This window comes from Hyphomicrobium sp. D-2 (assembly GCF_029872155.1).
Classification (GTDB): Bacteria; Pseudomonadota; Alphaproteobacteria; order Rhizobiales; family Hyphomicrobiaceae; genus Hyphomicrobium_A.
In genome coordinates this window covers 403700-461370 of the sequence record NZ_JARXLA010000003.1, presented here as the reverse complement: position 1 = coordinate 461370, position 57671 = coordinate 403700, and the positions used below count along the sequence as shown (strand labels likewise).

46 protein-coding genes, 1 tRNA gene and 3 pseudogenes (1 of these 50 cut by a window edge) are annotated in these 57671 nt (G+C 58.7%); 16 read left to right on the top strand and 34 right to left on the bottom strand.

Features of this window, described 5'->3' with window-relative positions; genetic code table 11:
- Positions 1-16 precede the first annotated feature (16 nt).
- Positions 17-1519, bottom strand: coding sequence for an IMP dehydrogenase (guaB, locus tag QEZ49_RS07985; RefSeq protein ID WP_280385794.1), 1503 nt, complete (start codon positions 1517-1519; stop codon positions 17-19).
- 478 nt (positions 1520-1997) lie between these two features.
- Here guaB and QEZ49_RS07980 point away from each other — a divergent pair, with 478 nt between their 5' ends.
- The gene (locus QEZ49_RS07980) at positions 1998-2963 is read left to right on the top strand and encodes a DUF808 domain-containing protein (protein ID WP_280385791.1); all 966 of its coding nucleotides are present in this window, start codon (positions 1998-2000) and stop codon (positions 2961-2963) included.
- Between the two features lie 116 nt (positions 2964-3079).
- Here the strand turns inward: QEZ49_RS07980 and QEZ49_RS07975 are convergent, their stop codons facing one another.
- Positions 3080-3502, bottom strand: coding sequence for a hypothetical protein (locus QEZ49_RS07975; RefSeq protein WP_280385789.1), 423 nt, complete (start codon positions 3500-3502; stop codon positions 3080-3082).
- Positions 3503-3823: 321 nt separating this feature from the next.
- On the opposite strand from QEZ49_RS07975, the gene QEZ49_RS07970 reads away from it, so the two are divergent.
- A complete protein-coding gene (locus QEZ49_RS07970; RefSeq protein ID WP_280385787.1) occupies positions 3824-4924 on the top strand; it encodes an alpha/beta hydrolase in 1101 nt (366 codons plus the stop codon).
- Between the two features lie 28 nt (positions 4925-4952).
- Here the strand turns inward: QEZ49_RS07970 and QEZ49_RS07965 are convergent, their stop codons facing one another.
- Together QEZ49_RS07965 and QEZ49_RS07960 are read right to left on the bottom strand one after the other, a co-directional pair.
- Positions 4953-5699: an RlmE family RNA methyltransferase gene (locus QEZ49_RS07965; protein WP_280385785.1), complete on the bottom strand. Its 747-nt coding sequence runs from the start codon at positions 5697-5699 to the stop codon at positions 4953-4955.
- Between the two features lie 30 nt (positions 5700-5729).
- Complete coding sequence (locus QEZ49_RS07960; protein ID WP_280385784.1) at positions 5730-7103, bottom strand: Ppx/GppA phosphatase family protein; 1374 nt, start codon at positions 7101-7103, stop codon at positions 5730-5732.
- Between the two features lie 594 nt (positions 7104-7697).
- Here QEZ49_RS07960 and QEZ49_RS07955 point away from each other — a divergent pair.
- Positions 7698-7771 (top strand) — tRNA-Gln (locus QEZ49_RS07955).
- 152 nt (positions 7772-7923) lie between these two features.
- Here the strand turns inward: QEZ49_RS07955 and QEZ49_RS07950 are convergent.
- A complete protein-coding gene (locus QEZ49_RS07950) occupies positions 7924-8922 on the bottom strand; it encodes a hypothetical protein (RefSeq protein ID WP_280385782.1) in 999 nt (332 codons plus the stop codon).
- 301 nt (positions 8923-9223) lie between these two features.
- Here QEZ49_RS07950 and QEZ49_RS07945 point away from each other — a divergent pair, with 301 nt between their 5' ends.
- The 4 genes from QEZ49_RS07945 to QEZ49_RS07930 all read left to right on the top strand — a co-directional run bounded on the left by QEZ49_RS07945 (position 9224) and on the right by QEZ49_RS07930 (position 14649).
- Positions 9224-9655 carry a recombinase family protein gene (locus QEZ49_RS07945; protein ID WP_280385780.1) on the top strand — a complete coding sequence of 144 codons (432 nt, stop codon included), beginning with the start codon at positions 9224-9226 and terminating at the stop codon, positions 9653-9655.
- A 703-nt stretch (positions 9656-10358) separates the two neighbouring features.
- Complete coding sequence (locus QEZ49_RS07940) at positions 10359-12329, top strand: ATP-binding protein (RefSeq protein WP_280385778.1); 1971 nt, start codon at positions 10359-10361, stop codon at positions 12327-12329.
- Between the two features lie 311 nt (positions 12330-12640).
- Positions 12641-13432, top strand: a complete 792-nt coding sequence (locus QEZ49_RS07935) for a DUF4145 domain-containing protein (RefSeq protein WP_280385776.1) — start codon at positions 12641-12643, stop codon at positions 13430-13432.
- A gap of 965 nt (positions 13433-14397) precedes the next feature.
- Entirely contained in the window at positions 14398-14649 is a 252-nt protein-coding gene (locus tag QEZ49_RS07930; protein ID WP_280385774.1) for a hypothetical protein, read from the top strand.
- A 39-nt stretch (positions 14650-14688) separates the two neighbouring features.
- Here the strand turns inward: QEZ49_RS07930 and QEZ49_RS07925 are convergent, their stop codons facing one another.
- The 5 genes from QEZ49_RS07925 to coxB all read right to left on the bottom strand — a co-directional run bounded on the left by QEZ49_RS07925 (position 14689) and on the right by coxB (position 20055).
- On the bottom strand, positions 14689-14871 hold the full coding sequence (locus tag QEZ49_RS07925; RefSeq protein ID WP_280385772.1) for a hypothetical protein: 183 nt from the start codon (positions 14869-14871) through the stop codon (positions 14689-14691).
- A 104-nt stretch (positions 14872-14975) separates the two neighbouring features.
- Positions 14976-16148, bottom strand: a complete 1173-nt coding sequence (locus QEZ49_RS07920; RefSeq protein ID WP_280385770.1) for a sorbosone dehydrogenase family protein — start codon at positions 16146-16148, stop codon at positions 14976-14978.
- A 351-nt stretch (positions 16149-16499) separates the two neighbouring features.
- Entirely contained in the window at positions 16500-16847 is a 348-nt protein-coding gene (locus QEZ49_RS07915) for a hypothetical protein (RefSeq protein ID WP_280385768.1), read from the bottom strand.
- The gene (gene ctaD / locus QEZ49_RS07910) at positions 16844-19345 is read right to left on the bottom strand and encodes a cytochrome c oxidase subunit I (RefSeq protein WP_280385765.1); all 2502 of its coding nucleotides are present in this window, start codon (positions 19343-19345) and stop codon (positions 16844-16846) included. Before ctaD ends, QEZ49_RS07915 begins: the two co-directional genes overlap by 4 nt.
- Positions 19346-19359: 14 nt before the next feature.
- Complete coding sequence (coxB, locus tag QEZ49_RS07905; protein ID WP_280385763.1) at positions 19360-20055, bottom strand: cytochrome c oxidase subunit II; 696 nt, start codon at positions 20053-20055, stop codon at positions 19360-19362.
- 48 nt (positions 20056-20103) lie between these two features.
- Here coxB and QEZ49_RS07900 point away from each other — a divergent pair, with 48 nt between their 5' ends.
- Positions 20104-20631, top strand: a complete 528-nt coding sequence (locus tag QEZ49_RS07900) for a DUF2231 domain-containing protein (protein ID WP_280385762.1) — start codon at positions 20104-20106, stop codon at positions 20629-20631.
- On the opposite strand, the gene QEZ49_RS07895 is transcribed toward QEZ49_RS07900, so the two are convergent.
- The 3 genes from QEZ49_RS07895 to QEZ49_RS07885 form a co-directional block, all read right to left on the bottom strand.
- Entirely contained in the window at positions 20609-21124 is a 516-nt protein-coding gene (locus QEZ49_RS07895; RefSeq protein WP_280385760.1) for a CopD family protein, read from the bottom strand. The genes QEZ49_RS07900 and QEZ49_RS07895 overlap by 23 nt on opposite strands.
- 89 nt (positions 21125-21213) lie before the next feature.
- On the bottom strand, positions 21214-21972 hold the full coding sequence (locus QEZ49_RS07890) for a cytochrome c oxidase assembly protein (protein WP_280385758.1): 759 nt from the start codon (positions 21970-21972) through the stop codon (positions 21214-21216).
- A 109-nt stretch (positions 21973-22081) separates the two neighbouring features.
- A complete protein-coding gene (locus tag QEZ49_RS07885) occupies positions 22082-22375 on the bottom strand; it encodes a hypothetical protein (protein WP_280385756.1) in 294 nt (97 codons plus the stop codon).
- A gap of 104 nt (positions 22376-22479) precedes the next feature.
- Between QEZ49_RS07885 and QEZ49_RS07880 the strand changes: the two genes are divergently transcribed.
- Positions 22480-22989, top strand: coding sequence for a transposase (locus tag QEZ49_RS07880; protein WP_280385754.1), 510 nt, complete (start codon positions 22480-22482; stop codon positions 22987-22989).
- A gap of 321 nt (positions 22990-23310) precedes the next feature.
- Here the strand turns inward: QEZ49_RS07880 and QEZ49_RS07875 are convergent, their stop codons facing one another.
- The 3 genes from QEZ49_RS07875 to napG all read right to left on the bottom strand — a co-directional run bounded on the left by QEZ49_RS07875 (position 23311) and on the right by napG (position 25626).
- The gene (locus tag QEZ49_RS07875; protein ID WP_280385752.1) at positions 23311-23718 is read right to left on the bottom strand and encodes a recombinase family protein; all 408 of its coding nucleotides are present in this window, start codon (positions 23716-23718) and stop codon (positions 23311-23313) included.
- Positions 23719-23869: 151 nt separating this feature from the next.
- Positions 23870-24835 carry a quinol dehydrogenase ferredoxin subunit NapH gene (gene napH / locus QEZ49_RS07870; RefSeq protein ID WP_280385750.1) on the bottom strand — a complete coding sequence of 322 codons (966 nt, stop codon included), beginning with the start codon at positions 24833-24835 and terminating at the stop codon, positions 23870-23872.
- On the bottom strand, positions 24835-25626 hold the full coding sequence (napG, locus tag QEZ49_RS07865) for a ferredoxin-type protein NapG (RefSeq protein WP_280385748.1): 792 nt from the start codon (positions 25624-25626) through the stop codon (positions 24835-24837). The genes napH and napG overlap by 1 nt, the downstream gene beginning before the upstream one ends.
- 611 nt (positions 25627-26237) lie before the next feature.
- On the opposite strand from napG, the gene QEZ49_RS07860 reads away from it, so the two are divergent.
- Complete coding sequence (locus QEZ49_RS07860) at positions 26238-27743, top strand: PLP-dependent aminotransferase family protein (RefSeq protein WP_280385746.1); 1506 nt, start codon at positions 26238-26240, stop codon at positions 27741-27743.
- A 49-nt stretch (positions 27744-27792) separates the two neighbouring features.
- Here QEZ49_RS07860 and QEZ49_RS07855 read toward each other — a convergent pair whose 3' ends face one another.
- Positions 27793-28395, bottom strand: a complete 603-nt coding sequence (locus tag QEZ49_RS07855) for an antibiotic biosynthesis monooxygenase (RefSeq protein ID WP_280385744.1) — start codon at positions 28393-28395, stop codon at positions 27793-27795.
- A gap of 1495 nt (positions 28396-29890) precedes the next feature.
- On the opposite strand from QEZ49_RS07855, the gene QEZ49_RS07850 reads away from it, so the two are divergent.
- A complete protein-coding gene (locus QEZ49_RS07850; RefSeq protein WP_280385742.1) occupies positions 29891-32311 on the top strand; it encodes a UvrD-helicase domain-containing protein in 2421 nt (806 codons plus the stop codon).
- 409 nt (positions 32312-32720) lie between these two features.
- Here the strand turns inward: QEZ49_RS07850 and QEZ49_RS07845 are convergent, their stop codons facing one another.
- The 7 genes from QEZ49_RS07845 to QEZ49_RS07815 all read right to left on the bottom strand — a co-directional run bounded on the left by QEZ49_RS07845 (position 32721) and on the right by QEZ49_RS07815 (position 42208).
- Entirely contained in the window at positions 32721-33512 is a 792-nt protein-coding gene (locus QEZ49_RS07845; RefSeq protein ID WP_280385740.1) for a hypothetical protein, read from the bottom strand.
- Between the two features lie 620 nt (positions 33513-34132).
- Positions 34133-34981, bottom strand: coding sequence for a hypothetical protein (locus QEZ49_RS07840; RefSeq protein WP_280385738.1), 849 nt, complete (start codon positions 34979-34981; stop codon positions 34133-34135).
- 83 nt (positions 34982-35064) lie between these two features.
- On the bottom strand, positions 35065-36528 hold the full coding sequence (locus tag QEZ49_RS07835; protein ID WP_280385736.1) for a hypothetical protein: 1464 nt from the start codon (positions 36526-36528) through the stop codon (positions 35065-35067).
- A complete protein-coding gene (locus QEZ49_RS07830; protein WP_280385734.1) occupies positions 36516-39593 on the bottom strand; it encodes a hypothetical protein in 3078 nt (1025 codons plus the stop codon). The genes QEZ49_RS07835 and QEZ49_RS07830 overlap by 13 nt, the downstream gene beginning before the upstream one ends.
- 219 nt (positions 39594-39812) lie before the next feature.
- Positions 39813-40904 (bottom strand): hypothetical protein, encoded by a 1092-nt coding sequence (locus QEZ49_RS07825; protein WP_280385733.1) that lies wholly within the window; start codon positions 40902-40904, stop codon positions 39813-39815.
- 152 nt (positions 40905-41056) lie between these two features.
- Positions 41057-41644: a HEPN domain-containing protein gene (locus QEZ49_RS07820; RefSeq protein ID WP_280385731.1), complete on the bottom strand. Its 588-nt coding sequence runs from the start codon at positions 41642-41644 to the stop codon at positions 41057-41059.
- A 15-nt stretch (positions 41645-41659) separates the two neighbouring features.
- Entirely contained in the window at positions 41660-42208 is a 549-nt protein-coding gene (locus QEZ49_RS07815) for a hypothetical protein (protein WP_280385730.1), read from the bottom strand.
- A 775-nt stretch (positions 42209-42983) separates the two neighbouring features.
- On the opposite strand from QEZ49_RS07815, the gene QEZ49_RS07810 reads away from it, so the two are divergent.
- Complete coding sequence (locus tag QEZ49_RS07810; protein ID WP_280385727.1) at positions 42984-43490, top strand: hypothetical protein; 507 nt, start codon at positions 42984-42986, stop codon at positions 43488-43490.
- Here the strand turns inward: QEZ49_RS07810 and QEZ49_RS07805 are convergent, their stop codons facing one another.
- Positions 43491-43736 (bottom strand): hypothetical protein, encoded by a 246-nt coding sequence (locus tag QEZ49_RS07805; protein WP_280385725.1) that lies wholly within the window; start codon positions 43734-43736, stop codon positions 43491-43493.
- A 268-nt stretch (positions 43737-44004) separates the two neighbouring features.
- Here QEZ49_RS07805 and QEZ49_RS07800 point away from each other — a divergent pair, with 268 nt between their 5' ends.
- Together QEZ49_RS07800 and QEZ49_RS07795 are read left to right on the top strand one after the other, a co-directional pair.
- Positions 44005-44499, top strand: coding sequence for a hypothetical protein (locus QEZ49_RS07800; RefSeq protein ID WP_280385723.1), 495 nt, complete (start codon positions 44005-44007; stop codon positions 44497-44499).
- A 24-nt stretch (positions 44500-44523) separates the two neighbouring features.
- Entirely contained in the window at positions 44524-44763 is a 240-nt protein-coding gene (locus tag QEZ49_RS07795; RefSeq protein WP_280385721.1) for a hypothetical protein, read from the top strand.
- Positions 44764-45335: 572 nt separating this feature from the next.
- Here the strand turns inward: QEZ49_RS07795 and QEZ49_RS07790 are convergent.
- Positions 45336-46513 (bottom strand): annotated as a pseudogene (locus QEZ49_RS07790) (IS91 family transposase).
- A gap of 12 nt (positions 46514-46525) precedes the next feature.
- Positions 46526-47424 (bottom strand): annotated as a pseudogene (locus QEZ49_RS07785) (site-specific integrase).
- Between the two features lie 474 nt (positions 47425-47898).
- On the opposite strand from QEZ49_RS07785, the gene QEZ49_RS07780 reads away from it, so the two are divergent.
- Complete coding sequence (locus tag QEZ49_RS07780) at positions 47899-48684, top strand: hypothetical protein (RefSeq protein WP_280385719.1); 786 nt, start codon at positions 47899-47901, stop codon at positions 48682-48684.
- A gap of 324 nt (positions 48685-49008) precedes the next feature.
- On the opposite strand, the gene QEZ49_RS07775 is transcribed toward QEZ49_RS07780, so the two are convergent.
- The 3 genes and pseudogenes from QEZ49_RS07775 to QEZ49_RS07765 form a co-directional block, all read right to left on the bottom strand.
- Complete coding sequence (locus QEZ49_RS07775; protein WP_280385717.1) at positions 49009-51546, bottom strand: EAL domain-containing protein; 2538 nt, start codon at positions 51544-51546, stop codon at positions 49009-49011.
- A 222-nt stretch (positions 51547-51768) separates the two neighbouring features.
- Positions 51769-52131: pseudogene (locus QEZ49_RS07770) on the bottom strand (DDE-type integrase/transposase/recombinase); the annotation flags it as partial.
- 273 nt (positions 52132-52404) lie between these two features.
- On the bottom strand, positions 52405-53931 hold the full coding sequence (locus tag QEZ49_RS07765) for an autotransporter outer membrane beta-barrel domain-containing protein (protein WP_280385715.1): 1527 nt from the start codon (positions 53929-53931) through the stop codon (positions 52405-52407).
- Positions 53932-54174: 243 nt separating this feature from the next.
- On the opposite strand from QEZ49_RS07765, the gene QEZ49_RS07760 reads away from it, so the two are divergent.
- A complete protein-coding gene (locus tag QEZ49_RS07760; protein ID WP_280385713.1) occupies positions 54175-54444 on the top strand; it encodes a hypothetical protein in 270 nt (89 codons plus the stop codon).
- Positions 54445-54632: 188 nt separating this feature from the next.
- Here the strand turns inward: QEZ49_RS07760 and QEZ49_RS07755 are convergent, their stop codons facing one another.
- The 4 genes from QEZ49_RS07755 to QEZ49_RS07740 form a co-directional block, all read right to left on the bottom strand.
- The gene (locus QEZ49_RS07755; protein ID WP_280385710.1) at positions 54633-55541 is read right to left on the bottom strand and encodes an autotransporter outer membrane beta-barrel domain-containing protein; all 909 of its coding nucleotides are present in this window, start codon (positions 55539-55541) and stop codon (positions 54633-54635) included.
- Positions 55469-55963 carry an autotransporter outer membrane beta-barrel domain-containing protein gene (locus tag QEZ49_RS07750; RefSeq protein WP_280386008.1) on the bottom strand — a complete coding sequence of 165 codons (495 nt, stop codon included), beginning with the start codon at positions 55961-55963 and terminating at the stop codon, positions 55469-55471. Before QEZ49_RS07750 ends, QEZ49_RS07755 begins: the two co-directional genes overlap by 73 nt.
- A gap of 870 nt (positions 55964-56833) precedes the next feature.
- Positions 56834-57244: a hypothetical protein gene (locus QEZ49_RS07745; RefSeq protein WP_280385708.1), complete on the bottom strand. Its 411-nt coding sequence runs from the start codon at positions 57242-57244 to the stop codon at positions 56834-56836.
- On the bottom strand, positions 57199-57671 hold the end of the coding sequence (locus QEZ49_RS07740; RefSeq protein WP_280385706.1) for an autotransporter outer membrane beta-barrel domain-containing protein. It continues 913 nt past the right edge of the window; the window shows 473 of its 1386 coding nt (coding positions 914-1386); its start codon lies beyond the right edge, outside the window; its stop codon occupies positions 57199-57201. Before QEZ49_RS07740 ends, QEZ49_RS07745 begins: the two co-directional genes overlap by 46 nt.

Genomic DNA, 57671 nt, shown 5'->3' with positions numbered 1-57671 from the left:
CCGCCGGTGCATACTGCTAGACCGAACCTGGATAGTTCGGGCTCTCGCGCGTGATGCGCACACCGTGGGCGTGACTCTCGCTCATCGAGGCAGGCGAAATGCGGATGAACTGCGCCTTGGCGCGGAGCTCCTCGAGCGTACGCGCACCGACATAGCCCATACCGGCGCGCAGACCGCCGACAAGCTGGTGCAGAACGCTGTCGACCGGGCCCTTGTAGGGCACCTGCCCCTCGATGCCTTCCGGCACCAGCTTCAGCGTATCGGTCACTTCCTGCTGGAAGTAGCGGTCCGCCGAGCCGCGCGCCATGGCGCCGATGGAGCCCATGCCGCGATAAGCCTTGTAGGTACGGCCCTGATAGAAATAGGTCTCACCTGGCGACTCGTCCGTACCCGCCAGCATCGAACCGATCATCACGCAGGATGCACCGGCAGCGAGCGCCTTCACGGCGTCGCCCGAGAACTTGATGCCACCGTCAGCAATGATCGGAACGCCGTGCTTGCTGGCTTCATTGGCGCAGTTCATCACCGCGGTAAGCTGCGGCACGCCAACACCGGCAACGATGCGGGTGGTGCAGATCGAGCCCGGACCGATGCCGACCTTGACGGCGTCGGCGCCGCAATCGATCAGCGCCTTGGTAGCTTCCGCAGTGGCGACGTTGCCTGCCACCACCTGCACCGAGTTGGACAGCTTCTTGATGCGCTCGACGGCGGCCAGCACGCGGCTGGAATGGCCATGCGCGGTATCGACGACGATGAGGTCGCAACCGGCATCCATCAGCCGTTCGGTGCGTTCAAAACCGTCAGCGCCCACCGTGGTTGCAGCGGCGACGCGCAGACGGCCCTCGGCGTCCTTGGCCGAGTGCGGATGCTTGGCCGCCTTCTCGATGTCCTTGACGGTGATGAGGCCGATGCAGCGGTCCTGATCGTCGACAACGATCAGCTTCTCGATGCGGTTCTCGTGCAGCAGGCGCTTGGCGTCTTCCTGCGAAACCGAGCGGCGCACCGTAACCAGGCGTTCCTTCGTCATCAGTTCCGAGACCGGCTGGTCCAGATTGGTGGCGAAGCGCACGTCGCGGTTGGTGAGGATGCCGACCAGACGGCCCTTGCTGCCGTCGCTGGCCTGCTCGACCACCGGCACGCCGGAAATGGCGTTATCCGCCATGATCGCCAGCGCCGAGCGCAGCGTGGCGCCCGGATGGATCGTGATCGGATTAAGGACGATGCCGGATTCATACTTCTTAACCAGCGCGACCTGCCGGGCCTGTTCTTCCGGCGTCAGGTTGCGATGGATGACACCTATGCCGCCTTCCTGCGCCATCGCGATGGCAAGGCGGGCCTCAGTGACCGTATCCATGGCTGAGGACACGACCGGAATATTGAGGCGAATGTCTTTGGTTATCTGGGTGCCGATATCCGCCTGACTGGGCATGATCTCAGAGGCGGCTGGCACAAGAAGGACATCGTCGAACGTGAGAGCGACGGCGGAATCAATGATGAGCGGGCCATTCCGAGCGGCCATCGGCGACTATCTCCTGTGGGCTGGGGGGACACGGGTTCCGGCCCAGCGGAAGCGATGTCGGCAGGGCTATAGCACCGGAGTCGTGGTTATGGAAGCAAGGCCCGGCGCGGCAGACTAGCGCCAGCGCTTTCCAGGCTTCGGGGCGGCCTGCCACAGGCGCATAAGTGTCGGGGCACGATGGGGCTTCCCTGAAATGCGGGGCTTTCGGCGCAAGCCTATCGACCTGAGGAAAAGTCCGCGGCCGCACCAAGCCCACCCAGCCGAGCCGAGCATTGGGCTGAGATACCGGCGTCGCATTTACCGCCGCGAGCGCTGCCCACCACCATCACCAGCCCGTTGTGATGCGCCGGCAAGCTTTTCTTGCCATGGGCCAGGGCGCCGTTTTAGCTGACGGATATCAGGCGTTGGCGGGCCGGCAATTGCTGCCGACCAGCGCCGAAGGGATACGGGGTCAGGTTTTACAGGTGGGTGCTTCAGCATGAGCGGCGGTCTTCTCGCGTTACTCGACGATGTCGTGGCGCTGACCAAGGTCGCGGCCGTAACGCTGGATGATGCGGCGGGACAGGCGGCGAAGGTCAGCGCCAAGGCTGCCGGTGTCGTCATCGACGATGCCGCCGTTACACCGCGCTACGTTACCGGATTATCAGCCGAGCGCGAGCTGCCGATCGTCTGGCGCATCGCCAAGGGCTCCATCACCAACAAGCTGCTGTTCCTGCTGCCGGCGGCGCTGCTGCTCAGCTATTTTCTGCCGCAGGCGATCACGCCGATCCTGATGCTCGGCGGCATCTATCTGGCCTTCGAGGGCTTCGAGAAGGTGCACCACATGCTGACCGGCCCGCCCAAGGCGGTGCAGGGCCTCAAGCTGGTGGCCAATCTGCAAAAGGGACAGGCCGCGCTTGAGGAAGAGCGCGTGCGTGGCGCCATCCGCACCGACTTCATCCTCTCGGCCGAGATCATGGCCATCGCGCTAGCAGCGATTACCGCGCCGGATCTGTTCACCAAGGCGCTGGTGCTGGCCACTGTCGCCATTCTGATTACCGTCGGCGTCTATGGCGTCGTCGCCGTGATCGTGAAGGCTGACGACATCGGCGCACGGCTGGTTGAGCGCAACGGCGCCATCTCGGGGCCGATCGGGCGGGCGCTGGTGCGCGGCATGCCACCGTTCCTGGAGTTGCTGAGCATCATCGGCATGCTGGCCATGCTGTGGGTCGGCGGCGGCATCATCGTGCATGGGCTGGCCGAATTCGGCTACCCGCAGGTCGAGCACTTTATTCATCACGCAGCCGATGCGGTGAGCGCCGCACTGGCATTTGGCAATGGCGTCATTCACTGGCTGGTGACGGCGATTGGATCTGGAATTGTCGGTCTGGCGGTGGGCGGCGTCATGATGCTGCTTGTCGGTCTCGGACGGGCTGTGACCGGCAAGGGTGCGCCCGCCCACTGAGACGGCGGCAAATTGGCGGAGAGAGCCACCGCCCAGCGCTGAGCCTTCAGGAGTGGCGCTGCGCAAACAGAGACGCCCCTTCACCAGCCTCTCGGCGAATGGGGCGGCCCCTGTCGTCAGCGCTGCGGATAGTCGACCGACGCGGTGTCATCCCCCGCCGGACATTTGCGATCGTGGGAAACCTTGGCTTCGCTACATTCGGCGCCGAATTCCGCAGCACCATCCGTCTTGATCGGATGCAGCGTTGCCTTGCACATCATCGACTGGCCAGATGGCGCGCCGGAGCGCAGCTGCACCGCACGCCCGACGCCGATCTGGAAACGGAACACGCATTCCTCACCCATCGGGCGCAACAGTACGGTGATGACGTTATCGTCCGGCGAAATGCTTTCGATGGCAAAGCTGTCGCCTTCTCCGTCGCCGAACGAAACTGCCTGCTGCGGCCCGACAGCGAAGGTGTCGCCTTGGTCGGTTTCGGATGCGGCGTCGCCTTCCGCAATGAAGGCATGGATAGCTTCATCGGCTGGCGAAGCTGACACCGTGCCAAAATCTGCAATGGGCGAATACGCTATACATAAAGGTGCGATGGCGAACGCGATCGCAGCCAAACCGAACCGAACGAGACACGGATGATGCATACCGTGGACCTCAATATGAGCGCATGGAGCACTCTATCCGATTGCTGCGGACCTGTCCTGAGCCACACATCGGAAACACAAAAGAATTCTGAGTGCAGCTCTAACCTCGCGCGCGCAGCTTGCGTGGAGGTTAAGAAATTGGGCTGAACTTTCCTTGCCCTGAACTATTTTCAAGGGCCAAGGCGCCGTCACCTACACGCACGCTAGCAAAGGAAATTTCTGTTGGAAAAGCCCGCTACCAAGCTGTTCGCCCCTCACCCTGCCGCGTGTCTGGCCACGTTCGCGCATACGCGGCCATGGCACAGTGCGGTTTGCACATGGCTGATGTTTGGGTTGGGCATCCTTTGTGGAGCGTTCCTGATCGCGCAGCCGCTGCGCGCCGATCCGTATCTTGCCGATTTCGAATACCTCTATCCCGTCGCGCGTTTTGAACTGCATTCGCAGCAGCAGGATCTGTGGATGTCGTACATGGACGTCGCACCATCCGGGCAAGCCAATGGCAAAACGGCCGTTCTGCTGCATGGCAAGAACTTCTGCGGCGCGACGTGGGAAACAACCATTCAGGCGCTGAGTACGGCGGGCTATCGCGTCATCGTCCCCGATCAGGTCGGTTTCTGCCGCTCGGCCAAGCCGCGCGCCTATCAATTCAGCCTGCACCAGCTTGCAGCCAATACCCATGCGCTGCTGCAAGCGCTACATATCGAGCGCCCCATTGTCATAGGCCATTCCATGGGCGGCATGCTGGCGATGCGTTATGCGCTGATGTATCCGCAGCAGACCGGCGCGCTGGTGCTGGTCAACCCGATCGGACTGGAGGACTGGAAGGCCAAGGGTGTGCCCCTGTCGACGGTTGACGAGCTATATGCGGGCGAACTCAAAACCACGCGCGAAAGCATCAAGGCTTACCAGCAGAAGGTCTACTACGACGGCCACTGGAAGCCGGACTATGACCGCTGGGTCGACATGCTGGCTTCGATGTACGCAGGCAAGGATGGCGACCTCGTCGCCTGGAATCAGGCGCTGGCATCGAACATGATTCTCAGCCAGCCGGTAATCCATGAGATTGATCGCATCGCGGTGCCGACGCTGCTGTTGATCGGCCTGAAGGACACAACCGCCATCGGCCGCAATCGCGCGTCGCCGGAAGATGCAAAGGCGCTTGGCAATTATACCGCACTGGCCCCCGCCGCCGCAGAGCGCATTCAAGGTGCACGGCTGATCCCGTTTCCGGACCTCGGCCATTCGCCCCATGTCGAAGCGCCGGAGCAGTTTCACGGCGTGATGCTTGAAGCGCTGTCGGCGTTGCCTGCGCACGCACGCTGAGCCGCAACGCAGTTGCGGGCACCAGATATCAATCGTCGGCCGCGTCATTCTCCGGACGGAAGCCTGTGGCCAGCACGTACAGCTCAGCTGAATCAGCGCGACTGGCCGGCGGCTTGACGTGATGCACCTTGGCAAAGCGCTTCTTCAGCAGGTCGAGCAGATCGCGCTCGGTGCCGCCCTGAAACACCTTGGCCAGAAACGCGCCGCCCGGCTTCAGCACATCGCAGGCGAAGTAGGCCGCCGATTCCGCCAGCGCCATGATGCGCAAGTGGTCGGTGCGCGTGTGACCGGTGGTGGGCGCCGCCATGTCGGACAGCACGATGTCGGCACGTCCGCCGCGCAGCATGGACCGCAGCGTGTCCTCCGCACCCTCATCGGTGAAGTCGAGCTTGATGGCCTCGACGCCGGGCAGCGGCTCCATGTCGAGGTAATCGATTGCGACCACCTGCCCCGGACCATCGCCGATCGACTGCACCCGCTCCGCCGCGATCTGACTCCAGCCGCCGGGCGCTGCGCCAAGATCCACCACCGTCGCGCCGGGCTTCAGCAGTCGATATTTTTCGTCGATCTCAATGATCTTGTATGCCGCGCGCGAACGCATGCCATCACGCTTGGCGGCCGACACATACGGGTCGTTGAGTTGCCGCTCCAGCCAGCGCTGCGACGAGGGGCTATGCTTGCGCGCCGTCTTCAGCTTCACGTGCATCTGCCGCTGGCCGCCGCCAGGGCCTCTCTGGCCACCGCTCTTCTGGCCACCGCTACGCTTAGTTGTCATTGCATCTAGCCTTCTGCGCCTCAGCGGCGCTCAGATCGGTCGACGGCGACGGCGCAACGGCGCCAGGACGCCATCTTCCACCATCAACGTTGTAAGAATTCCTTCGCGCAGGCCGCGATCGGCGACCCGCAGGCGCTCGCACGGCCACATACGCAGGATTGCTTCCAGAATAGCGCAGCCAGCCAGCACCAGATCGGCGCGATCGCGCCCGATGCAGGGCTCGGCCACTCGCTGCTCATAACTGCGCGCGAGCAGATCGGCGGTTACCTCGCGCACATCGCCGACGTCAAGCCAGCACCCGTCCACCCGGTTGCGATCATAACGCGGCAGGCCAAGCTGTATGCCCGCAACCGTGGTGACCGTGCCCGACGTGCCGAGCATATGGATACGCCGCCCCGCAAGCCGCGCCGCCACGTTATGCTTCTGTTCGAAGTTGACCAGAAATCGGCCTGCCTCCGCCACCATGGCCTCGAAGGCATCCGGCGTCACATCGCGTCCGCCGAACCGCTCCGCCAGCGTGACAACGCCAACCGGCAGCGACGTCCATGCCACCATGCAATTCTGCGCATCGAGCCGGCCAGCAAATCGGCGGTCGCGCTGGCGCCCGCGGCGGGTCAGATCCAGCAGAATAAGCTCGGATGAACCACCACCGATATCGAACACCAGCACATAATCACAGCTTGCATCGATCAGCGCCGCACAGCCCGAAACCGCAAGGCGTGCTTCAAGCTCGGGGGTCAGAATTTCTATTTCGAGCCCGACCTTGTCACGCACCCGCTGCAGAAACTCGTCGCCGTTTTTCGCGATCCGGCACGCTTCCGTCGCGACCAGCCGCGAGCGACGCACATTGGCGCGGCCAAGCTTGGCGGCACACACCTTGAGCGCCTCCAGCGTACGCGTCATGGCGGGTTCGGAGAGCTGGCCCGTCTGCGCCATTCCTTCGCCCAGACGAATGATGCGCGAAAAAGCATCGATGACACGGAAGCCCCGGCGCGAGGGCCGCGCCAGCAGCAGGCGGCAGTTGTTGGTGCCCAGATCGAGGGCGCCATACACGCCATCCGGCCGGCTGTGCTGAAATTCATGTGCAGCGTCAGTGTCGCGCTCGGCAGCCCCTGCACCGCCGCCGGTTGCATCCGCTCCGTTGCGGGCGCCCGGACGAACCTCCGCACCACGCTTGCCGTTGCGCCCCTGTGGAGGCAGGGAGGAAGCCGCAGGATTGGAATAGAGAGCGCCGTCACGCACGTATGGGTCGATGGAACCGTCGTGGCGGTGGCGCGAAGCGTCGGGATGCGACCTTACAGCCGGGATCTCGCGCGACGGCGCGGCGGCCGAAGGACGCCTGTCTTCGCCGTCTAAAGATAAAGGCGCATCATCGGCGCCTCCCTCGTCGGGATAGCCCTGCACGTTCATAGCTCCAGCGCCTGGCATACGGCGAGGACGATTGCCCCTGCCCGCGTCATCAGGCGTCTTCTGGACGACACTTGCTGCCAGTCTAGCAGCTATCGGTAAACAGTAAAGCGTGCTGGGCCGCGGCTTCTGCCGTCAGCGGCTTTCTGAAGCCAAGCGGCGGAACTTATCTGCTAATTTCAATAGCATGGGCGGAGCGAAAGCAGGGCTGGACCGGCCAGCCCGCCTTCACAGGGGCCGCGCAGGCCAGACGCATTCGCAGGACCGGGCGGCATCCCCCAAGCGGCGGCGTGGGGATTGCCCCACAGCCCTAAGTGCTGCATGCGTCCAGCCCACGGCCGTAAACCGCGCCGCTGCTGCCGGTGCGCGAGGATCTCGGGATCGAAGATGCGCGTGAGGGTCTCGGGATGGATGCACATAGCCGTCCCTAGCCGTGAGCAGTCGCGTCAACCGTCACAAAAAGGCACCGAGCGAGGCAGCAGGCGCGCATCACGACGCGCTGTGGAGGAAAATGCCGTTTCATCGCTTGCGGGCGCGCGAAGCAACTGTTATACGCGCCGCTCCGACGGCAATTGCCGTTGATCCCGGCTTTGGGGGATCGTCTAATGGTAGGACTGCAGACTCTGACTCTGCCTGTCTAGGTTCGAATCCTAGTCCCCCAGCCACAAATGCGTGCTAAGTTATTGATATTACTCTATAATTTTGACCAGTGCGCCGACTAAGAGCCAGTTTGTAATACTTTTTGTGACACTTTTTGTGATACCCCGCGATAGCTTTTGTAATACTTTTTGTAATACCGCGGGCTTTCGCGGCCCGTCTAATCTTTGGCATGCGCGGATGCAGCCACCTCTTCAAAGAGGTTCGCAATCCCCTTCGACAGTGGATCGGAAAGCACCAGCTGGCGGCGTGCCCATGCCAGCCAATCGGTGATCGTCTGGCCATCGACGACACGAGACGTATCCTCTGCTTCACGTTCCATCCGCACGATGAGTTCTTGCAACGCCTGCGCAGAGCGGTGGCGCTCAGCCAAGACGAGCAGTGCTTGACGGCGGAGTTGCTCGCGACGGAGGTGTTGCGTCTCGCGCTCAGCCTTGAGCGCTTGATCTCTTCGGCGCTCAGCCTCCGCTTCACTCCGGACGCGATCTTCAGCAATCACCGGCACGCATTCTAAGAGCGCATCGACTATCGCGCTGATATGCTTCTCAAGTTGACCATCCTTCTGTTCCGCCCAATTCAGCAGACCACCAAGCCGCGGCGGCAAACTGTGGTTGACGTGGAAGATGAGTTCGCTGGTTCGCTTAAATTGTCGAAGAGCGCCATTTTGGACATAAGCTTTGCGCTGGCTCAGGACGCAGTTGATACGCTCGCCCTGAGACTGAAATTGAATGCGATCAAAATCACTCATAACGGGCCACAAACCCTTTTTCTCCGCGGCGTGAAACAGCCTATCGAGGAAGCACAATTCTTTTCGGTATCTCGTGACCGTCTCCTCTTTCCCGAGGGAACGTGCGTAGGGGCGGCGTGCGAGGGTTTCGCTACTCGCCAGCCAATCCGTTATTGCCGGGTGGACGAACTCCACCGGCGCATTTGTCCCGTCATAGCTCTTGGTTCGCCCACCGGGCGTAAACTTGGCATGGGTGGAAGTTATCGTGATCGTTTCAGCGATCGAACGTCCAGGTGCCTTGAGCGCGGGTTTGTTGGTCGCATCAGGTAGTTTCCCCCACTCGCCACGGGGTGGAACCGGGATCTCAAGTTGCTCGCAAATCTTGGCTAGACGTTGCGGCGAGATGGCGAACTTTGCTGCCAGCCGCCTCATGGGTTCTGCCCACACGGCCTGATACAGCTCGGCTCTGCTTATTGTGATCGGCTGCCGGCCTGCAGCTGACATGCGCGTACCTGTCGTGGCGAAGACAACCTGATCTTCCACAGATCCGCGTCGCGATCAAAAAGGGACGTTTATTGTGCAGCTCTCTGACGGGTTGGTTACGATGCGATAACCTCCCGATCATGGCCTTTTTCGCATCCTCCGCATCGCAATCCGTTTACCTTCAAAAACCTCCCTTTTTGTTAGACGCGCTGAAGGGCGCGATGGCGCCGTATCACCGAGGTGCCGAACGATGAGAGTTGGTTATGCGCGCGTCTCAACCGACGATCAAAATCTCGATCTTCAGCTCGATGCGTTGCGTCGAGCGGCATGCCAAAAGATCTACGAGGATCTTGGAGTGTCGGGCGCCATAAGTACCCGCCCTGGCCTAGCGAGAGCTCTCAGACAGCTGAAAGCAGGCGACACGCTGGTGACCTGGAAGCTCGACCGCCTTGGACGTAGCCTGGCCCATCTGATCACCCTCACCGCAGACCTGGACAAACGGGGCATTGGGCTCGTCTCACTTTCAGAAGCCATAGACACACGCTCGCCTAGTGGGCGGCTGCTCATGCACATGATGGGTGCGCTCGCGGAGTTCGAACGCGCGTTAATAGCCGAGCGAACGCGTGCAGGCATCGAGGCAGCACGCAACCGTGGGCGGCGTTTAGGACAGCCGCCTAACTGACTCCTGACGACATCCTCTACGCCGCCGTTGCTTTAGCTTCGGGGGAGATTCGGCATGGGGAACTCGCCAGAACTCTGCAGGTTTCGCCGCTCACGCTGAGCCGCGCTATGAATCGTAACGCTCATTCGTAACGCGTCGTCGCTGCACACGCAGGCATTTAGCAGCGATCGTAGCTCAGATTGACAACGTGCCCAGGTTCTTATGCAGTGGCTAAGGTGGACCTGGGCAGCCCACCGCATTCCTCGCTGGGCTATACGACGCCTTGCACGCAGCGCTTTCCCCCGCGAGCGGGATGTGCTCGGCGTCTCAGTTTGCGGTTAATACGCGGATCGGTCGAAATGCCGAGTTTGCGGACCTCGGACGCCCTCCCTGCTCAACCGAGCGATCGACTTCAATATGGGGTCGCGATACCTCGATTAACGGACATCTGAATAGTCAACCGAGTGAGCCGCTTTGACCGGGGAAGATCTTGCGTACGATTTTACGACGAGAACGCGGCTCAGGTCGCGGCCTAGCGCGGCGCTGGCAGGATAGAGCCCAGTGATGTCGCGCCGAAAGCAAAGTATAGGCCGACGACACACGCCCCCACCAGGACGGGCGGCCAGAAAGAGGGCCGTTGATATCTGCTTACGTAATGCAGTTGAGCATCGCCCACCCTTCGGATTCTGAGTAGAAAAGGGGCTTGGAAGACGATGGAGTGAATATGGCCCGGAAGGCAGCGAGCCCGCCCGGACAAGGAACCCTGTTCGAAGACCGGTTCCTGGAAGACTACGCTGGGCAAATCATGCGCGATCCCGTGGTCGCCCTCGTCGAGCTGGTCGCGAACGCCTGGGACGCGTACGCGACGAAGGTTGATGTCACATGGCCGGACGACGCTACACCCTTCCGCATCGAAGACAACGGCATCGGCATGACCGAAGCCGAGGTCGATGTCAGGTGGCGGACCTTCGCCTATGACCGCATCAAATCGCAGGGCGGCGAGACGGTGCAGCCGCCGCCGGACCTTGCCAGCAGGAAGACGCGCCGCGTGTTCGGCAGGAACGGAAAGGGTCGTTTCGCGGGCTTCTACTTCTCCGATCCCTACCGCGTCACGACGTGGCGCGACGGGAAGCTGGTCGTGTTCGAGATTTCAAGGGGCTTTGCCACCGGCAAGCCGTTCGACGTGAAGCAAATCGGAGAGTCCAAAGAAACGGACGGCCACGGCTGCATCATTTCCGGCGTGCATCTGAAGTCGGTCCTGCTGTCGGACGAAGACGTGCGCGCGCTCCTGAGTACCCGCTTCTTGATGGACCCGGAGTTCGCTGTTTCGGTCAATGGCGTGCGCGTTACGTTCGCCGACATTCCCGAGGAGTCCCTGCGCGAGATTCCCGTGACTATTGACGGCCTAGGCACCGCCATGATCCGCGTCATCGACAGCCAGAAGACTGACCGCACCGCCAAGCAGCACGGCGTCGCGTGGTGGGTCAACCGCCGACTCGTAGGCGACTGCAACTGGCGCTGGATCGACCAGGAGAAGTTGCTGGACGGGCGCACCGAGGAAGCTAAGCGCTACACGTTCGTCGTCGAGGCGGACTTCCTGATGCCGGCGGTGCTGCCGGACTGGACGGGTTTCAAGCCGGAGAGCGGCGAGTGGCAGAAAGCCAAGGACCCGCTGCAGAACACGATCGTCGATGTTATCCGCGACATCACGACGGAGCGGCGCGCCGCCGCCAAGAACACGGTGCGGGAGACGCACAGCGAAGAAGTACGCAAGCTGCCGCCGCTGAGCCGAGAGCGCTGGAACGCGCTGCTCGACGAGATCGTGGACCGGTGCCCGAATATCAGCGAACCGCAGGTCGATCAACTCATGGGGCTGATGGCCAACATGGAGCGCGCGCAGTCGCAGTACAGCCTGCTCGAAAAGCTGAGCGGTCTTCCGCCCGGCGACATCGACGCGCTGAACGACATCCTAGCGAAGTGGACCGTGCGCACAGCGAAGGTCGCGCTCGATGAGATCGAAGGGCGCCTTAGGATCATCGAGGAGATCCGCATCGCCACGGCGAACCCACAGATCAAGGAGGTGCAGGAACTGCAGCCTCTATTCGGCAACGCGCTGTGGATATTCGGGCCGGAATTCGAGAGCATCGAGTTCACCTCGAACGAGACGATGACGACGGTCATCCAGAAGCTGTTTAAGGTCGATGTTGCGGCGAGCCGTAACCGGCCCGACTTCGTGATGACGCCGGATAGCACGGTCGGCTTTTACGCCATCCCCGCCTTCGATCCGGAAACGCACAACGTGACCGGAACATCGCGGCTCGTGGTCGTCGAGCTCAAGAAGCCGGGCCTCGTTCTCGGGTCCGACGCGAAGCAGCAGGTGTGGAAGTACGTGAAGGAGTTGATCTCCAAGGGTCTCGTTACCGACGGCACGCTCATCACCGGCTTCGTCCTCGGCGAGTTCGTCGAGGCCGCCGAGGCGAGCGAATTCACTGAGCGCGACCGGCAGGTCCGCATCCGCCCTCTGCTATACTCCAGCTTCCTGACGCAGGCGGAAAAGCGCATGTTCAATCTGCGCAAGCGCCTGCAGGAGGCGCCTTTCCTGCGCAATAAAGGTCTTGTCGAATTTGTCGTCGCGCCGCCCGCACGCGAAAGCGTGCCAGGGCTGTTCGACGTGCGGGAGGCGAATACGGCCTGAGCCGGAATCATCGGCAAAGACCATGAACGAGAGGCGCAAGCGCCCGCTGAGCGAATTGGAAAAGATCGTTGGCAACGAGTTTACAACGGCAATATCAGAACTGTTGCCCGGATGACGTCTTCGAAGGCGAAAGGCCGCGCGATGCACTATCCCGTGATCTTACACGACGCGGTTGACAAGATGATCAAGACGAGAACGTTGCCGGGCTAGGCGAGGATTACAGGCATTCGCAGTAAGGGCACCGTGCCCTGGATCGCGGAGCGCGCATATTCCCAAGGCAATTGCAACTGGCAGCATTAATAGAGCATCGCATGTCCGACAACACCAACGCCGACGAGCGCGTCAAAGGGGAATGTCCACTGTGTGGTCGAGACAAATGGGCCGACATACGAGGCGAGATAAAGAGCCAGTACGATGACGAAAGGTCCGGTGTTTTCGGAGGCGACACGTATCGTCTCTTAGAGTGTCGCGGCTGCAATACGGTGTACTATCAGCACGAGTCCTTTTTCTCCGAGGACGTAGAACAGGATTACGACGGCCAGCTCACGCCGGTCGCTAGATTCAAATACTACCCGTCGCTTTCGAAGCGAGATCGTCCTAAATGGTTTGGCGGTTGGTTTTTCGCTGCGGAGAGCGATTTATACCGGCTTGTCGAGAGCCTCTATACCGCAATCGATAACGACCTCCTCATTCTCGCGGCTAGCGGCGTACGTACAGCGTTCGACGTTGCTGTGTCGAAGCTGGGGATCGACCCTACGATATCTTTCGAAGAGAAGATTGGCGCGCTGAAGGTTCAGGGTCGGATCGGAACCTACGAAGAATCCGATCTCACGACGATGGTAGAGGCGGGCAACGCCGCCATGCATCGCGGATGGCAGCCTACGCTCGAGCAGGTCGATACCATGATGACCACGCTCGAACGGTTCATTCACAACTCGTTTGTGCACGAGGAGCAGACTGCGAAGCTAAAGGCAAAAGTGCCTCCTAAGCAGCGCCGGATTAGCAAGAGGGTGAAGAAAGCCGGCGAGGCATCGTCAAGCGCGAACCTTCAATCTGTGCAGACACAAGGAGATGATGGAGCCCCGACTGACGACGCCAGCTAAGCGCCGATACGATCAAGGAACCCCTCGGCCCAACTCTGGCGGCGACGAAACCTGCGGTCCGCTGATGCAAACTGAACGCGTGAGCCTCGCCAATCAAAGATCGCGTCGTGTACGCCTCGATGGAGTGGGGCGGGCATCGACGACCTTTAACGTGATCAACGCCACGGCTATTCAACCTTCCGAAGCGGACATCTTCTGGTCCACACTACAGAGCAAGCGCGGTCGAGCGTCCACGTCAGCTCATGGGACGTTGCGACAGTGGTCGGTGGTGATGCGGCAAGTGCAGGGGAGATGGCCTTCACACCCGTCGGGTTGGGAAACGCCAAACTGCACTATAAGAAGCAGTGCGAGATTCTGTCGGAAGGTGTGCTTAGTACCGCAATGATTTCGTTGAAATAAACACCTTCCCTACGGGGCGCCATCCATTCGTGTAACGAAATATCGGGATCTGTCGATTGCTCGCCCAAAGCTGTCGATGATTCTTATGATGCTGGCGGAGAGAGAGGTGGATTGTGACCAAAGCTGAATCCACAAATGAACTTATGAGGTCTGGAGGAGTTGAGCATCAGATAAACAAGCATTGACGCGAAAAATACCTGACGCTCGAAACTGTATGTGTCGATGCCATGCGGCAACGCAGGAGCATCATGATGAGTGAGCAACAGCCAGACAAGTATTGGCGAGTCTCGCGCCGTGGCAGCGGCATCGTACTTGCCCGATTTAGTTCAAAGACAAAAGCGATCTTGGCAGCTGATCGGTTCAGTAGAGACGGACATGCGTATGACGTGGCTGAAGAGTCGGAGCCGGTGCAGCATGAGCATCGCGTGATTCCGTTCGTACGACGTCGCAGCCTGAGCTGAACGCTGCGCAAAGGCCCAAACGAATTCGATACAAAAAACCGTGCAACCGCGAGTGGCAGTTGGCGTTTCCAAAGTGGGGACGACAACAGCTCAAGGAGATGATCAATGTATCGGATTATTGGTATCGCAGTCGCTAGTGCGCTTTTAGCAGGGTCGCCGGTATTGGCCGGTGGCAGTATGGAGCAACCCACAGACAAAAAGGCGCCGGAGACCAATAAGGATGGCACCGACAAGCCTGCTAGCGTGGGCCGGGAATCAATAGAACCTAAGGGCATGGGCAAGGACGATCGCGAGCAAGACTCGCAAGCAGCTCCTGAAGCCTCAAAGCCTTCTAAAACACCCGACCAAACTAGGTAACAACCAGGGCTCGAAGTCGGATGGTCTTCGAGCCCTCAATTACCGCTTGCCCTTCGCTCGCCGCGATAACACTTTCCGGTCGGCTGGCGCAGCCTGCGAGTAAGACCACCAGCGATCGCCGCGAACACTTCCGGCATCGGGGATGTTGCTGCCTTGCGCGATCACATCTGACTGCCGCAGCTTCGCGACGATCTCTTCCGGCTTGTAGGTCTTCTTCGGCACCTGAGGTCCTCCTCTAGGGAGAAACCATTACTTCGAGGCGGACCAATTCATTGGGGGCGGATCACCACTCCGCGCGCGAATGTCAGCGGTCCAACCTTTGACAGCTATTGGGCCATAGCCGGAGCGACACGCCAAATGACCTTGCCGACATCGTCGGCGACCAAAAGCGCGCCATCGCCAGCAATGTCCACACCTACTGGACGTCCCATTGCGTTACTTTGAGCATCAAGGAAGCCCGTGAGAACGTCCACCGGCATTCCGCTTGGTTGACCGTTCGTAAACGGCACATAGATCACGCGATATCCGCTGGGCTCGCGCCGGTTCCATGAACCATGCAGACCAACAAAGGCGCCGCCTTGCCATTGGGGTCCTAGTGCGGGCTTGTCATTAAAAACCAGACCAAGCGCGGCTGTGTGACCGCCCAATGCATAGTCGGGGCGGATCGTTCGCTCAATCGTGCCGGGAGGAATCTCATCGGCTTTGAAACGGTGATCGGCGCGGCCCCAATATGCCCACGGCCAGCCGTAAAACCCGCCCTCCTTTACCGATGTCAGATAATCCGGTGGAAGATCATCTCCAAGGCCGTCGCGCTCATTAACGACAGTCCAAAGCGTATTTGTGCCAGGCGCAAAACCCATGCCGTTCGGATTGCGCAATCCGGTGGCATATTCTGTGAGTGTGCCAGTTGCAGGATTTACGGCGTAGATCATGGCACGCCCTTGTTCGATATCCATGCCCTGCTCAGCGATATTGCTGATAGACCCGACTGTCACAAACAGGCGCGAGCCATCCGGAGAAGCAATCACGTTACGCGTCCAATGACCATTGTCATCAGCGCGGAATGGCAATGCTGCCACTGTTTCGGGCGGCCCTGCGGCGGTAAGGTCTCCGTCAGTATAGGGCACGCGCACAAGCGCGTTGGTGTTGGCAATATAAAGATGGCCATCGAGGAGTGCCATTCCAAAAGGCTGGAGCAGGCCTTCAAGGAAGATCTCGCGTTTCTCCGCAACACCATCACCATCGGCGTCACGCAACAGCACAATGCGATCCGGGCTAGTCTCCTGCACCGCGCCAGCATTTCGCATCACGTGCTCCATCACCGAACCTACTAATCCCTTGTTGGACAGCGGCAAGCTGGAAGCTTCTGCTACCAGCACATCGCCGTTTGGCAACGTGTAAACCCAACGCGGATGGATGAAGCCATCAGCAAACCGCGACACCTTCAGCCCTTCTGCCGCGACGGGTGCGCCATCCGCAGTCCAGCCAACAGCTGTCATCTCGTTGATGCGCGGAATGGGAATCCATCGACTTTCGGGTTCAACAAGAACCGGTTTGCTGCCGTATGCCGAATTAACTGGCGGTGTCTCGCTAGCGTGTGCCGAAAATGTGCTTATGAGTGCAAGGATAGTGAAGTGCATGAACGCGCGCATAATGGGATCTCCTTTTAATCCCCAACGTCTTCCTGCGCGAAGCGTTCAAACAAAATTCCCATGTACCGCACAATTCCTTGTCATCGGATTCGTGGCACTCGCTGTCATTCGGCAGCAATGCGGCACTTCAAATTCGCACTAATGTGATAGCATCGTTGAAGCGGACATTTGTGCGTCGCGTGCGAAAAGCTGCGATTCTCAACACGCTGTAAGCCACATCACACCGACAAACGATAAGCCGCCCGCTGCGAAAGCGGCCAGGGCACCGTAGACGGCAACAGCAGTCACAAACCTGCGGGGCGCGTTCTGCTCAGGCCTACCTTTATGCTTTGACAGGCAGGCGTAGATCGTCATCAGCACACACAATCCAGCAACGTAGAGTGCAACAAGCTGCACGCGCTGCAGGCTGATTGTGTCGAGAATGATGACTTTGTCCCAGTCGAGCCGGCAACCGACGCCTTGCATCCCATAAATGAGCGCAAAGATTATTGCCCAGACTGAAAATCCTGCCGCAACATGAACAAGACGGCCGGATGGAAAGATCATGGCGCTGCGCCCGTTCCGGCGATCGCAATCAGTCCCACCATGAATAGGACGCCGATAAAATTCGCGCCCGCTGTGTAGAGGTGCCACTGATTGCCGATGCGCAAATCAAGCGTGCGCCTTGCCGATACTTTACCGCTGATCATCCGCGCAACGCCAAACAATGCGAAGACCACGCCCATTGCGTGATGCGCGGCAAGATAGATGATCACCACCATGATCACGGCAGACAGAGCATGCTGCGTGAATGAAGGAATGCCTGTGACTGCAAGGGTGAACAAGCACGCCAATGCAATCGCATGACAAGCTGCGCAGAGCGCCAGAGCCGGGATAGAAACCGCGCCGCCCACGTTGCGTAAGGCGAGAATTCCCGACGCCATGGCAGCGAGCGCGGCAGCCACGACGCCGATGGGCAAGACCACCCCTAATGCCGGCAGTTCGGCTGGCGGCCAGTTCGGCGCCGATGCCCACAGGAATAAGCCGCCGAACAGCAGCGAGGCGTACAGCATCGCATCGGCCACTAGCGTGAACGCCATAGCCCACGAGGATGGCGCATCCGCACTTTCAGAATGATAGGGCGCTACGATTCCGTGTCCAATCGGAACAGGTCCGACGTCAGCACGAAGGCCCGTATCACGCGTCCAGAACAGGAAACAGATAACGACTAGCGGGATGGCAACTAAAGCGAGCCAGTAAAATTTGAACAGCATCAGCAGGAAGAACACGCCGGTCGTTGCTGCGGTAATGAGCGGGAGATACGTTTGGCGCGGTAGGACGATGACCTGTTCGGTGTTTCCGCCAACCATTTCCACCCCGAGTGTTTCCATCTGCCCGTTGCGGGTAAAGGCGAGATATCCCATCCCTCCGGCCAGTTCAGCGGCCATTGTGCTTGGCTCAAGCGTATCGGCGCGGCGAAAAATCTTCGGCAGGGATGCAAAATTATACGATGGGGGCGGAATTGGCATAGCCCACTCCAACGTCGCCGCCTTCCATGGATTTCTGGTGCTGCGCGGTGCGAAACGGACGATAAGTAGAAGATCGAGCGCCGCGATTGCGAAGCCGATAGCCATGATGAAGCTGCCGAATGACGACAGAAAGTTTAATGCCTCCCATCCGTACTCGGGAAGATAGGTATGTACGCGGCGGGGCATGCCCTTGAGCCCGGTCAGGTGCATGGCAAGGAACGTCACGTTGAAGCCGGCGAAGATCGTCCAGAACCCGATGTTCGACATAACGCGCGAAGGCCGCCGCCCGGTTATATGCGGCAGCCAGTAGTATGCTGCACCGATCATCGGAAGCACGAACCCTCCGATCAGTACGTAATGAAGGTGCGCTACAACGAAATGCGTGTCATGCGCTTGCAAGTTGAACGGCACGATGGCGAGCATCACGCCGGTCAATCCGCCAATCACAAACACGAAGAACATTCCGAACACGTAGAGCATCGGCAGGGAGAAGCGGGGCGTGCCGTGCGCCAGCGTCGCTATCCACGCGAAGATTTGTACGGCTGTAGGCACCGCGACGAGAACGCTGGCGGCAGCAAAGAAGCTTAGCCCCAAATGCGGGATGCCAGTGGCGTACATGTGATGCACCCACAGGCCGAACGACAGGAACCCCATGGCGATCACTGCAATGACGACAGCTATGTATCCGGCTAGAGGGCGGCCTGCGAATACGGGCAGAAAAGTTGAGACGAGCCCAGCTGCAGGCAGAAAGATGATGTACACCTCGGGATGGCCGAACAGCCAAAACAGGTGTTGCCAGAGCAGCGGGTCGCCGCCGCGCTTCGGATCGAAAAACGGAAGGTCGAAGGCCCGTTCCACTTCCAGCAGGATCGATCCGAGGATTAGCGGCGGAAAGCCAACCAGCATCATGAAGGCGACGATGAGCATGTACCAAGCAAAGATGGGCATCCGGTCGAGCGACATGCCGGGCGCGCGCACCTTTAGGACGCTCACCGCTATCTCGACAGCGGTGCAGATCGCGGAGATCTCGACAAAGGTGATGCCGAGAAGCCAGAGATCAGCGTTGATGCCGGGCATGTACGTGCGCGAGGACAGCGGCGTGTACATGAACCAGCCGGAGTCGGGAGCAACGCCCGCCAGCATGCCGACGATCAGCATCGATCCGCCAAACAGATAGCACCAGTAGCTATATGCGGTGAGCCGCGGGAACGCGAAGTCACGCGCACCGACGAGCTTGGGTAATAGGTAGATCGCAAATCCCTCAAACAGTGGAATTGCAAACAGGAACATCATCACTGTTCCATGCATGGTGAAAATCTGCGCGTACAGCCCCGCTTCCATGAACGCGCTCTGCGACGTTGCGAGTTGTGCGCGTATCAGCATCGCGAGGCCGCCACCGATCGCGAAAAAAACGATCGCAGTGACGATGAACCTCTTACCCAGCGTGGTGTGATTGACAGAGGCAAGCCGCTGGAGACCGGGCCGGGTATCCCAGATTGCCGACAAATCCTTATGCAGCCTGATCGGCGATAGCATGGGCTTGTTCGCCCTCATGGATGCACCTGCGCCAAAGATGCGCGAAGCGATGTATCGCGAGCCGCCTTGATCAAGCGCGCATAGTCCTCCGGCTTGTGGACCTGCACAGAAAACAACATTCCAGCATGACCCGAACCACAGAACTCGGCGCAGGCGCCGCGATAGGTGTTGGGAGTGTTTGCTAGGAACCGTACGCGCGCCCGATGCCCCGGGATTGCATCGACCTTGCCGCTTAGGCGAGGTACCCAAAAGCTGTGAATGACGTCTTCGCTGGTTGCCGTAACTTTAACGAGTGCCCCGGCGGGGATGTGCAGCACCCCGACAGTGGAGGGCGCCGTATCCTCATCGAGGTAGATGAACTCCCATTGCCACATTCGGGCACGGGCTTCGATACGCACCGGCGTCTCCGTTGGGCCGCCGATGTGAAGCAGTATTTCTCCTTGCTGAAAGGAATAGACCAGCAGAGGCACGAGCAAGGGGATGGGAAAGGCTAGGCCACCTCCCAGTATCCACGCGCGCTGGCTGAACGATCGCCCAAAGTTCGGACGCAGCCACACCAGCAGGAACAGCACCATAACGATCAGGAAGATGAGCGCGGCACCTGCCGCCATGACCCACCATAGCGTCGCGATGGATCCTGCGACCGGGCCGGCCGGCGAAAGCGTTGAAAGATCGCCCGAGCAACCGGAAACACCCGCAGCCGCGAACATCGGGAACATTGCGCCGGCTTTGGACCTTATTGCCGAAAGGAGAAGCGCATGGCCGAGACGAGCAAAGGCGACGATACGCGGTCTGAAGAACTTGAAGAACGCGTTGTGTCGCCGGGATCCGACAGCGCGGACCTGAGTTCTGCCGTCGCCGTGGCAGGACATCCCATACATGCGATGAGCGTGCATTTTCCCATCGCGCTCGTTATCGCCACGTTCGGCGTCGACCTCTTCTATTGGTGGACGGCGGATCCGTTCTGGGTTCGCGTCGGCATCTGGTCGGCAGGTTTTGCCTTCGCGACGGGTGTCTTTGCCGGTTTCGTCGGAACCTTGGAGCTTTTGTTCGTGTCCGGCATCCGCATGCGCGCAGCGAGTTGGGCGCACGGCGTGGCTGCGATGCTGCTCATCGCCATTGCAGGTGCCAATTGGCTTGTGCGCATAACAATTGACGATGCAGTCCTTCCCCACGGGCTGCTGCTGTCGGGGCTCGCTACCATCGTCACCGGACTTGCAGGCTGGCATGGCGGAAAACTCATTTTTGATCACGGCATCGGCCTCATGGTCGGTGCCAAGGATTGATTTGATCGAAGATGCCCTTGAGTGCACCGGCCTCGCTCAATGCGGCGGGAAGAATGCTGGCTGGTAGCGAAGGCTTCCAAAGGGTCAACGCAATCACCGCGGCAGCAAGCAGGACGCTCACGACCGTCGCGCCATAGGACCTCCATGTCAGATTTGGGTGCCAGTCTTCCGACTGGCGGGCGACGGTTAGACCTGCGAGGGAGTGCGCGATCACAAGCCCAGCAACGAGCGCAAGCTTAAGTCCGAACCATGGGGCAACAACGGTACTCTGAAAGACGAGAAAGATACCGCTCGCGACCGCCACGAAGGCCGCAGGGGATAGGACTGCGACATACGTGAATTTCATCGCCTCTTGGAGACGCGGCATCGCTTCAACATGCTGCCCCCTATCCGTGCTTGCCCCTAACTGGGCGTAGATTGCGGGCAGCACGACCAAGCCGCCGACCCAAACGGCGATGGAGGAAATGTGAATGAATTTTACGAGCGCAACCATCAACCTCGGTCCGTCGGGGCCTTCAAGATGATTAGACGGAAACTGAGAATTTCCCGAAGCGTTCCACTTGATCTGAACTTTTGGGGCGATCAGCAGCGCATATCGAAAGCCGTCTCCGCCATATGGCGATCGCTTTCCTCGAGCGCGAGAAGCCAGCGCGCCGCCATCACGATGCCCGTTGCAACGTATGTCAGTGGGCAGACGGTAATCATGATCAGTCCTGCGAACTGCTGATCCTCGATGCCACCCATTGCTTGGCTGTGATGGGTGTGAGCTGCAAGATCGTATAGAAGGCGCGGCGAGAAAACGAGGATCACGGCGAACATGCAGAACAGCTTGCCCGTGATCAGAAGTGCCATCACCGATTGCCAGCGATTGGCCTTTGTGCTGCTGAAAACCGCGCTCCAAAACAGCACGCCCGCGATGTAGAGCGATACACCCATGACGGCGTGCAGGAGCAGACTGTCACTGGCCGAGGAGAAAACTGGCGGCAGATGCCAAATCCACAGCAACGCAATCTGACAGATCACAGCCAGAACAAATCGCGCGCCGCTCCAGGCAATTGAGATTGATTGCAAGGCATATGCGCAAAGCGGCGCAGCAATCCCCAGCACAGCCATGTGCTCGATCATATGACGAGAGAGCAGGCCTAGACCGAGTTGAGAAGCAACAGCGCTGGCACCGAAGAGGGCCGCTGCCAGAACGGTGAACGAAAGCGCTGAGGCCTCGACAAATTTCAATAGTAATTCTTGGTACCTCGGCACAGATGCGTGATGTGGGGACATGCGCGCTCCATGCATAGTATCGCAGCGGATATCCTGTTTTCCGTGCCAAACTAAAGCTTTCATCCACGCGCTCCATCGCCGTAGGGCCTGAGCTTTGAATGTGCAGCTGGGCGCATCGTTCCGGGCGGATGCGATGTCGAGCAGCTTGTTGATGACTTGGACGGCGTAGTTGCTATCGTTTCCGCGCTAGCCGCCGCGCCCTGGCCGATAAGCTGGCAGCGGTTAACCGTATTCCGCGCCAGGCGCGGGAAGTCAGATGGTGCAGCCAGCAACAGTCGGCATCGATATCGCGAAGAACGTCTTTCACGCATACGGCGTCGATGCTCATGGCGAAAGGGTTCTTAGCCGTAAGCTTCGTCGTGCGCAGGTCGAGGCCTTCTTCGTAAAACTCGAGCCCTGTCTTGTCGGCATTGAAGCCTGCGCAACCGCGCACTATTGGGCGCGCACGATCCGGAAGCTCGGTCATCAGGTTCGCCTTATGCCGCCGGCATACGTGAAACCCTATGTGAAGACGCAGAAGAACGATGAAGCTGATGCCGAGGCAATATGCGAGGCGTCACCCGACCCAACATGCGGTTTGCCGAGACGAAGACTATCGAGCAGCAGAGCGTGCTGGTGCTGCATCGAACCAGATCCACGCTGATCACGCATCGCACGCGGATGGGGAACACGATCCGCGCCCACCTCGCGGAGTTCGACATCATCGAGAGCATCGGCCGAATCGGGCTCTCTCGACTGATCGACATGATCGTCTCTGGCGAAGATGATCGCATCACAGATGTGACGCGTCGCGCGCTGATGTGTCTGGTCGATCAATATCGACTGTTACAAGGCCAGATCCTCGAGCTCGGCCGGCAAGTGATGGCGTGGCACAGGTCGAACGAAGCGAGCATGCGTCTGGCAACAATCCCCGGCATCGGACCGCTCGCGGCTAGCGCGCTCGTTGCCTCCGTCGGCGACGCTTCAAACTTCAAAAACGGCAGGAGCTTCGCGGCCTTCATCGGCCTGGTGCCGAAACAATCACTAGCGGCGGCAAGGAGCGCCTCGGCAAGATATCGAAACGCGGTGATCATTACCTGAGGTGGCTTCTCGTTGTGGGAGGCCTTGCCGTGATCCGATACGCACAGCGCCACGGCACGCGTCTCCCTTGGCTGCTCAAACTTCTGCAGCGACGGCTATTCCAGGCTCACTTTTTTAACGACCGAATGACCACGCGCTGAGCGTTGCTCTCGAAACTGAGAGTCCGGTCGCGACGTCGCGAATCGATCGCCCAGCGTGAGTGATCGACCGGCGAGCCGAAACGATGTCAGCCCTGGAAAGCTTTGAAGGCCTCCCCAAGATAGCACCGCGCGACTTGGCTGCAGCCATCCCGGCCCTTGTGCGTTCGCTGATAAGAGCACGCTAACTCCGCCAGCGCGCCATGATGTGGAAGAGAAGGCGGCCGCCTGCCGACCCAGTGTCAATTGCTTCCGATAGGCTGCGGAAGGCGACGCCGCGCGCTTCCAGCTGCGATATTAGCGATATCAAGTACGAGAGGCTGCGCCCAAGCCAGTCGAGCTTCCACGTAACCAGCACATCCCCAGCCCTCAACTCGGCAACAACCTGATCCAGTGCTGGCCGGATCAGTGAAAACTTGATGGCAGCCGGCGCGTTGAAGCGCGTCAAACTGCAGAGCCGGGTTTTGCTCTTAGGTAGAGCGGGATCGCGGAAGTAAAGGCGCGCAATGCCATCCTCGAACGAGCACGCAAAATACTTGAAGTCACGGACTAAAAGTTCCGACGCCCCTGGCACCACAACGACGTCTGCCAAAGAAAAAAATTCCTGAACCCCCAGCTCTAAACGGGTGAACCTGTATGTCCCAGCAATATCCTACGGGCGTACTGCTCACGCCGCGCGAGGTCGCGGCAAGGTGTTGACCTTCTAAGTAGCAGTCAATGGCACCATTGCAGAGGAATCAAGATCACTCAGCAGCTGTTGCTGCTGCCGGCATCCGCGATGGCGTCGCGGGCGCGTTGATATAGGCTTCAGGCGCGGCATGCTTGGGCGATAGTCTGCTGCCGTATTGAAACACATCGACGTAGCAGGAATCGATGCACGCGCCGCAGTTGGTGCAATCACCCGACAGAATAAGATGCGTGCCCTTGCCTTTCAGCGCCGGCATGATGACATGCGGCTCCGGGCAGGCCTTGAAGCAGGCGCCGCAGTCGGTGCACGCTGTGCGTTGCAGGGCGCTGACACGCACGAGGCTTTGAGCACCGATCAGGCCGTAAAATGCGCCGACCGGGCACAGATGACTGCACCAGCCGCGGCGAGTGACGAACAGATCCAGCATGAACACGGCGGCGATGATTCCCCAGCCTGCGCCGATGCCGAAAATGATGCCACGCTGCAAAAGGCTGACCGGATTCAGGAACTCCCACGCGATGGTGCCGGTCATGAATGAGGCCAGCAGCGCGCCGACAAGCACCCAGATGCGGGTGCGCCGATCAAGCTTGCGATCGCGCGTCAGGCCGAGCTTGTCGCGCAGCCAGTAGGCGCTGTCGGTGACGACGTTGACGGGGCAGACCCAACTGCAATAGACGCGCCCACCGACGAGCAGATACAGCGCGACGATGGTGGCGACGCCGATGACGGCGAGCAGAATGGGCTTGTGTAATGCAAATAGTGACTGAGCGAAGATGAACGGATCGGCCAGCGGCAGCACTCCGAGAATTTCACTCGATGCGAAGTTACCTTTCGCAAGCCAGATACCGTACCACGGGCCGACAAGAAACAGCGCCAGCACCAGCGTCTGCGACAGGCGCCGCAGCAACCAGATGCGATGTGCAAACAGCCAGCCGCGACGCGTGGCGGCGTAACTGCGCGGTTCCGATGTGATCCACTCGCCGAATGCGTGGATGTTTGCTCTGGTGAATGGCATGCGCATTAGAGATCACGCTTCAACTGGCCATGGCCGGTTAGCGGTCTGCCGGCGGCGTTGCGACCGGCTTTGCCCTGACCGAGCGAGCGTGGCAGCACGCGGATGGCAGCTTCCTCCAGCACACAGTGTTTTTCGCATGTTCCGCAGCCGGTGCATTTGGTGAAATGCACGGTCGGGATGATCATCGCGCGGCCGTTGATTGTCTGCTTTTCAAGCGTGATCGCTTCGTTGCGGATCGGGCAGACGCGGTGGCAGATGCTGCAATGCATGCCCTTGTAGTTGAGGCAGGTCTCGTGATCGACCAGCACGGATACGCCCATGTCGGCATCGCGAATGTCGGCGATGTCGCGATCGAGTGCGCCGGTTGGACATGCCTTAGCACACGGAACGTCGGCGCACATGAAGCACGGGGATTCGCGCGCGATGAAAAATGGTGTGCCGAGCGCTGCGGGATCGCCGAGTGTCGCAAGCTTCAAGGTGTCGTAGGGGCAAGCGCGGACGCATAATCCGCATCGTACGCACGCGGAGAGAAAATCTTCTTCCTTGATAGCGCCGGGTGGGCGCAGGGCTTTGGCATCGGTTGCGCGCGCGGTGCGGATGTATTGATCGAGTGCAACGGCCGCGATGCAGGCAACGCCAGCAGATTTGGCGACCGTGCCAATGAAATCGCGGCGGCTGTACCCGCTGGCAGCCGATTTCGAGCTGGACGGCTTATCCTGAGCATTTTTGCGGCCGCCGGCCGGGGCAACACCGCCACTTCGTTGCTCACCTTTCTCCGCAATGAACTTGTTTGCCATGCCATCCCGCGTTTATGTGTGCGCCAGGCTCAAATTGCCCAGGTTATATTTGTTACTTATCGCATCAGCAGCGCTTGAATTGCCGTATCTGGATCATCGTGCAGGCTTTTAAGTTCAGACAGGAGCGCGAAAGTGATCGGAATGGAAACTGAGCCGTCAAAATTCTGAACACCCTTACTTGCCACATGAACTGCAATCGGAAGGGACATCAATCTGCAGTACGTCTCATTGCGAATGTCGATACTCGTGAACTCGTGATCGTCGATAAGACAATCTTTCATTCAAGTGTCCTCGACAAACAAATGAAGACCCCAAAGCATTTCATGATTGGATTATGTCCAAACAAGCGTTCGACTCAGTGATCCACCTAGGAAAAGAACAGTTGGTCCAGAACACCATCGCGCCGGAGCCGATAAAGACCAACAAAACGCGGTGCTTTCTGACCGTCGCCACTCCTTCTTACAGGCAATGTAAGCTTGGTCGCGCACTGCACGGACTTTCGTTACACGAAAGCGCCTTCAACATTACGAATGTGACAGCTTCAGAGGGCTGCTCGGTTTTTCATCACCCGTTCGATTTTCAAATGGGTTGCCAGAGGTGCCGCACGTGGCATGTTCGGTGCAAAGCTGGACTGGGGATGTAAAAAAATGCAGCTTCCAATCTTAATAGACCGCGCGTCAGAGGTGCCGATCCAATCGCAAATCGTTTCGCAGATACGGGACTTGATTGATCGAGGGTTTCTGTCGAGCGGCACGCGTGTGCCATCGTCTAGAGAGCTAAGCGAACAACTCGGCGTAGCTCGGCGAACCATTATGCTCGCTTATGAAAAACTGAACTCGGAAGGTTATCTGGAAACAAGACAATCATCGGCCACGGTTGTCTGCGAACTTAACCCTCGGCTGGCGATTCACGTAGATACCGCAGGCGGGTCTCACTCCTCTGACAGGCTACCTACTCCGCCGGCCACCGACATGGCTTTCGCACACATCAACCCGAATTTGTATATCCCTTCGCACCAACGCCCCGAGCTGGATTTCAGCATTGGCCGACCTGATCACAGGCTGTTTCCTCAAAAGGCTTGGCAGCGCTTGATGTTTGAAAATTTCGCCGCCCACGCCCGCGTGATCAGCGAGTATCCGGATCCTCGCGGATATCTCGACCTCCGAATTGCTTTGCGCGAGCACCTTCGAAAAACACGCGGCATAGTCTGCTCGGAAAATCAGATCATAATTGTCTCTGGGGCTCAGGACGGATTGAATCTTGTGGTCCGTCTTTTGAGCCAGCCCAACAGCAGCGCCATAGTTGAGGACCCTTGTTACCATGGCGCTGCCATCGCCTTTGAAACGTCGGGCGTAAAACTCATTCCTGCCGCTGTAGATCATGAGGGAATTGTCGTCGACGACTGGCCAAAAGAAGCCAGGCTTATTTACGTAACGCCATCACATCAGTTTCCATATGGAATGACGATGTCGCTCGAGCGACGTGAAAAGCTTCTTTCATGGGTTTACAAATCAGACGCCTACGTTATCGAGGACGACTACGATGGCGACTTTAGATATAATTCATCGCCGCTCTTTTCTCTTTCGGCTTTAGATCAGTCCAATCGCGTCATATATCTTGGTACCTTTTCTAAGTCTATCGGCCCTGGATTGCGAGTGGGCTACGTCGTCTTTCCCCAGCATCTCGCCGACGCGGCCAACGATCTTAAGGCGGTGATGAGCAACGGCCTACCCACACTATCGCAAGCCGTAATTGCGCAGCTCATTCGCTCGGGAGCATTCGAGAGGCACATTGCTGTAATGCGACGGCAATACTTGGCTCGACGCGATACGTTAATTGCCGGTCTTCTGAAAGCATTTCCGAAAAGCAGGATATCTGGAGAGGAAGGCGGCATGCATCTCATATGGGCGCTTGGGCCGAACCATCCCTCCGCACAGGATCTCGCTTCTAAGTGTAAAGATGCTGGCGTCGGCATCTACCCGGTTGGGGGGTCGCCGATTTGCAAATCCTTCTCGCCGGCGAACCCTCGCGACGTGATGTTAGGCTACACGCCTTTGACAGAAGAGCAAATTTCCCAGGCGGTTGGGCGAATAGAGCATGTTCTTTTGAAGTGTTAGAGTCGGCTACGGATCGGTCAACACCCTCCGTAGCCGATGCGTTCGCCAGTTATGAAGCTGTCGCAGCTTCCTTCGAAGACAGATCCTGCAGAGGCATCACGACGTCTTTGAATACCGCCGTGCTGTTAGTAGTCTCCCGCATGACTGGAAACGTGAATTCGCATTTTGGGCAGGGCTGGCTCAGCGCTTCCTGCTCCATATTGATTTCGTATGGCTTATCTTGAATATGGGCGCAATTCGGACACACACGAATCAATCGAGCATTTTTGAACTCGAAATTCGCGATTATGTCCTCCATGATAGCACCACTCCTCACAGCCCACTCTTTCGCGTGCTTATGATAGGTGTTCATGTGCCAGTCCCTGAGCGCATCGAAGCTGGTCCAGAGGCTTATTTCGTTGTACCAGCATGGGTCATCGTTATGCACCCACCATGTCAGGTGCAAAAATCCGGGAAGTTTTTTTAAGTGAATGCGGACGTCAGCAAAAATGGTTTGAAATTTTTTGTAATCGTCTGGGCTAGAGAAACGCACCCGCTGCATGCTCTGATAAATGGCCACCGTTTTATCCTCCCTGGGCATCTTGGTCTTGAGACGGAAAGTACGATAGCCGTTGAATCGATCTGCACATGCTCCACACAATAAAATGAGCATTGGTCCAGTTCTGCCATTTTAAAATGGCCTGCTAGGCCCAGGGATCTAATAGTTTTACGCGGATATTATCCAAGCTGTCTGCGACAACAATCTGGCAGGATAGCCGCGATGTCGGCGTAACATTGAATACTGTATCCATGACGCTATTTTCTTCTCTGCTTGGCTCTCCCGCTCTGGAATAGCTTTGCTCGTCCAAAATAACGTGGCACGTGCCACACGCCATGGCACCTCCACAAGAAGATCTGAGCGGCAATCCAGACCACCTGATTGCTTCCATAAGAGATAGACCTTTGCGGCACGATATTTTGTGGATCTTGCCGTCGGGGTCTTCAACCACAATATTCACAACACGGACCATCCTTTGTGCGAGCGCGGAAGGTCTCAGTTTTTTGCCGCCTTTGAGAAAACCGCAAGTGTTAGTGTGGGCTGGTGCCACCTGAATTGTTGCCTCTGGACTCACCCTGCGACGCTGCCCACAGCCGCAACGGCGTTGGGACTTGGCCGATGCACTGAAACGGAAGTTGCGGCGCGCCTCACCTGCACGGTCATCGGCCTCTCTGCCGGCACCGCCGGGCAAGCATCGCAGCGCAAATGCAGGTCGCCAACAGCTCTGCCTACGCTTGGTGCTGTATACTTGGCATCCGCTCACCTGCTTCAAATATCCCACGGGGGATCGGGGGGCGTGAAGCCCCCCAGTGGCAGATTTTGCGATGCGCGATTTCAGCAACGTTGCAGCAAAGGATTGCTCACGCCGTAGGCAGCCGACTTGTATGCAGCAGATAAGTACGGGAAGGGTAAGAGGAACGTGGCGAGGTATGCCTTTTGTCCGGCATCAACACCTGTGAGACAGAATTGGCGTTTTGACGACTGGAGGATTTTGGGATCATTGCAGCGACTGAATAAAGAGCGAGGAAAGACCACGTTCGATACGAATGGCCATACGATCACTCTCAATGGTCGGTTACATGGGCTCGGAGGCATAGCCCGTCGGAACGGCTCGTGCGCGATATCCGGCGGGCCACGCGCAAGCAGTATCCGCCGAAGAGAAAATCCGCATTGTGCTCGATTGCCTGCGCGGCGAGGTCTCGATCGCGGAGCTGTGCCGACGCGAAGGCGAAGGCAACGTCACCGATACGTTGCAGCTGGCATTATCCGCATCAGGTTGCAACAGCGCCCGTGTCGATTGACCCACTTCAAAAGAGCAGCATAAATCTGAACTCAGAACGATTTGGAAGCCCTCCAGTCCATCAAGCCTAAAACTGTCTCAAAGCATTCGACGACGAACAACCGCGACGAGAACCAAATGCCAGCAGAGGGCTCCCTTGAGTTACGCAGAAGCACCTATTCATGGCTATTGCACAGCCTGTTGAGGAGCCCGCTTCGGAGTATCCGCCTCAACGCTTCCGGTATCGAACTCTCCGGAGGTAGGCGCCCTCAAATCTCCTTTGCCGAAATGGAAGGTTGTGCCCGAGATGCGGGTCGCGGGACAATTGTCTTGCTGCTCGCGGATGGTACGGAATGGCGTGCGTCCGGTTTCAAGGCAGCAGACGTTCCGTCCTTCGTGCAGGCGGCGAATGAAACCCGCAACCGTTACATAACTACACTGTTCGAACAGGCGGAGACCGAACTCCGCGCGTTGGCGCTGATAAACGAGCGGTTGAAGCAGCCAAGACGCTACCCAGCCGCTTGCTTGTTGAACCCGTTCATAAGGCGGGCTCAGGATGTTTTTGAATTATTGCCTAAGTCGGCGCCAAGCGATCTGTTGTCCGACGATCAGATGCGCATATTTGCCGCCGCGGCAGAAGTCCGCGACGAGCCCGCGAAGCTTCGCGAGACAGCGATCAAAACCTTTCTCGAAACAGAACTGATCGAAATGAGGGAGTTCTTCGATGCAATCGAGGCTCATCCGCTGACAGATGAACAACGCTTGGCAGTCGTCACGGATGAGGACGCCACACTTGTTCTTGCGGGCGCCGGGTCCGGCAAAACGAGCGTCATCGTCGCCAAGGCCGCGTATCTAATCAAGCGCGGCATTCGACCTCCCAATGAGATCCTCCTGCTTGCGTTCGGCAGCGACGCTGCTGAGGAGATGGCCGGAAGGATCAGGCAGCGATGCGGAGCCCCTGTCGATGCAATGACATTCCATTCGCTTGGTTATGAGATCATTCGGCAGCTAGAACGTCAGGCGCCAGCCCTTGCAGCGCATGCAAGCGATGACGTGCAGTTTTTTGCTCTGTTGCGTGATGTCGTGATGAACGAAGTTGCGACTCAACCCAAGGCTTGCGCGCTTCTGCTGCGCTGGTTCGGAGAGTTCTATCGGCCGTGGAAGACAGAATGGGATTTTAACTCAGAAGATGAGTACGCCCGCTACGTTGACGACAACGAGCTGCGGACCCTTCAAGGTGAGCGAGTTCGCAGCTACGAGGAACTGCTGATTGCGAATTGGCTATATCTCAACGGGATCGAATACGAATACGAGCCGGACTACGAGCACGAGCTTTCCAACAACGACCGGCGCGCTTACACGCCTGATTTTCGGCTGACCGAAAGCGGCGTCTATATCGAACATTTTGGGGTTCGCAAGGAGCGTGGTCCCGGCGGCGACGTGCGCCTGACGACGGCACCCCATATTGACCGTGACATCTATCTCGAAGGTATGGCGTGGAAACGCCAAGTGCACGAGACACACGGCACCATACTGATCGAAACGTATAGTTACGAGAACGTCGAAGGGCGGTTGCTTCCCGGACTTGAGAAGAAGCTTGAACCTTACACGAAGACTGCTCCAATTCCGCCGGAGAAGACATTTGAGAGGCTGTCCCAGCTGGGACAGTTGGACGCCTTCACACAAACGCTCGGCATCTTCCTGCGGCACTTCAAGAGCTGCAAATTGTCGGTGGAGGAATGCCGTCAGCAAGTCGGACCACTCTCCGATGCCCAGCGGGAGCAAGCGTTCCTCGAGATCTTCGAGCTTGTTTTCGAAGCGTATCAAAAGCGTCTTGGAGACAGGATTGACTTCGAGGACATGATCAGTCGCGCCACTGACCATGTTAGATCTGGACGGTATACCAGCCCATACAAACACCTGCTGGTCGACGAATTCCAAGACATATCGGACGGCAGAGGCGGATTACTTCTAGCTCTGAAGGCGCAACATTCAGACGCCCGCATCTTTGCCGTTGGTGATGACTGGCAATCAATTTATCGCTTCGCTGGCTCCGATCTCAGCCTGATGCAAAAGTTCGGCGACGTTTTCGGCGGGACCTTCGCAGGCTCGGGCGGCGTGCACCACGTGGTGGATCTTGGCAGAACGTTCCGCAACTCCGACCGGATCGCGCTCGCAGCGCGCAAGTTCGTACTGCAGAATCCAGCGCAGCTTAAAAAACGAATGGTTCCTGCCGCAGAAGCTCACGCCCCAGCGATCAAGATCGTGCACTATACACGAAGCACCGAAGCCAAAGCCTTGCGGGGGGCGTTGGACGAAATCCAACAGCGGTCGACTGGAAGAGCGAGCGTTCTTCTTCTCGGGCGTTATCGGTTTGTGCAGCCGGACAATCTGGCAGCCCTGGCATCGGAGTTCCCAGAACTCGACATGCGCTTCTTGACGGTCCATCGCTCGAAAGGACTTGAAGCCGATCACGTAGTCATCTTGCGAGCTGCACGCGGTCGAATGGGCTTTCCATCTCAGATCGTTGATGACTCGCTGCTCGAACTTGTACTCCCAGCGCCCGAGCGCTTTGAACATGCCGAGGAGCGAAGACTTTTCTATGTGGCCTTAACGAGGGCGCGGCATTCGGTAACGATATTGGTCGACCGAGACACGCCGTCTGCCTTTGCCACTGAGCTTCTGGCAGACAACGCTTACGGCGCCGCCATTTTGCGCAACAATTTGAACACCCCAAACGTCCTCAGATGAGCTGCCGCGTGGATTATGTCAGAGGACAGAGACGCGTGCCCGCTTTCAGAGAACGAGCTGTCTTCCTGCCAAAGGCGATATCAAAAACCCGTTCCAACTTCGCTTTGCCGAGTTTGCGGACATGCGACCGCCGCCTACTGCGTCACCTACGGGACTGCGAAGCCTGGTCCGCACCTCGTCGCCGAGCGGACGAACCATCACCTTCCCATTGCGGACTGGAAGTGGACGTCAGCGCTGTCGAGCTGAAGAGCCAAACCGACGCTCGTAAACACGAGCGGACTTCCTCAACCCATCCACTTCCGAGCTTCGTAGCACAATAGGAACATCCGCAGCTCAGAGGTTCCCGATCGTGAGCGCCCATTCGCGGGCCGCACCTCATCACCTGTTCCTGCCTTGAGCTGGTGCAGGATTACTCTTCTTCGGCTTCCTCCAGCAGACGGGCAATCTCCTCTGCCGTTAGCGATTCCTCGAACGGCACGCCCACCATCCAACTGGCCATCCGGTGAGAAACCTCGGCGAGGTAGCGATCGATTTGCTCGGGTGTCAGGAGTTGGTCGGGAGGAAATCCGAGCTTCGTGCTAGCCTGTTCGCAAATCTTGTTGATCTCCGTAAGGGACGCCCGGCTATGGTGGTCGGCATGCATGCGGCCAAAGGCTTGGCGCACTTCTGTGTAGTCATGACTCGGGATTGTTTCGAGAACGGCTACGGCGGGAATGAGCGCATCCGTCGTGGCAGTATCCCAAATACTCGGCTGCCCAGGGTTTGAGACGTAGGTCACGATTGAAGCCGGCGGCGCGCCTTGCGCGCAAAGCTCGAACCGCCATGCACAGGCGTTGTAGAGCCTGAAGTAGCCGACAGCCCGGCCAGCTGGATCGCTCGCGACAAGAGCGAGATTGAAGTGTTGACCGAAGCGCGGAATAAGCGCGTCGGAACCAGCAAGCGGTCCGAAATCAATCTTACAGATTGGGCGCGCGAGGTCGTCGCCGCCGTATCGGACGAACCGACGCGCATCATCATAGACCGGCCTCTGCAGTTCGTCTGTACCGTGGCGGGCGGCCCAGAGGGTGAGGCATGTCTTGAGCATGGAGCGCATGGCCTCCGGGCCGCCAAGGGAGATTCGGTAGCGCTGTGTGCCGATCCTCTGTGAGACGTGGCGAACCTGTCCGGAGCTTAGGGTTGCCTTGACGTCGGCGAGTGGCATGCGGAGCGCTCGAGCGAGATCCGGTAGGATTTTTCGAAGCTGCTCCGTAGAGGTCACGCGCAGTTCCACGCTCGGATTCCCATCGGGCAACCAGGTAATTACAAACGGACGGCCGCCGTCGATAACCGGAATGCCACCGGGCTTCAAAGCAATGCGATCGTCGCCGTGGCGAAGCCCTTTGATGGCGGGGGCGGATCACCCCTCCCTGACCCGAGATTGAGAAGATTGCGTATGAAAGCGACGCTGTCGGCAAGCGCCTTGTCAGGGCCACTCCCCATGCTGCCATTGCACGTGCTGCATAGGGCCTGACGGGTCGTCTTGCGACCGCCGAGCGAAGCTAGCCAGACGTGTTCGGGCGTGGTGTCCGCAGGTAAGGGCGAAGAGCAAAGGATACAGAGAGGCATGAAAGGGGCCCCGGGAAGCGTTGTCGGTGGGGGATGATGATAACGCCCGTACACGTACCCAGCGAGGGGCAGTATTGCGCCGCGCACGGCTAAGCGGTGTCTCCGTTAGCTCCTGGCCTTAGCGCCGGGCGAGTGCGCAGACACCTCCGAGTGCACGATTGCTTAGACCGTTTGCTCGCATTGCAACAGTTAAGGCAGCTCTTGATGTTTGATAATTTAGTATAGGTCCCTGATGTATGGATCGACCGTGAACCGTGGGAAGTAGGGCTGGCCGCGGACGTTATTCATGAGATCCCAGTACATCGTTCGGACAAGAGGATCAGTGACTGCCTTTGGCACGTCGTATCGGTACATCTGCATGCCCTCGGAGACTTCGGTTGGGGTGTAGGCACGTCGGAACTCCGACAAGAGGTATTGGTAGATACCCCATCGGATCTCGTTGAGGTGCCAAGCGACGACAGTCGATGACGCGATGAAGATGTTGTCCCGGAACCATTCCTGGAACTCAGGGATCACAAGATAGCTCTGCCCTTCGTTGATTTCTGTTCCGTTGTCGGCGAGGATTTTCCGTACCTGCCTGACGACATCTCCAAGCCGGGTGAACCCGTGCTTGGAGATTGTCCCACAAATCTTGAGGTAGGCCATGCGCTGCACGCGCACCGTCCCGTCGCGTTCAATTGAGGGAAGCCAAACCTTTTCAACAACGGTATAGCCATCCAGCCATCCCGCAAAGGCTTTCACCGACGATGCGAGCAACCCAACATCGCCGTTGAACTGCGGGTCGCCAACAACGCTTTCGAGGTGGCCGAGGTAAGTCTTGCCGAGGCTGCCTTCTGACCTCGGCCTAGTCAAACCGAACACCCCATCGCGGGGAAGCGATAGGAAGTCAGCCAGTATAATGACAAAGAGCTTGCTCGCCTCCCGTGTCTGAAACATTAGGACAGCGCCATCAGTCCTATGACCCTTCATGAAGTGGCCATAGTGCACCAGCGAGCCGATCAAGTCCCACACAGCGGCGAGGGTTATGATTTCGCGATCGAGGGCAGAGTATGATTTGTCAGACATGCTTCGGAACGCTGCAAGCTACTATTCAATAAACCAAGATGGCTGGCGCCCAGTCTTCACCCTCTGTCGCTTGCATCAGAACTTCATGCTTTGAAGAAGTGCATTCGCCTGTGCAGCCTATAAGGGCCGTGGTCGGATTCCTGCTTCCATTCACGTGTTTCGACGACCCAAGCTAACCTACGCCCGCGCCGAGAAATGCGTGCCTTCAGTGCGTCTGAACTAGCCTCTGTAATCGTACCGCAGCGAGTATTGCCGTCCGGGCGAATATACCTGGGAGACCAATGATCATGCCAAACTTTCCAGTTTCCAACCTCGATCTCGTTAGCAAGGAATCCGATCCTATCTGCGAGGCAGCTAACGGCGACGTCGCTTTCGAGCAGCAATGAAGATGGCGCACTGATGCCAACGTGGAAGTAGTCCAGCATCCAGAAGCCGTAACTCCGCGGGTACAGCCTGACGGCCAGCGGAATGGCATGGCCTGACTGCCCGCGAATGACCTGCTCCTCCTCGTGAAGCTGGGGCAAGACACCGGCGAAGCTCATCCCATCCTGGAACTTCCAGTCCAAGTCTCCCTCAAATACAGCATCTGGTGCACTGTCGGGTTGAAAGTCGTCGCTTGCCAGCAGCGCACGAATTCGAATCTCCGCGTGCGAATTTACTCCTGCATCGACTGGTACAGTCAGCGAGATGGGTTGCATCCCGATGGTGTGAGCATTTTGAGACATGAGGTCTTGGACCAATTGCTCGGACGCCCCTTCCATCTGGAAGAGCTTCTCGGGCCGGTCGCCTAACGCGGTCGGTCTGGAAATCGGGTCGATCCGAGCAAGCCCGGGATTGAGCGGCAAGGTAAGGAGAGCGCTGTCAAGCGCGATGTCCATTGGCATCCGTCTAACATCCACCGCGTAAGAAAGCGTTCGAAGATAAGCAGAGCGTAAGAAGTCGCACTGACGCTGGCTGAATTGACCGTCGATGCCGGATTGGTGCTCACTGAAGTCCACGAAGTAATATGGGTACGATGAGCGTGGGGCGTCGTACCTATCGACAAGTTGTTGCCACTCGTAGCTCCACTGTTGCGCGAGAGGAATGCCTCCGCTTATCTGCTCTAGTTTTTCAAGGCGCACCTTCAGGATGGGGGGGACGCAGGCAGTATTGTGCTTCCCGAAATAGGGTTCAGCAACAAACTGGATCGGAGAGCTTCCGGAGTTACCCGTTCGCCAGGGTTCCGTCGCATGCTCCGGCCCATAAAGGAGCGACAACAGTGCGTCACTCAATATGGATGGTCGGCCTATTCGCTCTATAACACCGATGGCAGGTGGCCGGGCGACCGGGTCAGCGCAAATCAAAACTGACAGGCCAGTGACGATCTCGCTTTCGAGTTTCCGAGCTCCCAGCCATTCGAGGAAAATGTTTGCCGCGTCGGCGCCAAGCTTTGGACAGCTGAGGATCGAAGCATACTCTCGGGCAGCGCGCCATCGAACAAAGCGCACAGGCCAGGCCAGCCGACCTATAAGCATTCTCAGTGATGCGGTGGAGGTCACGTCAGCCATGGGCAATCGGGTATGGGCTGATCCGAGAGTTCTTCGACCGCCAGCTCGACATAGCTGCGAAGTATGGAGGCCGCCAACTGGAGTTGACCGCATTGAAGCAGGAAGTGGATGAGGCGTTCCTGGCCGAGCGTGAAGCTGTGCTTGCGCTTCTGCCAATTTCGCGATGGACGGGACGTGTCTCGTATGAAGTCTACGCACTTATGTGGGTAGTGCTTCAATGCGAGGTCTAGCCTCGCGTAAGCTTCTTTTTTGGACGCCCAGTTGATCCATCCGTGACGATGGATGTGAGCCTGCACCAGCCAATAGTAAGCGGCGGTCTTGCCTTGGAGTTCCAGGCTGGCCTGGAACGCGTAGTCCAATGCATCTTCGGCGTAGTACGGGTTCTCTTCCTGCTCCAGGAATGTCTGCAGCGAGCCGAGAGCCTCAATTCCCTCTCCTTCGTTCTTCCAATGAGCGAGCCACTCCTTGGCCAAATATCGCATCGCGTAGCCTTGAGGATGCACTTGGATCGCTCGATGCAACTTCGCAAATTCTGCTGGGCCAAACGAGGTGACATCAACGGTGTTCGCTATCACTACTTCTGGCGTATCGGTCGAGCCTCGCTCTCTGTGCACCGGACTGGGCTTTCCGCCCAAGAACCGGAGCTGCCTATCCAGCACGGCTTGGGCCGCTCGGTTGTCACCAGATTCAGTGGGCCGGGTGAGGGAGGTCAAGTTTCGTGCCTCGAGAAGCGTTCCGGCCAGCGCCGCTGCGGCTTCTTCATCAAGGCGACATACCTCGAGGTGGGCCTCCAATGCCTCGTCGGCGTATCGATATTGTTCGGTCTCCGCGTAGTGAGCGTTGAAGCTCGGAAGCCAATCTGGTTTCACCGCCTTGACGGCGTCGATCAACTCAGATCGCACATGATCTGTCTCATCTCCGTCGGTGAAGGTCGTTATTTGCTCGATGATCGGTGTCAAACGTCGGAGGGCCGGCACAGAGTCAATCGCGCCCTCTCTATGTGCTTCAGCAAGAGCCTCAAGCACGTCGCTCAACCAAAGATCCTTGCGCCAACCGTGCCCGAGCAGGCAGTCAGCCGCGCGACGCAGAATCTCAGTCGCGGGCAAATTGTACAGTTGAGCGAATTGCGCCAATTCTACCCATTTGTCGGCGCGAGGATAGAATTCTGTCACCTCGCCAGCGAGCTGATCCTTTTCCCGCTGAAGAGACGCCGCGGCGGTATCGGCAGATGTGAGCACGTACTGGTGCTCGATTTGCGTCGCAAGCCAGAACTCCTCGACCCAATGCCTCGAGCGCCGCACTTCCTCCAGGACTTGATCAATGAGAAGTGGCTGCCTGCCGACAGGCGACTTTAAAAAGTGAATGTCGATAGCAATGTCGAGCAAGGCACGCCTAAAGGCAATCTGCTGTACAGCTACCGCCTCAGTCGGGCGGCCAGTCTCAACCTGCGGCACTGATTCAGCAATTCGGTAGACTGCAGGAAACGACAGCTCCATGGCGCCAGAAGCCACGGTCTCTGCCCCGCTCTTCAGCATTTCAAATGCATTGCAAAGCCATGGAGCGGCCGCAGCGTTCGAGTTCAGCCAGTCAGAGATGTCCAGACTTGAGCCATCAAGCTTTCTCTCGAGGGCGTTGAAGAATAGCGCGCGAAAAAGGGATACTAGTTGATGGTTTGTGCCGTACTCATAGTATTCTTTGACTATGCCGGGCGGGAAAATGAAGCTTGGTACTGGTGGTACAGGCGAGAGCTTGTGATAGCGCAGCCAGCACGCTGCGAATGCGCTGGTCTCGCAGTCCGCTGCGCGATTTATGCTTCCTGCGTCGGCCTGCTCAGACCACGCACAGCGGATGATCGCATCGAGCACGCGCTGCCGCCATTCGGTGTCCTCTGGACCGCGAAGAACCCTCTCGCCGCTCACCAGGGACTCGTATCGCCGCTCGCGCGACAAGCTTTCGATGAGCCAATCGAACAACTCTTCCCGCTCTTCGAACTGTCGAATAAAACGGATCAGCGTATCAATATCGACCGGCCCGCCGATTGCTTGCACCTCGATGAAATAACGCGTGAGCGTCTCGAAGTCCTTGCGCGGCCGATGTCGTAAACCGATCCACAGGTTAAGGCGATTGCGTAACTCCTCGGCGCATTCAGCAACAAGCTCAGGCGCGATGCGAGATGCCGCTCGCGCGAGAGCAACAATGTCCTGCTCAGGCAGGCTGGCAAGACCGTAGATCATCAGGTGAAGACGATCCCGATTCCTTGCGTCAATGAGCGTCGCGGTCTCCAGCTCCATGAACTTGCCCATTTGGAAGGTTGGGCCGTTCAGCAGCCGGGTCTTCAGATGACGCAGTTCCGATGCTCGCGCGAGATCCATCCGATCGAATGCGACTATCTCAGCCTCAGATAGAACGGTCACCATCTGATCGATCGGCCATCCTGCGATGATGGATTCGATTGCCCACCGCCGAGTAGGTTGGCTCACTAGGTTCTCGCTATCACCACCTCTCGACTGGGTGAGCCACAGCCATCCCCATCTCGGCAACGGAGGCGCCTCTTCCGACAGCCACTTCTCAACCCGAGGCAGTAACGCTCGCACTGTATTGCCATGGTCGCTGCGCTCGCGTGCGTAAGCGAGGATGCTTCCATGAAACGGCATAACTCCAGATCGATGATGCTCGAGCATGTGCTCGACCTCGTCTGTCGGCCCCGCGCACGACCGGAGACCTTCCGCCGGCCAGTGAAACTCGCAGCCCGCAATCAAATGCAGGACTTCTTTCGCACCGGGGGAAAGCTTTGCCCAAAGTGTCCTATAATATTCGCGGATGTCTCCATCAGGACATTGTGGGAGGAGTTCGACATCCTCCGCCCGGATCTCGTCGCCCGTCAAAACCAGCATCTCGAAGGAGTAGATGAGATGGAGCGGGTTGCCGTGGCTGATATCGAAAAACGCGTGGGCGATGTCGCCGAGCTGCGTTGCTTCAGTTTCTCCATGTGGGGGAGCAGGCACCCTAAGCCGACCTAGCTCTTTCTGTTTGGTCAGCCAGGCGAGGATTGCTCCCTCGTCCATCGACGGTATCTCTCGCCAGTCATCCGCCTTGGCGTACGACAAGAGTTTGTTAGGCAGCTGCGCGTCGGGGACGCGCTGTGTGCCAACGAGCAGAATCACATTTTCCGGCACCGGCAGTAGATGGTTGAAAAGCTGGCTGAGTTGAGAAGTGTCGCCTTTTTCCCGGAATACGTGATCGAGTCCATCGATAACGATGACAAAGGGCTTGTTCTTCTCTTCCTAGTAGTAGGTGGCACACTTCTCGATCCAGAAGCGAAGACGGTTGATCTCGTCGTCGGGCTCGTTGCCGCCGCCGTGGGCGACGCCATCAGGGTAGTGAATCGCGATCTGGTTCATCAGCGACGACGCGATGTCGGCAAAGGAGACGCGGTCCATGGTCGGGTCTTCGAGGGACAAGAAGTAGTGATGTCGTATCACTGACACATCCGCAGCGCGAAGCTGCTCGATTAGGTAACTCAGGTACGTACTCTTGCCACGCCCGGGCGAGCCCCACAGCACGAGCAAGTTTTTGGCTTGCTCGGAGATGTCCTTCATCAGCCCGGCATGAAAATCCTGCCGTGGAACGCGATACCCATCGGGCACGCGAAACTGCTGCGGCATCGGCTGCAGCTTGCTTTTGGTGATGATCTGAGTGAGGTGCCCATGCTGAATCCGGCCATCTGGCGCAGGCTGGTTTTTGTTGATCGCCCATCGCCTCGCCCTGTCGCGTAGGAGCAGCCATTTCGATGGATCGGCGTCTGAGGGCACTAGGCTGCTCATAAGCTGATACTCCAGATCACTCAGCATGGGCTCTGAGTGATGGAACTGCCAGATTGACAGGAATTGGCGGGCATCCGCCTCGCTGCCAATATCGCCATTCAGCTTAAGTTTGATGTCGTCTGCTAGCAGATCGTAGTGGACCGCGTATCCCTGAAGAGCTTTAGCGAACTCGGGCGAGGGCATTCGGTTTGTGCGAAGCTTGGCGGAATGGATTTTCCCGTCGCGAGCCAGAGTCAGAACCGAGTTGGCCCATTTTGCGAGCATCGATGTGCCCTTGGGCTTCTTTTCGAGCAGCCAATCCCAATCGAGGAAGTATCGCTCAGGATCGACCGTGAACTTGACCTGCGTGACGTCAAGGGTGCCGTCAGGACGAGATGCGAGGATATCGTCTAGCGCACGAACCTCTACGTCGTCAGCCTCGAGCTTGATCCAAACATATAGCTTGGGGTCGCGGTAGAACGCGATGAGTAGCTGAATGCCGATGAGATCCTGATACTCAAAACCGGCTCGCGTGATGGCGGACGTTTTTATCTCATGCTTAGACAATGTCATTCTCGATTGCGCATTGCGCCTACCTCTTCTGCAGGGCTTCGAGAGCGTACAACACATCGAAGCAGGAAGCCCGTCCACGGCTGCCTACGACGCGAACTTTAGCCCGCGGAGGCGGCCCAGGCGCTAGCTGAGCGGAGGACGCGGCTGCTCAATCAGGACTCATACGAGTAATGCACGCTTTCATGTACCGACGACTGCACATCAAAGAACCGTTGGCGGCAAAATCCGTAGAGCCGTTCGTAGCTTGCAGTGTTCAGACTGGCGGGGGATGCGTTTGCCGTCTCGGCGATCGTCTGGAGGTTCCCGGATGAAGGATATTGAGACCTCAACACCTCCATGCCCTCGATCATTCCCTTTGCGTCCTTTGCGGCCGGATATCGAGAATGCCACGTCGTATAGACGGTTAGGGCCTTCAATACGACGCGATCGTCGTCCGATAGCTCGAGACCTGCCCTTTCAAACAAGGTCACCAGGTCGTGGGTGAAGGGAACCTTCTCACCGAGGCCGGTCAGCGTGCCTTTGATCAATGCTTCTAGCGAGAAGCCGGCCAGCAGAGCGAACGCCTCGAAATGATGGCCGAAAGGATCTCCTCCCAGAACCATAGCGGCGTCATGCAGCGCGTCCGCCTTGTTCAGCCAATAAAGAATCCCATCCCGGTAGCGCCGGTGCGGATCGTCGATTACGATACGCCGAATGGATCCCGCCACGCGCGCAAGCTTTTCCTCGAACGTCTCTTTCATGATTGGGCTTCGCTCTCAGCGGATATGGGAGACCGAGCGCCGGACGCTTTGAGCCCTGCTCAGCCCTAGGCCCATGTCGAGGCAGAGCTTGAAAAACTCCTCCGGCGCATCGTGATCAAGGCTGTGCTGACGCGCGAGTTGGCGCGCAGCCTTGCCAATCGGCACAACATCACTCGACGACACCCATTGGGGGTCGCCGACCTTCTCCTCGAAGGCCGCAATCACGGGGCCGGAAAGCTCCGCGCCGAACAGGAAATAGCGCAGGTACTTGATGAAGCTTGGATGCGTATAGATGTCCGATCCACGACAGCTGTTCCGCTCGAACAACCCTTTGTGCGACGCCTTGATGCGTCCGTTGTGGTACTCTGGATTGTTCCAATAGCGGAGGCGCACCTCCGGAACGGCATCGCGATCGCTCAAGGATTTGACCAGCGCGAGGATCGGCTCGTCATTGCCATCGAAGGCAGCTTGCCTCTCATCATTGTTTGCGTGAACCAGGCGAAGATCGATCCGCCTCAGGGCAGCACGCTCATCGTCCGTCAGCGCGATGTGATACTTGCTCATCTCTCCGTCCCGTGACCGTCCTCCGGCTGGGCGGCAAGGTCTTATCTTACTGCTGATTCGCGAAACACTGCCTTGCCCCGCGCTCTCGGGTGCCACGAGTGATGAGCTCAATGGGTGGCGTGATGCGGCAACCTATGTTCATCGTTTGCGACGTCGCGCTTGCGAATGACGCGCGGCCGCAAGACTTCACCCTCGAATGACGCATTCGGTTCAACGCTGCGCCACCCAATAGCTTCAATATGTTCAACGGCCACACCAACGGGAGCTTCACCGTGTACCGCTGGTTCGAGCAACACAGATTGGCAATCGCGCGACAGCAGACAGGCTCCGACTTGACGTTCGCATGGGCGCCAAGCACCGCAACTTGGTACGCCTTCGCCGTTACACGAACGGGGCGACACTGCGAGTGTTCGTTGATGGCGCGGTGAGCGCCACCGGCGCATCCTCAACAAACTACCCGCAAAGCGGAATGATCATTGCGAGCAATACGACGGACAACGCGTACCTAATGGCTGTCTCGATGAGGTTCGTATAACTAAGGGCCTCTGTCGCTATGCTGCCAACTACGCGATGCGCAGCAAGACTTTCCCAAACAGGTGAGAATTTGCAATGCTCAATCAATTTTGCGGAGGATCGTCAATCACGGCACGGCAAGGACAGCCATTCGGATAATTATCAGCACGGTTTGCAGGCGTCTAAAGTTGCCGTCGTCTCGGCTTAACTTAGGCATTTTCTCTACGCCAACATGTTGAACGACAGAGGGGCCAATATACCCATGGACGAGAGGACACGTCTCCTCATTGCCGAAGCCTTCCCGACCGTTCCTGAGGAACTGGCAACCGCTTGGCTTGCGCCATTCGTAAAAAAGCTTGGTCCGCCTCAAAACTCCGAAGGATGGCTAAACTTCCTACTCGACTATCCGCTGGAGTTCTGGCGCCAAGTGAGGTGGGCCAAGCAGCAGATCAACCTCAGAGACACGGTCTCCGGCGGACTATCATCCAACGGCAACGCCACCTTGGGAGCGATGGAGAGTGGCTACTATCTCGGCGTTCCCAACAACTATGCGATAGAAATTCCCGACGGTTGGAAGACTACCGAGCGGGCTTTAGAATACCTGAGGGAACAAGGCACCTTCCCATCGCCTCCAGTCCTTTTGGAAACACCTCAGGGATACGAGATAATGGATGGGAACCACCGGATGCTCGCCTATGTGCACGCGATAAGGGTCGTTCCGCCAGAAGCCGGCGAAGTCCAAGAAGTGTGGATCGGGAGGACCGCTTAGCTAGGCGGCTGTCTCGATGACACCGGAGGCTACCTTATCGACGTAGGTGAGTAGAGAATCGCTCGATGGATCAGCAAGCCAGTCCCAGAGGACGAGTGACTCTGAGTGTGATGTACCGGGAGAATTGCGCGCCCTTACCACGATGCCACGTTCACACATCGCAAGGGTGACCGTCACCCCAGCCGTCTCGCGAAGGCCTGCAATTTTCTGATAAGCGCGTCGAATTTGTACAACGGCATTGCTCATGGCCAAAGCCTCCAACGTCGAATCATTGAGAGTGTAGGCCATCGAGGTCAACAAGCCGAGCGGCAGGGCGTGCAGACCACTAGAACAGATTCCACCCACCGCGGGAGCCTAGGTCAATACTTCATCGAGCAACTTGGAGTGCTCACAAATCACTGAGCTTCGACAAAATCATCAACTCTTCCCGGTCGCCGGCGCGGTTCTTGAACACCGTCCGATCGGTTCCCATGTGGCCCACACTGAAGCGTAACAGTCCTTACAAGGATAATTTATGAGCGAGTATCAGATCCAGGCGGCTAAGCAGGCCATCGGCACGGTCTCAATCGAGGCTGCCAGCATTCTTGTGATCGTCGGCAGCGAGCTATTCCGGTTTTCGAACGTCTACGATAGGGATGAGGGCGCAATTATCAAATACGTTCGTGGCCATGTCGAGCGGTTGGGCTACAGCGACATCGAGATTACTCCCGTGCTCGACGACGACGGTGACGGCTACGACTTCTTGCGCGAAGCAAATGCACACGCCGCCGCGAACGAGGCAACGCAAGAGGATGCGATGCTGCAACTGGACGACGCACTCCGACGCGTTGCTGCTGCTCAGAAGCGCCTTGGCTTGCGCTCCGTGATCACCACTGTCACCGCAAACGGCGCCGGGCTGGAATGCAAGATGTGGCCGTCAGGAGGCACAGCCGTCACCTATGCACTTGTTGATCGCAATGGCGTTGTTCACCGGCAAAGTAACCTGCCGCCCGACGCTAAGAAAAACTAGCATTTAGCGCGTCCGGATCTGGTCGTGCTGGTGGCGGCTGGCGTCATCCTGGTTGGCGCCGGATCGATGCCGCTGCCGGTTGTGATGGCCCGGTTTGTCGTTCGCTTGCTCATCAGCGAGCTGATTTCGGCGGTGCGCAGCGAGCTCATCAAGTGGCTCGTCGCGGCACTGGCCCTAGCGCTCGACCTCTCGGTGGCACCTGTGCCCGCAGCGGAAGCAGCCAAGCCGGCTGCCGCATTTCAGGTGGAAATGAGTGCCTCATGAACTCTCTGGACGTTCGTTGGTGCGAAGCCGGCGCCGATGTCGATGCTGGACCTAGGTGTTCGCAACTATACTGCCCAACTGCCTCGGCACAGAAATGGACGATGCGATCGAGGTTGCCGAGAACATCGACATCTGACGACTGCTTTCCCTATGCCAGCGGACCTGGTCGACGACCTTTCACGGTGGCCAACCAGAGGTCGGCTGACTTCCCCTTCTGTGAAGGGTTTCGGATGACGGCCCTGCTCAAACGCGGCCAGGGGCACTCGGGCCGTTGTCGGAAAACCTCCAGTGAAGGAACCCGCGGGGGTGTGGGCGCGCCGCTGCCTCAGGGGCTATGGCGATTGATGCCCGGCGGTGGTGCTTGGGGCACGCCTGTGGGGTGGTGCATTGCCTCGGATGATGACCGATCCTGAGCGCGGCAAATGCCGTTTGCGTGCTCGGACTGCGAAGAATGCGTTGGAGCGAACGGCGATTTCCGCGCTTCGCGGTTGATGGTCGCCGAGCGCCGTCGCCGCCGGCACGTAACCAGTTCCCGAAATCGTCGGTACTGCGGTCGGGGTGCTGGCTGACGCTCATGATGTGTCGATCCTGATGATGACCGGCGTCGAACGATGGCGCGGCTGGCAGCCAGCCTCGAACCGCTCGATGATGAGCATGCGGCCTCCGCAGCACGGGCACGGTATCGGCAGAACGTCGGCACCGTTGACGGCTTCGGGCTCCGGCGGATCCGGCGGCGCCACGTCGAGCAGTGCGCGCATCCTGGCAAGGTTCGCAGCCTTCACACCGCTTGCCAGCAGCCCGTAGCGGCGGATGCGGTGAAAGCCCTTGGGCAGCACATGCAGGAGGAAGCGGCGGATGAACTCATGCGTATCGAGTGTCATCGTCGTGTAGCGGCCGGCGCCCTCGATCCGGTAGTCCTTCACCTTGAAGGTGACGGTCCCGCCGTCGGCGACGATCAGCCGACGGTTCGATATGGCGACGCGATGGGTGTAGCGCGACAGGTACGCGAGCACGGCCTTGGGCCCGGCGAAGGGACGCTTGGCGTAGACGAACCACCGCGTCTTCTTCAGCGGCGCCAGGAACGCCGCAAACGCCTTCGCATCGGCAAGAGGTGCGTGCGCACCGTGAAAGTTCAGCAAACCCTTGTCATGCGCCGCCGTCAGCCGTTCGAGCATGAGCCGCCGAAACAGCTTCGACAGCACCATGACCGGCAGCAGGAAGTTCGGCCGCTTGGCGATCCGCCCGGCACGATCATGTGCACGTGCGGATGATGCGTCATCGCGGAGCCCCAGGTGTGCAGCACCGACGTAATCGCGATCTTCGCGCCCAGATGCCGGGGATCCGCGGCGATGGTCGTCATCGTCTCGGCCGACACCTTGAACAGGAGGTCATAGATCACCGCCTTGTTCTGGTAGCCGATGTCGGCGATGGCCGCCGGCAGCGTGAACACGACATGGAAATACGGCACGGGCAGCAGCTCGGCTGCGCGCGCCTCCATCCACTCCCGCGCCGCCGCTCCCTGACACTTGGGACAGTGGCGGTTGCGGCAGCTGTTGTAGGCAATCACCGTGTGCCCGCAGGCGCTGTTCTCGCAGCGCGCGACGTGTCCGCCGAGTGCCGCCGTGCGGCAGCGCTCGATGGCCGACATCACCTTCATCTGGCCGAGGCTCACATGGCCGGCGTTGGCGTCACGCCAGGCGGCGCCGTGATCGCGGAGAATGTCCGCGACCTCCAGAGCTGGACGAGACAATGCCGCCTGCCGCTATGCCGGCGGCGCCTCATCCGGCGGCGGAGCGTCATTGGGCGGCGCGTCGAGCAGGATGAGCCGGTCGATGGGGCTCATCACGCGGCGGATGACGCTGGTCGCCACCTGCGTATAGCGGGCGGTCGTATCCAACTGGGCGTGGCCGAGCAGCACCTGGATGACGCGCACGTCGAGGTCGTTCTCGAGCAGGTGCGTCGCGAACGAGTGCCTCAGCGTGTGCGGCCCGACCCACTTCGGCAGGCCCGCACGCTGGGCAGCCCCTTGCAGATGCGGTGAAACTGCCGCGTCGTCATCGGTCCGATCTTATCGCGGCCGGGGAACAGGAAGACGCGCGGCCGGGCGATGCGATACCGGTCGCGCAACGCCTCGAGCAGTGTCGGCGAGAGCATGACGTAGCGGTCCTTGCCGCCCTTGCCGTTGCCGACCCGGAGCAGCATGCGCTTGCTGTCGATGTCGGAGACCTTTAGTGCAACGACTTCCATGGCGCGCAATCCGGCGCCGTAGGCGACGCTCAGCATCGCCTTGTCCTTCGGCTCCGTTGCCGCCGTCAGCAGCCAGCCGATCTCCTCCGGCGAGAGCACGCGGGGAAGCTTGCGCGGCTCGTGGGTGTAGACGAGGTGCTGCGTCGTCTCCGGCTTGTCGACGGTGAATCGGAAGAAGAACCGCAGCCCTGATACCGTCATGTTCTGCACGCCCGGGGTCACTCCCGTGGCTGCCAGGTGCCGTTGGAAGGCGCGCAGGTCGTCCGCGGTCGCGGTGTCAGGGGAGTGACCCAGAAAGGCCGCCAGCATCTTGACGCCGCGGATGTAGCCGCGTTGGGTGGCGGGAGAGAAACCGCGCACGCACATGTCTTCGATCATGCGGGCGCGCAACGGGCTGATGGGCTTCTCGCTCATCGGGGTCTCCTGTCTTGAGGTTGGAGTGCTTGACCCCTCGATCCTCAAGACGGAGCGCCCGCCCCGTTACCGCACGTCGATCCGTTGGTTAGCGCATCCTAAGCAGCTGGCGCCGCTGCCCTTGCGCGCAGCGCTCTCCCGCGAAAGCGGGTTCCTTCACTGGGACAAACCGACAAGCGCGCTCGTTCTAGGATCAAGTCGGCAGAGATCAAATGCCGGTCTTCCGCGACCTAGCGCATGGGCCAGCAGCAGTCATGTCGTGGCAACGTCAATCCAATTCCAAGCTGTGCACTCTGCTTCGGATAGAGGCGCCCAAGCGTCAGATGCTGCTTCAGACAATGCTGGCGGGACAAGCTGCCTGATCTTTTTTTGCGGCTTAGGCCCTCTCTGCTACACTTTACCCCACACTTAATGCGATACTGGTCGACAAAGCTCGCCCCTTAGCTAACTCTTGTACCCATGCAAGAGAGCCCCTTGAGCCCCCGCCGCCACAGCCGCAGCCCGGAACCATATAACCGCAATGGCATCTGGCACCTCCGCCGGAAAGTACCAACACGCTTCAAGTTTTGGGAAACGCGTAACATCGTCATTCAGAGCACACACATCCGTGTCTGTGACGACCCCTACGGCATACAAGCCCGAACCATCATAGCCTACCTCGACCACGCCCTTCATCAGCGCTGGTCTGCCCTGGCCGACGGCATCAACCCCGACGCCTCAGCGGACTATGACAGGGCCGTCGCAACAGCCCGCCGCCATGGTTATGATTATTCCCCAAAAACGACCCTATACACCCACGACCGGCTCCACGAAGTCATCCAACGACTGGAATACCTCGTCGCCAACAAACAGCTTCACAACAAGTCCGTCGTTGCTTCGCTCATGGGCAGCATCGAACCACCGGGCCTCTCGCTCCTCGACGTCGTAGACACGTATCAATCCATCGACGAAACCCGCCTTAAGGACCACTCTCCCAACCAACTCCGCAAATGGCGTATCCAACGCGACACCTGCGTCCGCATCTTCATCAATGCCATCGGCCACAACGTACCGTTAAATCAACTCTCCTGGAAGCACGCTGCCGCGCTGCATGATTATTGGAAACAACTGGTCCTGCGCAAAGAGGTGCAATCCAACACCGCCAACAAATCCATCAGCATGCTGAAATTGATGCTCGTCAAAATCAACAAGAGTAAAAAACTCAAGCTCACTGAACTCCTCGACAACATCTACTTTGCACCCGAACAGCACTACGAGTAGCACTTGGCCTCCTCCACCCATTGGGCCAAAATGTCATCCTCGCGCCCGGAGCCCTTGATGGCCTCAATGACAATCGCACGAGCATCGTCTACCTCATGATAGAAACCGGGCTGCGCATCCCGGAAATGAGACAGAATTAGCTTTGCCCGGCGGATATCGCGTACGAGCCGCTCCGATGGGCTTTGGCGACCGCCATTGGCTCTCCTTTGAGGTGCAAAACGCTATCACAGACGTTGGGGCGACTAAGGACGACAGAACTGGCGAGTTGCAGCGAATATGTTTGCCGGCATGCAAGCCAGCTCAGCACATTGCCGGGATGCGGCGTCAAGCCAGCTGCTGCGCCTGCGCGTCCCGTATTGACAGCAGTGCTTCAAACTCCGTCGACGGCACGGGCTTGCTGAAAAAATAGCCTTGAACTTCGTCGCATCCGATCTCGGCCAGGAAGCGACACTGTTCCAGCGTTTCGACACCTTCGGCGAGTACTTTGAACTGCAGATTGTGCCCCAGAGAGATTGCCGCGCGGACAATCGCAGCGTTGCCGCTATCCGAAAGCATCTTGGCGATAAATGATTTGTCTATCTTAAGTGTGTCGACTCGAAAATTCTGCAAATAGCTAAGGCTTGAATAGCCGGTGCCGAAATCGTCGATCGACAGTTTCACACCAGACGCGCTCAGACATCCAAAAGTTTCGGCCGCACGTTCGGTGTCGGACGCTATCAAAGTTTCCGTGAGCTCAATTTCAAGCAGTTCTGGCGGCAGTCCCGTCTCGGCAAGGCAGCGCAGTACCACGGCTGCGAAGTCCTGCTGCAGAAGCTGACGCGCGGAAACATTCACTGCAACGCATATCGGCCGCAAGCCTTTGTCCAGCCAGGAACGCGCCTGAGCGCAGGCAGCGCGCAGAACCCAATCGCCAATCGAAATAATGAGGCCAGATTCTTCGGCTACCGGAATGAAGCGGCCCGGCGCAATGTGCCCAAGCTCCGGATCGTGCCACCGCGCAAGCGCTTCGCAGCCGACAATCGCACCGGACTTTAAGCTGACCTTCGGCTGATAGGCGAGGCTTAGGCGCCCGTTTTGAATTGCGGCCCGAAGGCGCGTTTCCAGATCCACGCGACGCATAGCTTCTTCGCCAAGCTCACGACTGTAGAACTGGAACGTGTTTCGTCCCAGTTCCTTCGCCCAGTACATCGCAGCATCGGCATTCCCAATCAGTTCGTCTGCCGTCTCCGCGTCATCGGGAAATATGCTAGCGCCAACGGTGCCCGAAAGATGAACGCTGCGCTGGTTGACGATGAGCGGGCCATCCAGGCCGGCTACTATTCGCTTTGCTATTCCGTGGGCGTTGGCTGCGGAATCAAGGTCGGTCAGCAGAATAAGAAATTCATCGCCACCATATCGGGCCACCGTGTCCTGCGGCAGCACGAGTGACTGCAATCGCTTCGCTGTCGCCTTCAAGACTTCATCTCCGAACGGATGTCCATAGCCGTCGTTGATGATCTTGAAGCGATCAAGATCGAGGTACAGCAATGCAATCCTGCGACCTGGTCGCGCGGCATCTATGGCGTTGGCGATGCGCTCCTGCACGACATTGCGATTGCACAGTCCCGTAAGGTCGTCATGGGACGCAAGATGGCGAATGCGCTGTTCCGATTGCTTGCGCGCAGTTATGTCGCGATGAATCCACGTGCGACCGTAATAGTTGCCTTCTCGGTCTAAAACAGGCGCTGAGTAGCGATCGAGCACGGTACCATCACGCAGCTCAATTTCGTCGCTACTGACCTCATTGGGATGCGCCATTAGCCAGTGAACTTTGGCGATAAACTCATCGGGGTGAGTGGTGTTGCTTGCCGCATACTCAAGTTGCACCGCGTTATCCGGGTTCGATGCAATATGATGTGGTATCTTCCATTGTTCGGTTAGACGTTGGTTCTGGATAACCTTCACAAAGTTTTCATCAACAACAAGAATGCCGTCGACAGAGCTTTCGACTTGCGCTTCAAACCGCGCGGTCTCAACCCGCAAAGCCTCCTCAATGCGTTTGCGGGTCGAAAGGTCATTGCCAACGCCTACAAAGCCTACACGGCCGTGACGCTCAAAGCGGGTGCCGGTGAAAAGATAGGGAATGCGTTTTCCGTCCTTCCGCAGAAAGTCGGATTCGACGGTGCTTTCGCCGGTCTCCATCACCTCGCGGATTCGGCTGTAGACCAGCTCCCGCTGTTCTTCGACGCAGAACATTTTCGGCTCGGCGCCCAGCAGTTCGTTGGCAGTGTAACCAGATATTTTTTCGAAGTTTTGGTTCCAGCGCACCAGTTTGAAGTTGTCGTCGAAATGATAGAAGACGCCCGGCAAACTGTTCAGGATGGCTTCGGCGTAATCGCCGTCATAATTGCCGGGGCGCTGCAGTGCAGTTCCCTTGGTCGGGATTTGCCGCGCACCGCCGCCGGATGCGTCGCTTATCACAACAAGACAATGCGATGGACTTCCGGTCGCGTCCCGCAGTGCGCTGATGGTGGCGCTCATCATTTGGGTTTCACGCTCGCCGGTTTTGAGCGTGATATCGCCGCTCCAGCGAGAAGTGACGGCCGGTGTTTTCTCCATATCCTCGAACAACTCGTCCAGCGCTAGATCGATGCACACGTCCGAGTACGATTGGTTCAGCAATTCGTTTTTGCTGTAGTTCAAAACAGTGTGAAGCGCGTCGTTAGCCAGCACGATGCGTCCCGCGCGATCACATACAAGAACGGGGATGCCGTTTACTAGCGTCGCGGTGACCAGATCCATCAGGCGGCTTGCCATGGCTTCCAGTGGCGATGCCGGTGGTGTTGCTTCAGTAGCTTCAGACGATGCCCTGATCGACGTCACGGTACGCTTGGCTCCGACAGGTTTCGAGTTGAAACATTACAAAAAGTCTACGGTGAATCGTGTGCTTGGCGCCGTTGCATTCAAACAGTAAACGAATATCGGTCGCTGTGCGGTTAACACCCGATTTACCCGTTCACTAAACACTGTGCCGAAAGAAGCCGAGACGCCACGCACAATCACCGCAGCGGCATGACAGCGTTCAAAGCAAATCCACTACCCGTTGTGGGCGACGCGGGCGCTGTCGCAGCCTGATGCTGCCAACGCCAGTTGCAACGTATCGGTGATGTCCTCGGCACGTATTTGTCGCGCACAGCTTCCAGGCGATGATGTAGCGCGAGAAGTCACCGAGGATCGTCGACAGATAAAACTAGCCCCAGCCGATCACCTTCAGATACGTGAAGTCGGTCTGCCACAGCTGTTCGGTGCCGTGGTCTTGTCGCGGAACTCATCGGCCGCCTTGACGACGATAAACGCCGGACTGGTGATGAGGTCGTGAGCCTTCAGCAAGCGGTACACGGAGGCTTCAGATACGTAGTATTAGCGGCCATCGGTGAACTTCGCCGCCAGCTCGCGCGGGCTCATGTCCGGGCAACCGCGGTCCGTCTAATCTTTGGTATGCGCGGACGCAGACACCTCTTCAAAGAGGCTCGCAATCCCGTTCGACAGTGGATCGGAAAGCGCGAACTGGCAGCGTGCCCTGCCAGCCAATCGGTGATCGTGAAGCCGGCAGCGAGGGCCGCGCTCGCATTCATCGTCGCTGCTGTCGGAACGCGATCCCAGGAGATCAGCCCCTTCAGCCGCTTAGAGCCAGGAACGGAAGTCCGCAGCCCGCCGTCCGCTGGTCTGCCTGTTCACCGACTAGTTCAGCGGCACGTTGATCGTGCCTTGCAGCGTGAAGCCATTGTAGTCGTCGGCTCCGATGCCATCCCACGAGGCGAGGCCGCGGGCATACCAGCCGCTCGACGTCACGACATTGAGACCGCCCTGCAGCCTACCCCAGAAGTTGCCGGGGCCGACAACGAAGCCGTCGATGATGGCAACGTTCGGGTTGTCGAAGTCCCAGACGCCCTTGAGAGCGGCAAACGGCTCGATGAAGGTGTCGGCCGTGTGCCGGATGCGATAGCCGATTTCGGGGCCGAACTGCAGGCGCCCCAGGGAAACGTCTTGTCCCGGCACGAAGGTGCCGGCCGAATTGGTGAAGGCGTCGGCGCTTTCCTCGACGTATGCCAATTCGGCCGACGGCGTAATGCGCCATACGTCATGCATCCAGTTACCCGCAAGCGTACCTTTCACGAGCCAGCGCGAAGTGTCGAAAGAGCCGGTGGCATTGGCGACATCGATATCGTTGTCGGAGCGGCCCCAGGCGGCGCGCAGATCGAAATAGATGTTGTCGTGGATGCGCGCAGACATGTAGGGCCCGATCATCCAGCCGCTGCCGTCCACCTTGGACGAGAGGACGCCGCTTTCGTCCTTCGCCCAATCGAACTGGGCCAGCACGCCGACGATCACGTTTTCCGTTACGCGATAGTCGCCACCGACGTAGAGCACGCCGACATGGCCATCGCGGCCCAGATTGCCGTTGTCATCGTCGAAGGCGGAGTAACGGCCTTCCACCCAGATGTCCCAGGGCGAAGCCGTCTCGTAGGCGAGCGGGAGCGACCCGCCGTCACCGGCGCCGAGGGCCATCCTGTCCTTGCGCATCTGAGCATCGGCTGCCTGACGGCGAAGCTGCGACAGCGATTGCGAGAAGCGGATGTTTTTGGATCCCGATGTGTCGATGGCGTCGTCGCCGAGGCCGCCGACGCCGAGGCCCATGGCGCTGCCGAAGGCAGCGGCGTTACTGGCGACGTTCGTCGTGCCATTGCCGGCAGCGGCGATGTTGGTCTGGCCAGACGAGGCCAACGAGCGGTCGAGCAGGCTTACACCTGTTGGATCGTTGAGCAGAATGCCGTTGATGCGCGAGGCGAGGAAGCCCTTGGTCACCGCCTGCGAAGCGTCTGTCTTCGGCGTCGGGCTGGGCCCTGGTGACGGTGCGGCATCACACGTTGCTGTAAGGCCGTACTGGGCGAAAAAAGTTGTCCCACTGGCAAGCCCAACCACCATCGACAGATCGTCCGGCCCGGTGACCGTATGATTGATGGTCCCAGAACCGCTGGTGGTGCCCAGCGTTCCAGCGGCCCCGTCGAACAAGGCGATGCCACCCGACGGTGAAAGTTCTACGGCCGTGACGTGGACGGTATCACCGACATCGAAGTTCAACATCGACGTATATCCGGTGCCCGAAATGGAAAGGGTCACATTCCACGCGCCGGTATTGAGGGCGTCGCAGCCGGCGGAGGCAAGCGCGCGACCGCTGAATGCGCTCAGGCACAAAAAAAGCGCCATCGCAGCGCTAAAGCCACGGGCGATTGTCGAGTGTAGCAGTTGCATAGCATTCCACCGTAAAATGTGCCGCTACGCTCACCCGCTTTGGAAGAGCTATTTAGCCGATTCGGGACACGCTTAATCAGGGGACGTAGCAAACCCGCCGATGATGTTGCACGTTCAGCACATCGGGCGGCTAAACTGTCCACTACGGGTTAGAAGCAGCCGTTGAAACCCTCGCGCTGCCCATTGGAGCAGACCACCATGCCGCCGTGGCAAACTATGGTTTACGTGGAAGATGAGTTCGCCGGTTCGCTTAAATTGTCGAAGAGAGCCATTTTAGACATAAGCTTTGCGGTGGCTCAGGACGCAGTAGATACGCTCGCCCTGAAATTGAATGCGATCAAAATCGCTCATAACGGGCCACAAGCCCTTATTCTCGGCGGCGTGAAACAGCCTATCGAAAGTGTTTCCCATATCTGCCGCATTGAATCCAAATGGTTGGCGCACCTCCTATTATGGAGAGTTCAATAGCGATGTGATGCGGCAGACTTAGGTCGTCCTCGCAAGGCTATCGTCTTAAGGGCCCTACTGGCGCACGCCGTCGCCAAAGGCTGCTCCGCCGAGTTTGCGGACGTGAACCTCCCGAGGCGGTGACCGACAAACGCCAAGAAATACCGCGTCAGTTCATCCGCGGCAAGCGGCCATACAGTCTCCCGACACTACCACGCAACCTTGACGCCGAGTTTGCCGTCGTAGGCGTTGCCGTCGGCGTGTTCGCCGATGCCGACGAGATACGATGCGTTGGCGTAGATGGCGGTGCCGTCGCCGATGTCGGTTGAGAAGCCGGTGTTGATCTCGAACGTGGTGCCGCCCATGTCGGCCGCGAACGGAATGAATCCGGTGGCGGACGAGAACTTCGTCTTCGGATCGCCGAGGAACTCGTACCAGAAGTTCGGACGCACCCATGCGGTGAAGGTGGAGGGTGCGCCCGTCAGCCAGGTCGGCGTGCCGAAGTCCTGCGCGAAGCGAACGCCGACGCGGCCCACCAGTGAATTGACGTTATCGAAGTGCACCTGCGCGGCGACATCGGATCCGTTGTGCAGATTGATGGTCTGATAGGCGAGCTGCGCCTGCGGTTCGATACTGAATCCGCCGGGGCCGGAGTAAACCGGATAACCACCTTCAAGCGAAGCGCCAAACGCGCCACCGTCTGTTTTCATCTTCGGAATGCGGTTCGACTTGGCGTCAATATCGTACCACGATCCGAGCAGTAGCGCGTCGACATAGGCGTTTTCGGGCGTGTAATGCGTCCAGTAAGCGCCCCAGCTGTCGGCCATGAAGCTGTTCTCGCCGACTTTGCCGTCACCGATGTGCTGAACATCGCCGGAGCCGTGACCGATGGCGAAGAACGCACCGGCGTGATTGCGTGACGTTCCAACATCGCCGTCGCGATAAAGGTCCATGCCGCCCTGGAAGGCCCAGAAGTCATAGTCGTACTTGGGGCCGGCGCCGTAGATGCCACCCTTGCCACCGTCGCGATCACCGTGTTGGCCGATCACACGCGCCCATGCAGCATTCGGTGCACCTTCTGCGTATGCACTGACCGCAGTGCCGCGACGCTCATGCAACGTGTCCTGGCATCAGGCGGCCGTACAGCAGCGTCATCGCCGGAACGGCGGCATAAAGCGAGGTTTCCTGGCGCCAGTCTGGGATATCGTCGCCGCAGATCGGAGTCGACGGATCGAGTGCGCAGTTCGGCTCCGGAGCGCAGATACCAGGCGTTTGCAGATTGGAAGCCATCTTCGCTGCCGCGATAGAGCGAGTATTCATATGGGCCGGCGACCACCGGACCGGCGAGCGCGAACAAGCCCGGCACCGTTGTGCCGCCGTTGATCGCATCGACGACCAGAATTCCGTTGAGTTGGGTAAGGTCGCCAAGTCCGCCGACGTTGCTGACCACAAGTTGAGACGTACCGGTTCCCGTTCCGCCATCGATCACCAGTTTATCGGATGGCGATCCATCGCCGCCCAGCGCGTATGTGATGCCCAGCGTGCCGCCCGACCGGTAGAAGCGTGGGTCCTGCCGTTGTCAGTGTTTTGAACGGTCCCGCACTCGAACCGGGCGGCGTGAAGTGCACAACGCTGCCTGCTCCGTTTGTCATGCTCGTCACGTTGGGATCGCCCGTAACGGTCCACGTCGAGTTGTTCTGCAGATCAACATTGGTCGTCGCCCCCACAGTCTTTATCGCTGCACCCGTGAGCCGTACTGCTTGATAAATTTACATGAGCAATGCCGGATGCCCGCGCATCATCTCTGGTCTATCGGTGCGGTGATGCTGGAATTCACTAGGTTGAGACGTGGCATCGGTCGGTGAATCCTCGTATGAGAAGGCACAATGCCATCGGACGCCGTGGAAACAGCCGGTGACACCATCAAGATTGGTGATGCTGGTTCCGTATAACGACGACGCAACCGCAGCGCCGAAGCCATGTGTCGTAATCGATCCGCCCGTCATCGTCAGAGTGCTGCTCGGGGTCACGCACGCCCGCGGCTCTTTCTCCCGAAGTTGCTATCACCACGCTGTCAAGTGCGAGCGTTCCACCCGCCGCTGGCCATGCATGCCGCCATGACGAGTCGCTACCCGACGTCGTAATCGAACCACCATCCATGGTAACCTGAGCGTCCGACAGCGATAAAACGCCGGTGGGGAAACTTCTGCCATAAAGTATTGATAGTGACGCCGTCCGTCAGCGTAACCACAGTGTTGGCACCGAAGGTCCAAACGCCTTCCGCGACGTCGCCACGGGTAGTTATGGACCCACCGGACATCGCAGATTTGAGCACCTGAGACATCGAGGCCGCAGCCGTTCAGCCCGAAGAGTTTCGATGGCGACGCCGTTTGTCAACGTCACGACTGCGTCAGGAAAACGACGAAACGCCGCGCGATCCGTCGTTTTGTGTGGTTATAGAACCGCCATCCATGGTGATTGCGCTGTTCGCGTCGTACGCAGCTAGACCGATGCCGGCACTGGAGCACAACGACACCTCCAAGAAGATTAATCGCACCCCCAGAACAAAGCGTGCATGCGCCAGCGCCACCGTGCCCGGCGTTGTAAGAGAGCCCTCGTCTATCGTAGCGGCGCCACCATTGCTCGCTGTCACTGCATAATCACCCGGAAGCGTCGTGGTGATGTTCACGTTGGTGTAGGTTGTGCAGGCGGGATCTCCGACGCCGGTGCAATTTATCTGCGCGGCCGCGTCGGGGCTGAAAAAGGCAGAAGGTGCTAAAGCGACCAAAGTGAGGGCAATTTCCTGGCCACGGAAAAACATAAGGGCACATCTCCAAAAATGCCCCGGCGCATGTCCACAGATAGCCTACGGATCACCAGGGCAACTTTGACGCCGAGTTTGCCGTCATAGGCGTTGCCGTCGGCGTGTTCGCCGATGCCGACGAGATAGGACGCGTTGGCGTAGATCGCCGCGCCGTCGCCGATGTCGGTCGAGAAGCCGGTGTTGATCTCGAATGCTCGTGCCGCCCGCATGTCGGCCGCGAACGGGGATGAAGCCGGTGGCAGATGAACTTGGTCTTTGGATCGCCGAGGAATTCGTACGCAGAAGTTTGGGCGCACCCATGCAGTGAAGGTGGACGGTGCTCCGGTCAGCCAGGTCGGTGTGCCGAAGTCCTGCGCGAAGCGAACGCCGATGCGGCCCATCAGAGAGTTGACGTTACCGAAGTGCACCTGCGCGGCGACATCTG

Bases quoted from the DNA above. Each gene is read 5' to 3' on its own strand.
- guaB (WP_280385794.1), bottom strand. From the start codon at position 1,519: ATGGCCGCTCGGAATGGCCCGCTCATCATTGATTCCGCCGTCGCTCTC.
- QEZ49_RS07980 (WP_280385791.1), top strand. From the start codon at position 1,998: ATGAGCGGCGGTCTTCTCGCGTTACTCGACGATGTCGTGGCGCTGACC.
- QEZ49_RS07965 (WP_280385785.1), bottom strand. From the start codon at position 5,699: ATGACAACTAAGCGTAGCGGTGGCCAGAAGAGCGGTGGCCAGAGAGGC.
- QEZ49_RS07950 (WP_280385782.1), bottom strand. From the start codon at position 8,922: ATGAGGCGGCTGGCAGCAAAGTTCGCCATCTCGCCGCAACGTCTAGCC.
- QEZ49_RS07945 (WP_280385780.1), top strand. From the start codon at position 9,224: ATGAGAGTTGGTTATGCGCGCGTCTCAACCGACGATCAAAATCTCGAT.
- QEZ49_RS07940 (WP_280385778.1), top strand. From the start codon at position 10,359: ATGGCCCGGAAGGCAGCGAGCCCGCCCGGACAAGGAACCCTGTTCGAA.
- QEZ49_RS07935 (WP_280385776.1), top strand. From the start codon at position 12,641: ATGTCCGACAACACCAACGCCGACGAGCGCGTCAAAGGGGAATGTCCA.
- QEZ49_RS07930 (WP_280385774.1), top strand. From the start codon at position 14,398: ATGTATCGGATTATTGGTATCGCAGTCGCTAGTGCGCTTTTAGCAGGG.
- QEZ49_RS07920 (WP_280385770.1), bottom strand. From the start codon at position 16,148: ATGACAGCTGTTGGCTGGACTGCGGATGGCGCACCCGTCGCGGCAGAA.
- QEZ49_RS07915 (WP_280385768.1), bottom strand. From the start codon at position 16,847: ATGATCTTTCCATCCGGCCGTCTTGTTCATGTTGCGGCAGGATTTTCA.
- ctaD (WP_280385765.1), bottom strand. From the start codon at position 19,345: ATGCTATCGCCGATCAGGCTGCATAAGGATTTGTCGGCAATCTGGGAT.
- coxB (WP_280385763.1), bottom strand. From the start codon at position 20,055: ATGTTCGCGGCTGCGGGTGTTTCCGGTTGCTCGGGCGATCTTTCAACG.
- QEZ49_RS07900 (WP_280385762.1), top strand. From the start codon at position 20,104: ATGGCCGAGACGAGCAAAGGCGACGATACGCGGTCTGAAGAACTTGAA.
- QEZ49_RS07895 (WP_280385760.1), bottom strand. From the start codon at position 21,124: ATGGTTGCGCTCGTAAAATTCATTCACATTTCCTCCATCGCCGTTTGG.
- QEZ49_RS07890 (WP_280385758.1), bottom strand. From the start codon at position 21,972: ATGAAAGCTTTAGTTTGGCACGGAAAACAGGATATCCGCTGCGATACT.
- QEZ49_RS07885 (WP_280385756.1), bottom strand. From the start codon at position 22,375: ATGACCGAGCTTCCGGATCGTGCGCGCCCAATAGTGCGCGGTTGCGCA.
- QEZ49_RS07880 (WP_280385754.1), top strand. From the start codon at position 22,480: ATGCGGTTTGCCGAGACGAAGACTATCGAGCAGCAGAGCGTGCTGGTG.
- napH (WP_280385750.1), bottom strand. From the start codon at position 24,835: ATGCGCATGCCATTCACCAGAGCAAACATCCACGCATTCGGCGAGTGG.
- napG (WP_280385748.1), bottom strand. From the start codon at position 25,626: ATGGCAAACAAGTTCATTGCGGAGAAAGGTGAGCAACGAAGTGGCGGT.
- QEZ49_RS07860 (WP_280385746.1), top strand. From the start codon at position 26,238: ATGTTCGGTGCAAAGCTGGACTGGGGATGTAAAAAAATGCAGCTTCCA.
- QEZ49_RS07855 (WP_280385744.1), bottom strand. From the start codon at position 28,395: ATGCTCATTTTATTGTGTGGAGCATGTGCAGATCGATTCAACGGCTAT.
- QEZ49_RS07845 (WP_280385740.1), bottom strand. From the start codon at position 33,512: ATGCCACTCGCCGACGTCAAGGCAACCCTAAGCTCCGGACAGGTTCGC.
- QEZ49_RS07840 (WP_280385738.1), bottom strand. From the start codon at position 34,981: ATGTCTGACAAATCATACTCTGCCCTCGATCGCGAAATCATAACCCTC.
- QEZ49_RS07835 (WP_280385736.1), bottom strand. From the start codon at position 36,528: ATGGCTGACGTGACCTCCACCGCATCACTGAGAATGCTTATAGGTCGG.
- QEZ49_RS07830 (WP_280385734.1), bottom strand. From the start codon at position 39,593: ATGGACGAGGGAGCAATCCTCGCCTGGCTGACCAAACAGAAAGAGCTA.
- QEZ49_RS07825 (WP_280385733.1), bottom strand. From the start codon at position 40,904: ATGACATTGTCTAAGCATGAGATAAAAACGTCCGCCATCACGCGAGCC.
- QEZ49_RS07820 (WP_280385731.1), bottom strand. From the start codon at position 41,644: ATGAAAGAGACGTTCGAGGAAAAGCTTGCGCGCGTGGCGGGATCCATT.
- QEZ49_RS07815 (WP_280385730.1), bottom strand. From the start codon at position 42,208: ATGAGCAAGTATCACATCGCGCTGACGGACGATGAGCGTGCTGCCCTG.
- QEZ49_RS07810 (WP_280385727.1), top strand. From the start codon at position 42,984: ATGGACGAGAGGACACGTCTCCTCATTGCCGAAGCCTTCCCGACCGTT.
- QEZ49_RS07805 (WP_280385725.1), bottom strand. From the start codon at position 43,736: ATGAGCAATGCCGTTGTACAAATTCGACGCGCTTATCAGAAAATTGCA.
- QEZ49_RS07800 (WP_280385723.1), top strand. From the start codon at position 44,005: ATGAGCGAGTATCAGATCCAGGCGGCTAAGCAGGCCATCGGCACGGTC.
- QEZ49_RS07765 (WP_280385715.1), bottom strand. From the start codon at position 53,931: ATGGCGCTTTTTTTGTGCCTGAGCGCATTCAGCGGTCGCGCGCTTGCC.
- QEZ49_RS07760 (WP_280385713.1), top strand. From the start codon at position 54,175: ATGCCGCCGTGGCAAACTATGGTTTACGTGGAAGATGAGTTCGCCGGT.
- QEZ49_RS07745 (WP_280385708.1), bottom strand. From the start codon at position 57,244: ATGTTTTTCCGTGGCCAGGAAATTGCCCTCACTTTGGTCGCTTTAGCA.